The sequence below is a fragment of the Thalassobellus citreus genome, assembly GCF_044385915.1.
Classification (GTDB): Bacteria; Bacteroidota; Bacteroidia; order Flavobacteriales; family Flavobacteriaceae; genus Thalassobellus; species Thalassobellus citreus.
Map to the genome: position 1 here is coordinate 172,627 of NZ_JBISCC010000117.1, position 43,822 is coordinate 216,448.

A 43,822-nucleotide genomic window follows, 5' to 3' on the forward strand; every position below is an offset into this window, starting at 1 on the left:
CCATAAAACACGCCTTTGGTTGGGTCTGAATCTACATTACGATAAAGCTCTGCCATTGTTCCATCTGGAAAAATAGCGTACTTTAAAAAGGATTTTACAAAGTTTCTAGCCCAAATCTCTTTTTCTCTATCATTATTTTCAATAGCCCACGAATGAACGTAAGCTATTGCTTCCCATTGGCGGTTGTTGTAGATGTCTTGCGCCCATGCCATTGTGTAAGCCGTAATATCATCACCATTAGAATCTTGTAAGGGGTTTGCTGTGCTTACACCTGCTATTTCAGGATAAGTGCCTTCGGGGGTAAATTTTGTTATACCTGCATTTTCCCAATCTACACCTAAATACGTCTCAATACGAGACGATGTAGCATTAAAAGTTATTTCAGCATAACGAGCGAACCATGTATCAATAGTTTCTTTGTCTACGTCAGTTAAATTAGTAGCTAAATCTTTTATTAAATTATAAGAGTGTTTTGTTTTTTTTACATCTGCTGTTTGAATCCACAACGAATAATCAGCATCAAATCTATATGTTGACGAATCATTCCACCAAGTAGTGTTTAAATCGTTTGCTCCAACGTAAGCTAATATTTCAGTTGCAATAGTGTTAGCTATTGAAACATCGTCAAGAGCATAAGCATAAGCTGCTGTAGTATGCAACCATTGCCTGTTGTTTGGCACTGTTGCTGCCGAACCTAGTGTCGGTCTATATTGACTAGGATTAGCTATAAAATTATCCTTTTCTGTGATGATTTTTGTAATGTCATCTGCAAATCCTGTACCTGCTGTATATCCATTTTGAAAGCGTGATTTTAATTCAGCTTTTGCTTCATCAGAAAATAGGAGATTTTCGTTAGTAGGAACTACAGAAGGAATGTCAGATAAATCAGCAACTCCAGCATAGTCTTTGTCTTGAAACACTATGCTTCTTGCAGCCGTTATATTAGCAGGGTCAACAGTTAATGACCCTGTAGAAGATAAGACAGTTCCTTTATAAATGGTTAGTTGATCTCTAAGCCATGTACCTCTACTTGAGTTTAAATTTATATATGGGAACCCTCCGACATCAGTAGATATAATCTCAGCATCTCCTAGTCCATTAGATAATTTAGCTACTCGGTCTGTTGAAGAGATATAAACACCAGGTCTAGATCCTCCGACACTTTGTCCCTCTATTTTTATTGATAAATCATCTGTATCTAATGAACCATAAGTAGTAAAACCGTCATTATCTAATAATTTAGTAAAATAATCAGATAAATCTGTATCTCTCAAATAATTAGCATCGCCGTATCTTTTAGGTATAAACGCATCGCCGCCTATTGAGTCAACTTCGGTGTTAGAAATTGTTGAGCGTAAAACTCCGTTAATAGTCCAATTCGCCGTAATCGTATCGTTTACTGCTGGCTGCAAAGCACTATATATTAATGCTTGTTCAGCAGGAGACAACAAACCTGCATTAGAATTATTGGCTAATCCTATAACTGCATTTGTACCTGTAGATGATGTAATTGTGCCGTTTGTAGCTGTTGATATATAGCCTAAATTTGTTGTGCCGTCAGAAGGCGCAGCCCAATGACCGTTACCAGAAGTGCTTGTTGCTGTCCATACGTCTCCAATTGAATTAGCGTCGTAAGTTCCTCCTGAACCTGTTCTAAATCTTAATGTGCCGTAGCCGTTACGTATATCTATTTCGTCATCATCAAAATAATAATATGTTTTGAAATCTGGACTACGAAATGCCATAGATGAGCCTGTGCCTAAATCTACGTATCTATTTGAACCATCTGGTGTTGTTCCGTTTATTGTATAGATATTATCTAAAGAACCTTTTAAAGCTTCCCATGTTGTGCCGTTCCATTGTTCCCATTGACTAACACCAGTATCTTCATGATACAAAATAGTTCCTTTTGTTGGTGTTAACGCATCTCGTTGAGCGGTGGTTACTAAATACGGTTGTATTAGTTTAGTATGTATGCCACGATGCGCTCTTTGTGGTGGCCTTGTATCTACTTGAGATGTAGCAAATAATGAAAATAAAAGCGTTACTAATAAAAATATTTTTTTCATGATTTAATGTTTATTAATTTGAACAGATGAACCTAATTTTACTCCGTTAGTAAGTGTTGCATAGTTTCCTGTTATAAAATTTGTATGTGTATATGCGTAACCTTCGGTTAGTATTCCATCGTTAGTAATAACTTCAATACTGGAAGGGTTGCCTGAATAAGAAAAAACAGTCTGTCCTTCTTCAGTGGCTTCTAATATTTGTTTTTCGAAAGTATCGCCGTAGGTACGTACGTTTAATTCTTCATCTATTTGCAAGCCATCAATACCTAATGCTTCTGGTATTAAAACAATATCGCCTGTAAGTGGGTAATAATTATATTGATACGTTTCTGTAAGCCATTTATCGTTATGAACGATATCTACACTTGGTGGTTTGCTCGATACATTAAAAGTAAGTTGGTTTGCTTCGGTTGCTACTAGCGTTACTTTGTTTGAGTTTGTGGTTTGTACGGTACCTGCGTTTACTTTATGATACGCACCTTTATACCAACGGTGCAACGTATTATCATAACGAACTAAGTACCATTTAAAAGATTGTCCTGGTGCTGGTAAATCTGAATACAGTTCTACTTCTATAGTATCTGGAGTAGATCCGCTAATTTCCCAAACACCGTCTTCATGGTCCCAAATAGCTATTTCGGGCGTTAATCCTATTCCTGGATCTAAAACAGCCCATGCATTTTCTTCTCCTATCGGATAAGACGCGTGTAATAAGGATATGTTTGTGTAACGGCCGTAAAAAGGGTTTGGTGATTTAGATAATTCTAACATCTTCAATCTCTCATCTAAATTATCTAATAAATCAGCATGATTATCAGAAACAGCTTTTACATCGTTTGCTTCATCTGCATAAAACTTCCTTACACTGTCTGGATCAGATGGGTTATTTGTTTTTGTTGGATATGAAAGTCTACTTGCTGGCATTAGCTTAGGTTAAAATCTAGATGATAATCGAATCCATCAATATTAATACCTTCGGCGGTTTGGTTATCGTGAAACTTTACAGGCACAGGCGACGCGTTTTTAAAAACAAGCGTATGACCTTTTTTTATATCAAAAGAAGAAGAACATTGCATAAAAAACTTATTTGATGCTACTTCATAAATATCGTGTGTCGTGGTTTTTACATAAACCTGGTAAACCCCACGAAGAAGGTCGTTAAACTTTTCAAAATCGGTAGTAGATAAACCAGGATAAGAAAGCGATAAGGTTTTAGTAATTAAAACACCTGCATCTGTAACCTTGCTTGATTGCTTGTAGGTTATTTTTGAAGGTGTGTGGTAAATAGTGGTTAAATTAGGAATACTAACCACATCGTCGATAGATTTTATTTGTACCAAACAAATATCTTGTATTAATGAATTGTTCTTGTTGAATTCCATAATACAAGTATAAAATACTACACTACTAATTAAAAGGACATGTTGTGTTTTGAACTTTTGTGCGTATTCGTGCGGAAATTGAACTTTTATTCACGCCTTTATTTATAAAGCTTTACAACTATTTCAGTTTAAAAGTTCGATAGTTTTTTAATTATTTACATATACATGTTTTAAATAAAAATATATATAAGTATGCACCACCTCTTTTTGCACAAAAGTTCCATTTGAATTCTTTAATTAATTGGGGTATAAGGGGAAAATAAAAAAAGCGAATAATAAAAGGGTTAAGAACCGAAATTCTTAACCCTTTTTAACAAGGCAACCGCTTTACAGAGAGAGCTACTCTTACGGTTTAATCTGCATTTCCTTGTATTATGTAATAAATTACAGGTTCGAGGCTCTATAATATCAACGACTGATTATTATAGTTTAAATAATTGTTAATAGCATTAAAGTCTTTACATTTTCCGTTTTCTATTTCTTTAATTTTAGTTAACGAAATATCTAACATTTCTGAAAGCTCTTTTTGGGTTTCAGTTCGAGCTTCTTTAGATGTTTTAACTTTTAGAGTTAGTTGAGTTTTCAACTCTAAATCATCTATCCATTTAAAAAATAGTTGAGTTTTAAACTCTCTAGTATTGTTAATCATTTGATTCTTAGTGTTTTTGTAAAAAGTATAAGTTTATCACGTGTTGGGCTAGAATAGCCACAAGGGCACGCAATCAATCATTTAAAAACACCTTTCATACTAATAAACATTTGTCTCAAACCAATGAAACCTAATAATCCAGTTAGTACCATTACGAATTCAGAGTGATAATCAAAATAGGCGTAGACTACACAAAGAGTCATTGATAATATTAGGCTTATACTTCCTTTTTTAAACAGTTTTCTATTCATTTTTTAAATAATTTAAAGATTGCTTATTTCTAGCCCAACCCCCAAAGCATATGCTACGCTCTGATTAAGTTGGTTTTATTTTTGTTATTTCTCAGGTCTTACTTGAGTCAACTCTACACAACACAGCATAAAGTCTATAGAGCGCAGCAAACGGTCTTCATGTGTATGCTGCGCATCCACAGACCTTATGCTTTGGGGGTTAGCAAACAATAAAACCTATCTTTTCCTTTTCTTCCGTTTGGTTCGTGCTTGTTTACGTCGTTCAGCTCTTGTAGGTGGTGGTCTATCTTCATAAATCCTATGGTCTATTAAGGTCAAAGGCTTCATTTCTGGCACTTCGGTTTTTATATTTAATCCTCTTTCTTTTGCCTCTTCGGGAGTTACTATTTCTATATCAATGCCTTTTTGCGCATGTTCTTTGGCTACATTCAAGGCTGTTTTGCCAAATCCACCACCAGCTATCATTATTACTTTTTTCATGGTTTTACAGTTTCTAACACCTCATAAAAACCAAAAGGGCTTATGTTTTAATTCGGTGTGTTATGTGTGTTTGTCTACTTCTGAATTTCCTTCGGAAATTCCTCGCATCCAAACCTTTCAGTTCTTATGCGTGGCATGTTAGGCAACATTTGAAGATTCTTTTTGCTTAAAATCAGAGCAAGTGTTCCAAAATTCATTCAATGTTTCCCAACCAGAAAAACTATCTGGATTTTCTTTATATTCTTTTTCCCATTTAGGATGTTCGCAATGTAAGTGAGTTGTATTAGCTATTTTAAAAGGTTTTCCTGCAAATTTGCAGTTATAACATTTTTGTTTATTTTTTGGTAATTTCATAATAAAACGTTGCCTAACATATTATAAAAATAAGTGGTAGGTCTTTTTAAATTATTATTGTTTTCTTCGGGTGCAAATAATCTTTGCATACGGTAATTTTTCCTTCGGAAAAACCACCTATTCTTATAAGTGGCACGTTGTATAACAATTAAACAATCTCTCCAATACGTACTTGCATAATTTCTACTTTTAAGTATTGCTTCTCATATTCTTTTTTACCTTCTTTAATAACATCTTGTAGCGTATTGCCATGCGTTATAGAGTTATAGGTTGTCATTGGTGCAAACGCTTTTTTTTCGGTAAAAAAACACCTGTAATCTACTTCAACTGCTATTTCCTTCGTATAGGTTTCGTCAGTCATTTCTATGTCTAAATCATTTGGTACTATTGTCATTGTTTAACAGTTTACAACACAGTATAATCAAAATGCTTTACCGTGTTTGGTTAATATATTTTCTTTTCTAGTCTATGTGCTGGCAAATTCCTTCGGAATTATGCCGCACATTGTTTATACGTGGCACGTTAAGCACTACAAGCAACCTCGTTTAAAACTTCTGGTTTCTGGTTCCATAAAACAGGAAATACGGGTACTTTTATTCGGTTTTGTATAATGGCTACTTTTAACCATTCTCTGTTGGTGTCTTCATTGGTAACTTCCATGGTCCAGGAGCGCGAATCGGTGCCACTAGCTTTATCTCTTACATGGGTATCATAATCTGCGCTGTACAATTCTTGCTCGTAATATTCTAGATTTAAAAGAAACTGACCTTCGGGTGTTCTAAAATCTTCTTCGGTAGCGAATCTTAACGGTGGTATTTTAGATGGTGAATTCATTAGAATGTGTTTGCTAGTTTTGCGTATAATTCGTCGCTTACGGTTAACGATATGTATTCTGTACCGTCACGTTTTATATCTGCACCTTTTTTAATAGCATTGTATTCGAAATGCTCGTTAAGTTCACAGTATTTTTTAATCTTATTTTTAAAGGTCCTAACGTTTATATATTTTGATTGCGCAGGATATTTTACTAAAAACCCTTTTCCGTTTTCAATAGATTCTTCATTAAACATTCTAGATTTTGGAACATCACAATTTAAATTTTGCGATCTCGAAAAATATTCATCAGCCCAATCAATAAACACTTCGCCAATATCTTGTCTAAGCTTACGTTTTTCTAGTTTTTCGGTAGGCGCGGTAATTAATCCGTATTTAAAATACAGATGCGAACACATGGCTAAAAAATTATAAAACAAGTTCCATTGCTCGGTGTCCCATTCACTCCAAAACAAAGCTTTAAAATCGTCGGTTGGTTGGTATTCGTCGTTATACCAGTTAGAAAACCCTAAAAGAAATTGACGATCTCTAAACGAGCCACCTTCACCACGTAACGCATGGTTTGTTGTTATGTATATTTTTGGCGATAAGTGATGCGGAATAGTAAACTTTTTATCGCCTTTTCCTTCAACTTGCCAATCGCCTGTTATTTCGGTAAAAATGCCTTCTAAATCAAAATTAGTACGTACATCGTCTATAAATACATTCTGAATACGTTCGTTAACTTCTTCCCATTTGTATTTGTCTTCCATGAAGTTTTTATTCTTCCCGTTAACAAATACTTGCGGTAAGGCGTGTTTTAAGGCTTTACCTACTAACGATTTACCACTACGCCCGTTACTACTTCCAACCTCTGTCATGGTGCCATCCATAGCAACCACAGCTTTTAAAACACTATCGTCTTTAAAATTATGAAGCAAATAACCGATAGCTGTTATTTTAGATAGTAAATGCTTAGAGGTTTCAAAAGCTTGAGGGAGGGTTAGGTCTTGGTACACCGATTTCTTACCTTCTTTTTTAGGGTAAAAATTCGAGGTATTGTATAAAAACTGGAGATAATCGCATTTTTCACCTTCTTCTGAAAAATCAATAGTCCATTCGCCTATATATTCTTTTAAATCGGGAGATTCTTTAGCGTCTTGATGTGTTATTTGATGAATTTCTGATAATAATAAAGGTGTTTTTTTAGGTGAAAAATCTTTTAAACGCGTTTCCCAAACTTGCCCTGTTACGTTTTTAATATCGCTTTCTTCAATACCTTCGGCGGTAATTTTCCAAAACGATTCGTTAAAAAACATATACTCTAAGCCTTTTTTAGATTCTAGAAGCTCTAATTTGGTATATTCTAAATGACTTAAACTATCGGGACCAAAATAACGTGTAGAACCTCGGTATAACATGTTTTCGACATCTTCATTAGCGATTGCTTTTTTAGTAAAATCGATTATAAAATTTCTAATTTGATGCGTTTTAACTTCGCGCACAATATTGCCATCGGTTTGAATCCAGATATACGTGTTATCTGGTTGTTCTAATAAATTATAACCACGCGCTTGTAAAAAATTATAGCAACGTTTATTATTGAAAGTGTAAGTTGATTTAATAACATCGCCATCATTGTTTTTTTTGTCTTGACGCGTCCAAAAACGTTCATGATCTAAAAGCGGTTGCGCTAACACATAACCTTTAGGGTCTTTAGGGTCTATTCTCCATTTAGTAGAGCCGAATTTAAATAGTTCTAAATTACTTAACGCTTCTTTGTGTTTAGACACAAAAGCATCAATGTTTTGAAGCCCCCAATGCTCTAATAGTTTATAATCGGAGGTAGTGGTTATTTCTTCAAACTGTAAATAACTCGCATCACCTTCAGGTGTGTTTAATGCTTTTTTACATAAATCGGCTAAAGTATCGGGTTTCGATTTTAATGAGTTGGCCAATAAATCGTCTACACCTTTATCTTTTTCTGGATTCTCTTTTACATAACCCCAAAAGATTTTTAAATGTATGTCCTGGTTAGCGAATGATGCAAAATGATTTCTAAAGTTCTTGATTGCTGTAAAAAAGGAACGCGGTCTATTATCGGCAGAATGTTTAGAATCTATTTTATGCGATAAATCTAACCAATCGGCATCCACAATAAACACCACTTTTTCAACTTGGCAACGTTGTATTATTAATTCGAATTCTACAGGTAAACGCTTATTGTAAGCAATATTATGAATACCCATAATACCAACACTTGGCATACCGTGTTTAGAAGCTTTATCAGCTTTCTTTTCGCCTTCTTGTATGTAAAGTGTTTCTATTCTAGAACCATTATGATATTTTTCTCTAATATATTTATTAATGTAAATTTTAGAACCACTACCATAAGGCGAACGGTATTTGGTAGGCTTATCGTTTTTGTCGCGATGAAGTTCTGGATTTTGAAACCGAACTCTATAAAACGGTTTCTTTTTACCAACGGCTTTTTGGCTTTTGTTAAGCGTGTAGTAATACATTGGATTTCCATCTAAATCGAAATAATGTATAATAACATCGTCGCCTTTAACAATTTCAAACGCTTGATCTACCGTTCCTGGTTGATATAAACAGAATTCTTTTACAGTTTCTTCGTCTATTACTATACGCTCGTCGGTAACATCTTCTTTTTTAAGCCCGCTATCCTTTAGCATTTTATCGCAATAGGTTTTTGTACTACGACGATCTGTATTATTAGGACGCTTTTCGTTTAAATCTATACCTCCTAAACGCGCTAATTCCTCTAAAGCATCTGGGTACGATTTACCATGAAAAGAGGTAAGGTAACTAGCAGCGGTTTTAACCCCAATATCGCATTTAAAACATTTTGCAACACCTTTTGCTTTGTTAAACTCTAATTTTTCTTTGGTTTTACAAATAGGACAATCAACCACAACTTGAGATCCTTTCTTTTTAGATAAATCGTGATAAGATTCTAGTACTTGCTCTAGCGATACAGCTTCGAGTATAGCTTCTTTTTTTTCTTTTGAAATATATGGCATGTTATATGGTGGCTAATAAAATGAATGAAAAAGGTTGAGTTTCTAGGTTTACTTTAGAGTACATTTTTTTTAGTATCTCTTTGGTTTCGTATGCCGAATACCCCGTATCTAATCGGGCTATGTATTCGTCTATTTGATTAAAAAAGATGGTTTTAATGTCTATAATTTCAGCGCGTTTAACCAGTTTACGATTTAACAAAATAGGGTACTCATGGTTAAGCTTGTATTTGTTTGAATTCTTTAAACGAATAGTTGTAAAACATTTACAGTCTAGTTTATTATTCCAATTGGTGCTAAAATTGATTACTGCGCTCATACTTTCAGGTTAAAAAATATTTTTACTTCGTTGTGAGAATCTTTAATTATGGTATCTACTTTTGCTTGAGAAAGTCCGTTAGCGTACATGGTACGAATGGCGTGTTTTAATAAAGCTTCTTCTGGTGTCATGGTTAGTTAATTTCTAGTTGTACACTATAGTTATATTCGTTTTGAGCGCGTTGCACATATTTATTATCAACAGGTTCGTTGAAACCAATAAATATTGTGTGTGTGTGTGCGGATTATACTTAATACCTGCCTTTTTTAACCTGCGATGTATGTAGTATCTTTTTGAGTTTGCTGCCATGGTTTAAAGCTTATCGTTAATATTATTCATAGTTTTAAGCTGCTCCTTCGAAATATTAGCTTTTGAAAAACCTATTTGCGGATCACAAATTTGTTTCACAACCTCTTTAAAGTTATTTGCGTCGTTATTTTTTAAAACCACTTTTAACACTTCGTTTTTTTCTACTTTCATATAAATAATTTTTAAAAATCAGTCTTTAAACTTGGCATCGTGAGAGAACCGTTGTTAGCCAAGTTTAAAGGAACTGACATGTGATTGAATTGCTATTAATCAACCTTGGTGTATTATGTTAATCTTCGTTATCTGGAACAGGGCCAAAGCGTTTAAAATCTTCTTTTAGTTTCTCGTTCCATTGTGCAGCGGTGTAAGGTTTTTGTCTAAAAACTAATACTATAATTAAGCCTATAACAACAACCGCTATGACGGCTAGATTTACAATTATTGCTAATTCCATTTATCTTTATTTTTAGAGTTAGAAACAACTGTTTTACAAATCACTTCAATATTTCGAGTTGCTTCGTTATGTTTAATAAGCGCATCTTTTTCTTCAATTAAAGCCGTTAGTTTTTTTTGGTAATAATCGCGTAATTCGGCAGTAGCAATAGGCGCAAAATTCTTAGCGGTATTTAAAGCGTGTAACTGGTTGTTAAACTGGTTTATTTTACCTTGAAGGGTTTGTAACTCTGTTTTCTGATCCATAATATATTGGTATGCTGCTAAAATTTTAATAATAGCATATTGACTGTTTGTTTTTTTGCACCAGAACAACGTAGCTTCTAAAAACGTGCATTGTTTTAATGCTTTTATACGCATTAGGTTTACCAAATAAGGTTCAAGACTAGGTTTCCAGTCGGCTTGAAAATCTTTAACTATTAATAAAGATTCTTGCGGTGTGTGAGATATTGGCATCATATACGTTCGTCTTTTAAAACCATTACAAATTGAGCTTTGCTTTGCACACCAGCTAGTTCGTAAAGTTTGCGTTTGTGGTGGGGTAGTGTACTTACTGCAATATTAAGCGCGTCGGCCATTTGTTTATCTAGCTTATCTTCTAGCATCATATCGCAAATAGCTATTTGGCGGGTGTTTAAATGGTGGCCGTTTATGGTAATGTGTTTATTGCTCCAGTTTTCGTAATTCCATTCTTTTGAGTGACGGTAGTTTTCGCTTGGTTGCAGTACACCATCAATAATATCGGGTGTAAAATCGGCTTCACCATACATGTGGTATGTAAAAATTTCAACTTGACGACGCTGGTCATCAGATTTTTTACGGCAATACGCAGCAGCTCCAGGGTTTTCTAAATAAGCCTCTAGTAATAAATTATATTCTAAACGAGGTAAATGTTTAAATTGATGCGTATGCCCACGTTGAAACCAAATAACTTCTTCGGTTGCTGGTATGCCTACAAATTCGATATTATGATCGTTTGGCATCATGCCCGCTATAAATTTGTTGTTTTGTTTTTGTAAATTTGCTGTGTTAGTAATCATAGGTTTAAGATTTATTGATTATTAATGTTATCCCAATGTGTCCGCATTGGGATTTTTTATTTCTTATTTCGGTTAATGTATTTAGCTAAAGCAGCTAATTCCTGTATAGTGTGGTAATCTTTAATTAAATTCATGATTCACCTTTTTTAGAAATAGTTATTTTTTGAGCTTTAAAAGAGTAAATAGTTTTTGTAGACACTCCTAACTCTGTACAGATATCTAAAATTCTATCTTGAGAATTCTCTTTTATTTTTTCAAAAGAATCTACCACTCTTAAACATTTCAAGTCTTCTGAAATTTCTGTAGCTGCAATTCCTGTAGTTTTAGATATTGAAGCTATTATTTTGTTTACTTTGTTTAATTGATCTATATAGTCCATAATGTGAATTGTTTTATGCTGATAAAATGCGGTTACGTCGCGCTTCTTGTTCTTTTAGTTCTTGTTTTTTTGCTTCAACAACTTGAAAAATAACAGGCTCAATTTCTTTATGTTCTTGCCCGCTCATTACTTTAGCTATCATATTTGATGTATGCGGTAAACCGTATTTATTCCTAATACCTTTTTTATTTAAAGCCTCTGAAATAGTTTTACAGTACCTATAACCAAGCACTTCAATTATTCCTTCTTTTTGCTCTTCAGTTATCATATATATCTAGTATTGCGTAGTTAAATTATTAATCATACTTTTATCATAGTTAAGTCATACAAATATAGAGGATATTTCCTCTAATAAACAAATTTTTAGTGGAAAAAGTTTCTAAAATAAAACTACGATTGCTTGAAGTAGCCAAAAACAAAGGGATTGGGTATGAAAAATTTTTTAAAAGTTTCGGCACAACCTACGCTAATTTTAAAGGCAAAAGCCTAAAAAGTAGTTTAAGATCTGAAGTTTTAGCGGATTTTTCGTCTATATATCCGAATGAAGATTTACATTGGATAATTACTGGAGACGAGAAAAAAGACACTAATAGCAACCTATTATTAAACGAACCAGTGGCTGGTTATAAAATAGAAGGAAAAAATAACACCGAAAGTTTAGACGAAGCGGTTAGACGTATTATAAAAGAAGAAACACAACCAAAGCTTGATAGTATGGCTAACGATTTAATGATTTTAATACGTAGAAACATGGAGTCTAACACTAACGACACCGAAGACGAAAACAAAAAAACAGGTTAAGCAATTAGCTTAACCCCCGATACAAATTGAAGATTGTACGTTATTAAATTGCGTAAAAACCGTAACGTACAGCAATCATGTTCTTTTAAAATACTGGATATTATTTTTACCGAAGCCTGAAACTCTGGTTTAAACATAATAAAATCGAACTCCGAATCTACAGGTGTACGATATAAGGCGTTTAAATACATTATTAGGTTTTCGAGGCGTTGCCTTTCATAGATGGTTACAGTTTTAAATTGCGACTTTAAGCATTTTTCAATTTTAGGTAAGCCTCCAAAAGTTTCAATTTTACTAACTGTATAAGTTTGTACTTGCATAGTTTGTGGTTTTGTCTCTTAGGGACTACTAAAAGTATACATAAATTACTATTGTTTAACAAAAATTAAAGCTATGGATATTTACTCTCGACTATCAAAGCTCCCCAAACACTACAACATTACTAATAGCGCATTCGATTTAAAATGCGGACTATCAAGAGGTTGGTTGCGCAAAACTATTGAAAGACGCGCTAGCCCAACGTACAAAACACTTAAACAGATTTTGTTTAAATGTGAGGACATTAATCCTCATTGGTTATTACTTAACGAAGGTGAAATGGAATTAGCCAAGGTTAACGAGCCAGACGGATTAAAACAATTGAAAATATTAACTAAAAATTACAAATCGGTAATTGTTAGTGACAACGAAGGTCGCATTATGTGGGTTAACGATGAATTTGAAAAACAAACAGGTTATAGTTTAGAAAAAACGAAAGGGAAACACCCTGGCGATTTTATAAGACACACCGATTATTTAGGCGATTTGTCTATTAACACTTGTAAAATTAAACAAGATACTTTTTACAACGATGTGTTACCGCATTACAAAATAAACGATTTGCCTGTGTCGCGTAAAATTTTGGTGGTTCCGCTAAAACATTTAAAAAAAATAATAGCCTATTTAACCTTCGCCAATATTAGGCGATACAAAAAATATAAACTAATTGGGTGGGCTTTTATTGAAGACATTATAATTATGCCATTTGAAATATTAATATAAAAGATGAAAAAAGAAACTATTATAGTTACCGACAACCCTGAAGCCGATTATAATTCGAACCACGATTTATTAAATGCTTTAGATGAAATTGTTATTAATAAAACCATAACAAAAACAAATGAGACATCTTAGGTTTTACTTGGTTTTTGCGTTAAAAAAAGTGGTGGTTTTTGGCTGTTTGTCCCATTGGTGTCCCAATAAAAATGTTAAGTAACTTAAAACAAACTATTTAGATGCTGTGGATTAATCCTGTCGAGGTCACTAAAAGTCATTGCAAATGACACTTAAACCATGTAAGTCTTATGATTTGCATGGTTTTCTGGTTTTTAAGAGTGTATAATATTTGAATTGATTTGGTTTTAAATGTGTGCTAAAAGGGTGCTTTTTTTTAAAGTGTGTGCTTAGCACACATTTTTATCAAGTATTTAATATTGAAATAGTTATAATTGATTTGGCTTTCGTCTCAATAAATGTTTAACAATTTAAAGACGACAATTATGCGTACACAAAGCACCTTTTCAACATTGTTTTTGGTTCAAAGTTCAAAAGCTATTAATGATGAAGCATTACTTTATGTCAGAGTTACTGTAAATGGTAAGCGAGTTGACATTAGTTTAAAAAAGAAGATTCCTTTATCTATTTGGGATCACAAAAAGAAAAAAGCTCGTGGGATTTCAAACGAATCTCGGCAAATAAACGAGTATTTAAGTCAAGTAAAGACTAGTCTTTTTCAACATTTTCAAGATTTAAAATTCAAAGGAGAACTTATTACTGCAAAATTAATCAAAGCTAATTATCTAGGAGAAGGAGAAAAAACAAAAACACTTCAAAACCTTCTTGAATATCACTCTAAGAAAACAGAAAAAACATTGGCTATAGGTACTTTGAGAAATTTTGGTGTAACTCAAGGCTATTTAAGCAAGTACCTAAACAATGAATTGAAGATGTCTGATATTTATTTAAAAGAATTGGATTATAAATTTATTTGCGATTTTGCTAGTTTCTTATTTTGCTTCTGGCCAAAAGGACATCCTAAAGCAATGAGTAATAATACAGTGATGAAACATATTCAAAGGTTTCGAAAAATTGTAACACTTGGTTATCACATAGAATGGATAGATAGAGATCCTTTTGTTAGATGGAAGCCTACTTATGAAAAGATAGATAGACCGTATTTAACAGATAATGAACTTTCAAATATAGAATCTTATGAGTTCTCAATAGATAGGTTAGAAAGAGTGAGGGATTTGTTTATTTTTAGTTGCTATACTGGTATTGCATATATTGATTTAATGAATTTAACTCACAACAATATTTTTAAAGGAATAGATGGTAATGATTGGATATTTACCAATCGTCAAAAAACTAAATCTTCTGTTAAAGTTCCGTTATTAAAAAAAGCACAATATCTTATTAATAAATATCAGAATCACCCAATGTGCCAAATAACTGAAACTTTATTTCCTAAAATAAGTAATGAAAAGGTTAATTTTTATCTTAAAGAAATTGCTATTGCCGTAGGTTTAAAAAAGAATCTTACTTTTCATATGGCTCGTCATACCTTTGCAACTACTGTAACTTTAAGTAATGGAGTTCCAATTGAAACTGTTTCTAAGCTTTTAGGTCATTCTAAGATAGCTTCTACTCAAATATATGCAAGGGTAATTGAAAGAAAAGTTAGTGATGATATGAAAAATTTAAAAGAGCAACTTTCAAAACCGAAGTGTAATTTAAATAATTAACCATTAATCCTTTAATTTTTAAGTAATTCACTTTAGATAAGAAACCTTAAAATAAATGAATTGAACTTTTTTGTAAAAACATATTTATGAAGGGAATTTAAAATTGCGCACTATTTAACTTTTATTATTAATAGTGTCCGACTAAAATACAGTATATACTTAATACTGTTCTTTAGGGGTTGTAAAGTTGTTTTTTTTCTCAAAAGTAAGGCAGCAGAAAAATCTTAGTTGTTTACTTGTTGGTTTTGTAGTTAATCCTAACCATTTTTTACTTGGGTTTTCTAGGGATTTAAATAAGTATATATATGTCATTAAATAAAAAAACATACCATTGATACCATATTAGAGTATTTCCATCTTCTTTTAGTTTGTTGCTGTATAAAAAGCATTAGTAATTGCGTTATAAGTCCACACTAAATCTGTATTGCGATAGTATCTTGATTATCAACTAGGAAGTGTTTTAATAGAAAGTTCTGTTTAACTCTTCCAAGCTCAATATGCCTAGCTTTTTTCAATAGTTATATATTCATTCTTTAGTACAGAATCATTGGTAGTGTCGGACAGGTAGAACTCTTTAATACTTATGTAATGTGTGTATTGCAGCAATGTAAAAGGATAAGACAAGGAACGCTTTCTAAAGCGTTAATCATTGTATGTATCTTGATACCTCTTTTCTTTTCCCTAGATGGGGGATAACGTCAAACACCTTTTATAATATCACTAAAAGACATATCGTACTGGAATCAACAATTTTCAGGTGCCTTACTGGTAAAGACAAAGAGCTAATGTCCGAGTAAATATGCACGATACTGATTAACAAACTATAGAATATACTAGAAAACACTTCGCTATTCCGATTTTTATTAACGTCTGAAAGTTTACTACGTTTTGGGAAATACTTAAGATTTAGACCTCCTATACTGCTTTCATAGGAAGTAGATTGCGAAATAAGCTTACGCCACCATAAATCTTAAAAAAGCTTATGCTATTCTTTCTATCGCTATTTTACTCTTGAGCTCTACTAGTATAGTAATGATAGAAAGATAAATTAGCTTTTGTAGTTGTTTGATAATTCGCTACCCCTAAAGTTATTACTATTGTTATATTTGTTTGTATTAAAAATCTTTATTGTACACTACTGATTTTTATAATAAAATAAGTTAGTTTTAATTATTTGTTTAAATGGTTTTGTTATAGCTAAATAAATGAGTTTATATAAAAAATAGTCATCATTTTTAAATTTGAAGTTTGTTTTTGTATTAGTTTTTTTTACTGGGATAAACAAAAAATAAAAGACTTCATTAAAAAAAAAAGTTATTTTAAATTTAAAAATCTATTTAACTCTTCTTGTCTTCGTTTTGCTATAGGTAAGGTTTTATGATTAATTAAATGACAATAATTACCGTCAACTTTATTTATGTGATGAATCATATATATGTTAACCAGGTATGAATGATGAATTCTAAAAAATAAATTATTATTAAGTGTTTTTTGATATTCTCCTAAATTGCGGCTAGCTATTTTTGTGTCACCATTTATTAAATGAAATTTGGTATAACGCCCATCTGCTTCACAGTATAAAATATCTTCACATTTAATTAGCTCTATTTTATCAATATATGGGATTGCTAAAATTTTTGAAAAATTTACTTCTTTGTTATAATTTATATTTAAATTATCAAGATTATTGATTTTTGTTAAGGCTTTGTTTATATTTTTTTTTATATTTTCAGCACTATAAGGTTTTAAGATATAACCTATAGGATTGTAGTCAATTGCTTCATATGCATATTCTTTAGAACTACTAATAAAAATAATTTGAGTATTTAAAATATTATCTTTATCATTAAATATATTTTTCAAAAAAGAAAAAATAATTTCCTTTCCTATAATAATATCTAGAAATAGAATACTTGGTTTAGTTTTTTTGTACAATTCTTTGCCTTCTTGAATGTTTGTCGCAACACCTTCAATATAGATATTGTTAAAGTTTTTTCGAATTTCAGTAATAAGAATATTAGAAAAAGTTTTGTCGTCTTCAAATATTAAAGTGTTAATTTTTTTCATTTTTTTATTTTTTATTTTTTATTTTTTTATTTATTTTTATTTATTTTTATTTATTTATTTTTATTTTCTAAAAGTCGTTTATTTTTTTGATTATAATCATGTGAAGTATTAATTGTTGTGTATTAAATCATAAAAGAGTTATTATATGCATAACTGTTTGTTTATATCTAAAAATGTTATAAGCATAAAATTGGACTTGCAACAAAAAGTCGGACAAATTATCTAAGACCTATGGCACATTTTTAATTTGATAAAATTCTAATTCCATTTCTTTATGTGTTTTATATTCTAAACAAGAGTGCAAACGTTTTCTATTAAACCAAACTTCTATATATTCAAAGACTGCTAATTTGGCTTTCCCAGTAGTTTTAAAATTATGATTATTTAAGAGTTTTAAAAAAACTTTCTGCCACAGTATTGTCCGAACAATTAGCCTTTCTACTCATAATTTGAGTAATTAAAGTATTTGTCTTAATCAATTTTCTAAATTCTTATAAAAGAATATTGTATACCTCTGTCTGAATGAAAAAGTAAAGGCTTGGTTATTTGTCTTTTTGATATTGCCATTTTCCAAGCTGGAATAATGGTTTGATCTGTATACAATTGTGTGCTTAATGACAAACCAATGACTTGTCAGTCATATAAATCAACTATGGAGGTAAGATATAGCCAACCTGAAGCTGTTTTTATATAAGTGATGTCAGATGCCCAAACTTCATTTAATGATTTTGGTCTAAAGTTTCTATTTAAATGATTGCTACAAATAGGATATGGATGATTGGAATCTGTAGTAACTTTAAATCACTTCTTAAGTTTACTCCTCCAACCATTGATAAGCATCAGTTTAGCAACTCTCTTCTTTGGTATATCATGGCCTTCCCTTTTTAGTTGTTCAGCTATTCTAACTCTACCATAAGTTTGATTGCTTAAATCAAAAATCTCTTTTATCAAATCTGTAAACAGACTATTTTCTATAGCTCGATTTGATGGACTATGGCTGAATCACCTATAATAACTACTTCGACTTACTTTTAAAACTCTACACATCTTTTCAATAGGATATAAATGTTTATAACTACTATAAATTGATAGCTTTTCCATCGCTCTTGGAAAAGATGTGAACAGCTTTTTTCAATATTAAGCTGTAATTATTTGTATTTCAAGGCTTTGTGTAACTGTTTTGCTTCTATAGAGTCGGTTTCAGGTTTTATGGAAATTTTTGGGAAGTTTTTGTTTTTTGACCTGCTCTCCACTTATAAATTGTTGCACCTGAACTCCTAGTTCATCTGCTAATTCTTTAATATTTTCTCGCTGATAACTTAATCTTACTGCTTCTGATTTAAATTCTGTACTGTAAACTCGTTTTTTCATTATTCTAAGATATTTGTTTTTAAATAAACAGTCTTAAAATTTCTGTCCAAGTAAATGTAGTAACGTCAAAGTAATGGCGGATTAAACTTCAAAGCACTTCATACTATGATACACCAAGTTAAATATTGGATTCGAACGACTTATTCTTCGGTAAGTGATTATAACCTTAATAGATAATTTCAATGTCATTTTTTTAGCTGTTTTATAATTGTGGTTTCTATTAATTAGCTTTTTCATTAATGTGGTTTTTTTTACCACAACCACTCTATTTGATAACGATTATTTCTAATGAGGTTCAATTATTACTTCGAAGTGTGTTTTTTTTTTTAATAAATCGTTATTTGTATAATTAATTTAATTTATATAAAAAAATGAGAAATATCACTGTTTTATTTTGTGCGTTATGTTTTACTATTTTGGGGTATTCACAAGAAATACTAATTCATAAAAAACAAAAACAAATTTCAGTCAAATTTAGGCTTAATTATGTAGATAGTTCTGGTGAGTATAGTCCTTTTAGTGGAGTATCTTCTTTTAAAGAGAATGCTTTTAGTGATCCTTTAAAATTGGGTATTGATTACCGATTGAATGAATTGTTTTCAGTAGGGTTAGATGCTGGTTTTAATAAATGGAAGGAGTCAAGCGCTGTTATAGATAAGAAAAATATTTTAGGAGATCAAAATTATTTTTCCTTAGATGCTGGGATGTCTATTTATATTGATGAGGCTTTTAACTGGTTTTTAAATGCAGATTGGTTAGATGTTTATTTAAATGGGGGGGTGGGTTATTTTAAGGTAACAGAAGGTGCTTTTTCTGGGAATTTTGGTGGAGGTGTTAATACTTGGCTTTCAAAAAAAATAGCTTTGAATTTCGAATTGCTTTCTAAGTTTTCTTTAGATTCGAGTCCTGCAAGATATGAATCAAATCATTTTCAGGTTTCAGCAGGATTGGTTTTTAGATTAAGTAGAAAAGATTCAGATGACGATGGTGTTATAGATTCAGTTGATAAATGTCCAAAATTATTTGGTATAAAAGCGAATAAAGGTTGTCCTGAAGATTATCATTCTAAAAACGCCCAAAGGGTAAAGGTAAATTTAGATGATACGTTGCAACAAAAGAGAGGAGTTATTTTTGATGAGCAAGTCTTGAAAGATATACATATAGAATTAAAAGAATCGAGACAGGAGCTTGGTAAGTTAAATAAAAAGTTAGGTAAGAGTATTTTGAAAGATAGCTTATTAGGTGCTAGTACTATTGAAACTTCATTAAAAAATGAATCATTATATTCTGAATATTCTGATTATTTGTTAGCGATTTCAAGAAAAATTTCATTTAAAAAAGGGAATTATAATTTTTCTCAAGATTCATATCACAATATGAAGAGCCTTCTGAATTTTATTTTAAAATTTCCTAAAACCAGATTTAGAATAGAAGGTCATACAGATAGTGTTGGTGAATTTCAACAAAATAGAGTTTTATCAAAAATGAGAGCTAATTCTGTTAGGAATTACTTAATAGAAGGAGGTGTTAATCCTGATAATATTATAACGTTAGGATATGGTGAATTATATCCTATTGCTTCTAATTTAACTGTTGAAGGTCAAAAAAAGAATAGGCGAGTAGATATTTTATTTATTGATTAGTTTTAGTAGTAAAACATAAAAATAATTTGAGTTGTTGGTAATGTTGTAAAGCTTTTATGATCTTAAAGTTATGTGATGTTATTGATCTTTTTTATTTAGAAAAAAAAATATATGTTTAAAGTAGAATTACTAATAGTTGTTTTTTCTTTTGTATTATCAATAATCATTTCTTTTTATTTTTTACCTAGGATTATTTTACTGTCAAGAAAATTTAAATTATTCGATAAGCCATCTGAAAGAAAATCTCACAAATATAATGTTTCTTATTTAGGAGGTATAGCTGTTTTTTTAGCGGTACTACTTGCTAACTTGATTATTGGTATACTATTCTATCATATAAACAATTCTATTTATGATTTTAAACTTGCTTTTGGTCTTTTTACATCGTTATTTGTTTTAGTTTTAGTTGGACTAAAAGACGATTTAATAGGAGCTAAGCCCTTAGAAAAAATATTATTTCAAATATTGGCTGCTACTTTTTTAATTGTAGTTTGTAATGTTCGTATTTTAACCTTGAATGGTCTTTTTGGAGTTTATTATTTAAGCCCTTTAGTTAGCGTTTCGGTTTCTTTATTTTTATTTATACTTCTAATTAATGCTTTTAACTTAGTTGATGGTATTGATGGTCTTTCTGCTTCTATTAGTATATTAAGTAATCTTGTTATTGGGTGTTTTTTTTTAAAATATGGTTTAATGTTTAGCGCTATTATTTTGTTTAGTTTTTCTGGAGCAACGTTGTCTTTTTTGTTTTTTAATTTTAGTTATAATCTTAGAAAAAAAATATTTTTAGGCGATAATGGGGCGTTTGTACTAGGTTTAATAAGCTCTTATGCTATTATTGTATCTTTTAATCAATGTATTAAAATAGATGAATTACTGACTAATTACGTATTTGAAAATTTTCAAATAATTATTATTACTCTAGTTAGTTATCCTTTACTTGATACCGTAAGAGTTTTTATGGTTAGGATTTATAAAGGCTTGAGTCCATTTAAAGCAGATAAAAATCATATGCATCACCATTTATTAAAATTGAATTTAACTCATAAAAAAAGTACATTAATTGTTGTTGTTTACACGGTATTCCTTTTTGTATTAGCTTTTGTATTAAGGTTTTTGAATATAAATGACCATTTTTTTATCATTCTAGGAACTTCTAGTGTTATTTACTTTATTCCTATCATTTCTAATTTTTATAATAAATAATGAGCATGAATAATAATACTTTATGTAAAATAGGAGTAATAGGTTTAGGTTACGTGGGCTTACCATTAGCACGTTTATTTGCTACTAAATATCCAACGATTGGTTTTGATATAAATGAAGTTAGAATTTCAGAATTAAATAGCGGTAAAGACTTTACATTAGAAGTTTCAGAAGACCTTTTAAATTCGGTACTGGTTTCTAATATTTCTGACAAAAAGGGGCTTTTTTGCTCTTATAAAATTGAAGTTATCAAAGATTGTAATGTTTTTATTATAACGGTACCAACACCGGTAGATGGAAATAATAAACCAGATTTATCACCATTAATTAAAGCTAGTGAAACCATTGCTAGTGTATTAAAAAAAGATGATATCGTTATTTACGAATCTACAGTGTACCCAGGAGCAACAGAAGATATCTGTGTTCCTGTATTAGAAAAGAAATCAGGTCTTATTTTTAATGTTGATTTTTTTGTTGGCTATTCTCCAGAGCGAATAAACCCTGGAGATAAAGAACATACTGTTGAAAAAATATTAAAAGTAACATCTGGTTCTACACGTGAAGCTAGTATTAAGGTAGATGCAATTTATAAGTCTGTAATTACTGCAGGAACGTATTTAGCACCTTCTATAAAAGTGGCCGAAGCAGCTAAAGTTATTGAAAATTCACAAAGAGATATTAATATCGCATTTGTAAATGAATTAGCAAAGATATTTAATTTATTAGATATTAATACGCATGCTGTATTAGAAGCTGCTGGAACTAAATGGAATTTTTTACCATTTAAACCTGGATTGGTAGGAGGGCATTGTATAGGTGTAGATCCTTATTATTTAGCGCAAAAAGCACAAGAGGCGGGATATCATCCAGAGATTATTTTAGCTGGAAGACGTATTAATGATAGTATGGGACAATATGTGGCTTCTCAGTTTGTAAAATTATTAATACAAAAAGATTTTAAAGTAAAGGCCTCTAAAATTTTGCTTTTAGGTATCACATTTAAAGAAAACTGCCCAGATATTAGAAATACAAAAGTAGTTGATATTGTTTATGAATTACAACAATATGGTTCTTATGTCACCATATATGACCCTTGGGCAAATCCTAAAGAAGTTGAATCTGTATATGGACTCATAACAACAAAAGTGCTTCCTAACGAACTGTTTGATGGTATTATTATTTCGGTTTCTCATGAAGGATTTGGAGAGCTAGATTTTCAATCTTTACTAGTAGAAGGTGGAGTGATTTATGATGTCAAAGGTGTTTCGTATACACAAGTAGATGGTGAATTATAGTTTTATTGATAATCTTTAGGATTTGGAAATAATGAATATAGTAAATGAATAATCAAAAAACGATTTTAGTAACAGGTGTAGCAGGATTTATTGGTTATCACTTATGTGAAAAACTGTTACAATTAGGACATAATGTTGTGGGTTTAGATATTATCAATGATTATTACGATATTAATTTAAAGTATGCTCGCTTAAATAATTTAGGTATAAATAGAGATGCTGCCAAAGCACTTAACAAAATAAGTTCAAGTGAAAAGCATGGTATACAAATGCAGTTTATTAGAATTAATATTGAAGATAAAGATGCACTTTTTAATTTGTTTCAAAATTTTAAATTCGATGCGGTTTGTAACCTAGCAGCCCAAGCAGGTGTTCGTTATTCCATAGAGAATCCGGATGTTTATGTGAATACTAATTTAGTAGGGTTTTATAATATTTTACAGTGTTGTAAAATTTATAATGTTTCAAAATTAGTCTACGCTAGTAGCTCTAGTGTTTATGGTGACTCTAAAAAAGAACGGCTTACTGAAACTGATTGTGTTGATGCTCCTATAAGTTTATATGCAGCAACAAAAAAGTCTAATGAACTTATTGCATATGCTTACAGTCATTTGTATGATTTTGAAACTGTAGGACTCCGCTTCTTTACAGTTTATGGACCTTGGGGGCGACCCGATATGGCGTTATTTCTTTTTACAGATGCTATTTTAAATAAAAAGCCTATTAAGGTTTTTAATCATGGTAATATGTTAAGAGATTTTACATATATAGATGATATTGTAAATGGTATCATACATACGTTGGTTGGAGATAATTCAGGTAATTCAAAATATAATATATATAATATAGGAAATGGATCTCCCGTAAGATTGATGGATTTTATCGAGGCTATTGAAGATGAACTTGATTTAGTAGCAGAGAAAGAAATGTTACCCATGCAAGCAGGTGATGTTTTTAACACATGGTCTGATTCTTCAAAATTGAAGCATGATTATCCATACGAAGTAAAAACTAATGTGAGTGAAGGGATTAAGTATTTTATTACTTGGTATAAAACTTATTACCATGTTTAGTAATAAATCTCTAAAAGCTCAAACCTTATCAGGTATTGCATGGAGAGGTAGTTCTGATGTCATACAACAAGTATTGCAAATTATTTTTACTATGATTTTAGCAAGATTACTTTCTAAAAGTGATTTTGGTTTAGTAACCATGGCTATGCTTGTTAATAGGTTTGTTGTATCAATGACAAATATTGGATTTGGTGGAGCAATCATTCAAAGTCAAACCATTAATAAAAATCAGATTTCAGCTATTTTTTATATACAACTAGCACTTAATGTTTTTTTAACAATCGTTGTTTTTTTTGGAGCAAATATTGCAGCCTTATTTTTTAAAGAGCCAGAATTAGTGCCATTAATTAAAGGCTTTTCTTTTATTATTCTTTTACAATCATTACAATTTCCTAATATTTTGTTAAGGAAAGAACTAAAGTTTAAAAGCTTTTCATTAATTGAAATTTACTCATTGCTTCTTTCTAATGGTATAGCTACTGTTTTAGCTGTTCAAGGATTTGGAGTTTGGGCATTAGTTTGGAGACTTATCATTCAAAGATTAATTTTTGGGTTACTTTCTTTTTATTATGGTAAATGGATACCTATAAAACCAGAATTTAAAGGTATAAAGCCTTTATTTAAATTTGGTTTTAATATGCTTGGATCTAATATTGTTTATTATTTCGCAGAGAATTTGGTCGCTATCATGACAGGTAAATACTTAGGGAAAGACGTTTTAGGTTTATTTAACATTGCTTATAATTTGGCTATAATACCAGCATCTAAAATTAAAAATGTGATAGCATCTGTTTTAACTCCAGGGTTTTCTAAAATACAAGATAATGTTAAAAAAAATAAAGAAAACTACAGCGAAGCATTACGTATTACATCTTTGTTTTTTATCCCTTTCATGGTTATGCTTATGGCTATTAGTACAAATTTAATACTTGTGTTTTATGGTTTAAAATGGCAAGATGCAAGAAACATGTTATTAGTTTTATCTTTAGTTGGTATTTTAAGAGGAATTTCGAGTATTTTAAGAAGTGCTATTATAGCTAAAGGTAAATCAAGTATTATATTTATTTCAACTATTTTTGAGTTATTACCTTCATTACCAATTATGTATTTATTAATGCCCTATTATGGTGTTTACGGACTTATATTTGGTTATTTAGCGGGTGCTCTTATAGGATGGGTATATACAACTTTTCATTATAATAAAATTATTAAATTTAAAAATGGCGTATTAAAGACTATTAAATCTGCTTTAGGTATTTCGGTAATTCTATTTTTTCTTATTTATTGTTTTAATTATTTACAGCTAAAACCAATTGTAGTGTTAATAGGTCAAATGATTTTTGGCCTGGTATTTTTTGTTGTTTTATTAAGATATTTTGAGAATAAATTATATAAGAATTTTATTTTAAGAATTAAATCAGTAATGTATCAATCTTTAAAACGATTAAAATTTTTGAATGTATAATATAGAGTTACTTAATAAGCAATCAAATGAAGATGTTAAACTCTTATTAAATCTTCTGCAAGAAAATTTCAATAAGAGTATAGATTATTATGTATGGAAGCATAATTTAAATCAAGATTTACAAGTAGAAGAATATACATTTTGTGTTTTTCATGATAATCTATGTATTGCTTCTTTACAACTTATAATAAATACAATTACTGTTTCAGGTAAAATAATTCGTTTTGGGTTATTAGCAGATGGTGCAACTCATAAAAATTATAGAAGATTTGGATTGTTTGAGAAACTATTAAATCATTGTAAAGATTTTTCATCTAAAATTAATGTTTATTTTTTTATTGGATCTGGCAACGAAAAATCAAGAAAGGCATTTCTGAAATTGGAATATCAGGATTTTTTTTCGACAGTTATGCTAAAAAAGAAAATTAGGTATAACATCTCTATTTTGAAACCTCTTAATAGAGTAAACTGTTTTTTTTTCCTATTAAAATTTAAAAGGGAGGAATATTGTGTAGAAGAAATAAGTAGTCATACTTATATTGATTTTATTAAGATTAATCAAAAATCATTTAAGTTTTTTTTTAATAAACCACCATCGCATTTAGAATGGCGATTAAAAAAAACAGATGGAAAAAATGTGATTTATGGATTTTTTGATAAACAGAAAAAGCTACAGGCAGTCGCTATAGTTCAGTTTACATCAAATATGATTTATATTAAGGATATACTTTCTACAGGATTAAATACAAACCATTTGGATAAATTAATAAAGTACATTATAAAACAAGCTTGGTTAAATGAAAACATAACTCGTATTAATTGTAACATAAATGATTTTAATAGTGTAAATGTAGCTTTTCAAAAGAATGGTTTAAAACTAATAAGAGATACAAATAATGTTTTAATTAAAATAGTTAATAAAAATTTTTCATTTAAGGAAGAAGAGTTAGAGAACATGCATTATATGCGCATTGATAAGAATGAATGATATGATTTATTTAGCAATAACTGTAGATACAGAATGTGATAAAGGGGCAAAGTGGAAAGTAAAACAACCACTAGCATTCAAGAATATATATGAAGGTATTGTAAATAACTTACAACCTATTTTCGATAAATATAAGGTGAAAGCAACCTACTTATTAAGCCCTGAAGTCATTTATGATGCTAAGTCTGTCAGTGTTTTCAAAAGTTTTGGAAATAAGGTCGAATTAGGAACACATTTACATTCAGAATTTATTGAGCCGCAATCAAATTTTAAGTCAGATAATACAAATCATTACCAAAAAGATTTTGAGGCTTCTATAGAAAAAGAGAAGTTAGAAAACCTAACAAACTTATTTAAAGAAAAGTTTGGCTATCAACCTTTATCATTTAGAGCAGGACGTTTTGGTATAAGTGAAGATTCACTCCAGTTTTTAGAAGATCTGGGCTATAAGGTTGATAGCTCAGTAACTCCTGATATGCATTGGAAAAACACGAATGGTAATTCGGTTAATTTTATGGGTAGCCCCTATCAACCTTATTATCCATCAAATTCAGATTTTAGAAAACTGGGTTATTTGAATATTATTCAAGTTCCTGTGACTTTAATAAATAGAAAATTAAGAAAAATTCCTAAATGGATAAAAAGGAGGATTTTACTAAATAAACCCTACCAACATATACTGTTTAATTATATAACTGGTTTTTCTAAACCAGTATGGTTACGCCCTACCTATTCTGATGTAGAAACTATGAAAAATATAACAAATGACTTTGTTTCTATGGCGAATGGAGACGATGTTTTTTTATGTATGATGTTTCATAGTAATGAGTTTGAAATTAATACAAGCCCTTATAGCCTGACTAAAGAATCAATGAATTTAATTATTAAAAGACTTGAAGATTATTTGGAATGGATTACAAATAATAAAGACGTTGTTTTTGTTGCATTATCAGAGATACCTCATGTATTAAAATCAAGTTATGATAAATAATAAAAAAGATTTTAAGGTATTACAGTATCAAGAGAGGATTCATTTCATTGATATAGCAAAAGGTCTTGGAATTTGGTTAGTAATTATAGGTCATTTGAATACAAATGAGTTTTTACATAACATGATTTATTCGTTTCATATGCCTTTTTTCTTTTTTTTGTCAGGTTATTTAAATAAAGAGTCTACAAAAATTGGCAGCTTAATAGGAAAAAAGGGAAGAACATTATTGATACCATATTTGTTTTTTGGATTGTTGAGCATATTTATTATGCTATTCTTTAAAGTTGTTTTGAACAATCCAATTCAAAGTAAACATTTAAATGATATCATTAGAATTACATATTATAATGGTAACCCGCTTCCAATAAATAAGGTTATTTGGTTTTTAATGGTATTGTTTTGGGTTGAGATGTTTCATTTTTTTCTAATAAAAATGAATCTAGCTTTAAAGTTAGGAATCAGTTTTGTTTTTGGCTATTTCATTTCTATCTATTTAATTAATACTCATATTCGTCTGCCTTTTGGGATTGACATTGTACCAATGGCTTTATCATTTTTTTATATGGGTATAGCATTAAAAAAGTATATTATTAAAAGAATATCTATTTCTAAACAAAAAATGGGCTTAATCTTCCTTGTAGCCTTTTGTTTTTTATTGTTTTTGAATTTATGGTTTAAGCCTAATATAAATATGATGAATTTGAAGTATGATAATCCTATTTTACTCATATCTTCCTTTATAGCAGGAACTGCCATGTTAATGTGTATTAGTAAAATGATAAACAAGAACTTTTTTATAGCGTTTTATGGTTGTAATAGCTTAATAGTTTTAGGTTTACATGGAATTGTTGTTAGACTTAGTAATTCATTAATGAAAGCGTTTGATTTTTATTTAGACTGGTATATTATATTTCTATTTGTTTTAGCAATTCTCTATCCTTTGATAAAGATTCTAAATAGTTATTTTCCAATATTCGTGGGTAAAACATATAAATTAAAGACATTATGATTAATCTAGGAATCTTAACGGCACATCATTATCCAAGGCTTGGAGGTATGGAATATGTTACTCATTTTATGGCAAATGAATTGAACAAACGAGAGGATATACACGTTAATCTGGCTTGCAATTCTTTAAAAGGAATTCCTAAAGATTTTCATTATGCTTATAACTGTTATAGAGCTAAAAGTATGTCTTATTTTACGCCTTGGTTGTTTAAATATAACCAAAATAAGATGATAAAAGAACAAAATATAAATCTATTGCATGGCCCTATGCTTCATGGAGGTGGTTATTACTGTTCTAATCAAAGCAGAAAATATAACCTTCCTTTTATCGGGCATTCACATGGTTCAGATGTGCAGGTCGTTGAAACTATAAATTATGGAGCTTTATTGGATGATCATTTAAAGCAGCGCGTAAAATCAGTCATCAAACATGCCGATCATTTAATTGCGGTTAGTCAAATTAATAAGCAAAACATGGTGGATTTAGGGGCTGATGAAAATAAGGTGTCAGTCATACATAATGGTATACAAGTAGAAGAAATAAATAATATTCCTTTTAAAAATCAAAGACCTTTGTTAGGTGTTGATGAAGATGATTTTCTGATTATTACGGTTGGGAGAAACAAACCAGTAAAACGGATGGCATTACTTTTTGAAGCACTTAAAAAATTAAAAGACTATAAAAAAATTAAATGTATCTGTGTAGGACCTATTCAAGATCTAAAGTTATTAGCTGAAGATTATAATATTTTGGATAAGATGATTTTTACAGGTCAAATTCCTGAAAACTATGATATAAAAATGCAACCACCTTATCCAGATTTAATAAATCTGTACCGTTCTTCAAATATTTATATTTCTACATCGTATGTAGAATCCTTTGGTAATTCAGCTGCCGATGCACTAGCTTGTGGTATACCTATTATTATAGGCAAAAAACATGGTGTTAGAGATGTTATAAATAAAGGAGAAACAGGTTGGATTATGGATGAGGAAACACCTTCATATTTAGCCGATATGATATTGGATTTGTATGATAAAAAGGAGCAATTAAAAAGCATCAAGACTATGATTGGTCAATCAGTAGCACATTTAACATGGGCTAATGTTGCAGACCAATTGAGCCATTTGTATAATAAAATAGTATAATTATGTTATTTAATTCATTAGAGTTTTTAATATTTATTCCGATAGTATTTGTTCTTTACTGGTTTGTGTTTAATAAACATATAAATCTACAGAACTTTTTTCTATTGGTTGTAAGCTACATTTTTTATGGTTGGTGGGATTGGCGTTTTTTGATGCTTATAGCATTTAGTTCATTGGTTGATTATATTTTGGGTATTCAAATTTCAAAATCAGAATCGAAACGAATCAAGAAATATTTTCTAGGATTAAGTTTGTTTGTTAATCTTGGTATATTAGGATTTTTTAAATACTACAATTTTTTTTTAGAAAATTTCATTAATGCGTTTCATTCTATAGGCATACAAATGCATGCAAGCTCACTACAAGTTATATTGCCTGTGGGGATTAGTTTTTATACATTTCAAACCTTAAGTTATACGATTGATATTTATAGAGGTCAGTTGAAACCAACAAAGAACGCAGTGCATTTTTTTGCATATGTTAGTTTTTTTCCACAGTTAGTAGCAGGCCCTATTGAGCGTGCTTCAAATTTATTGCCACAGTTTTCAAAAAAGCGTCATTTTAATGAAAAATTTGCAGCCGATGGTATGAAACAAATTTTATGGGGTTTTTTTAAAAAAATGGTCATTGCAGATAATTGTGCTGTTTTTGTGAATCAAATATTTGACGCACCTCAAGATTATAATTCAGTAACCTTAATCTTTGGAACAGTATTATTTGCATTTCAAATCTATGGGGATTTTTCTGGATATTCAGATATTGCTATTGGTGTGTCCAAGTTATTTGGGTTTTCTTTAATGACAAACTTTAGAACACCCTATTTTTCAAGAGATATCGCAGAGTTTTGGAGACGTTGGCATATATCTTTATCTACTTGGTTTAGAGATTATCTCTATATTCCTTTGGGAGGAAGTCGAGGAGGTAAATGGATACAGATACGAAATACATTTATTATTTTTTTAGTTAGCGGGTTTTGGCACGGTGCGAATTGGACCTTTATTGTTTGGGGGGCTTTACATGCGTTGTTTTTTCTTCCATTATTACTAACTAATAAGAACCGCATTTATACTAATACAGTAGCACAAAACACTATGCTTCCTACATTAAAGGAGCTGCTATTAATGGGGATTACTTTTAGTATGACTTGCTTTGCTTGGATTTTTTTTAGAGCGAATAGCTTGACTTTAGCTTTTGAATATATAAATTCAATAATTATGAACAAGCGAGGTTTTTTTGGAGAAATAAAGTTTTTAAGAATGCTTCCTGTTTTAGGTGTTTTTTTACTCATTGATTGGTTGTTTAGAATAAAAGAAAGTCCCTTTCATATTTCAAAATATAAGTTAATTAATTCATCTGTTATTATTATAACAATAATTTTATTTGTATGGATGGCAAATTTTTTGAGCCCACAGGAATTTATCTATTTTGATTTTTAGATTATGAGATACTTAAAAAAAATATTTTTTGGAATTATTATAATCCTTTGCTTTGGAGCTGTTTCTAATTTTATAATTAAAAGAATGGTTTTAAAAGATTATAAAATAAATCCTGATAAAAAAGTGTTAATCTTTGGAGATTCACATGCCGAAACTTGTTTTTACGATAAAGAAAATGATATACAAAATTTTGGTGTTAGATCAGAAGTTCCAAACCTCACGTATCTTAAGGTCTCATACTTATTTCAAAAGGCATCGAATAAAGAAATTCTTTTAACTATAAGCCCACACAACATAAGTGAGTGGCATGAAAAAAGGTTTTTTAAAAAAGACTCAACTGGCGCAACCCTAAGTAAATATTGGGTAGTATTAAATAATTTAAATTTATTAAAAGACTATAATAATTTACCTTTTAATACACAGCTAGTTTTACATATTAAAAAGCTTTTCGGAGCTCCTAATATAGAAAGTAATTTTAAATATAAAGAAACTTTTAAAGGTGGTTTTTATAAAGGAAGGGATACATCAATAATTAATCTTACAGAAGCAAAAGGTGTGCATTTAAGGCATTATGGCAATGAATTAAATATGGATATAGCTCAAAATAAATCAGATAAATTGATTAATTATTATTATGATTTAATAGAATTATTTCTTTCGAAGAAATGTAGTCTAACAATAATAGGTACACCTTTACATGCTAATTATCGACATTTGATGTCGTCAGATCAATTAAAAAATTACAAGGATTATCTGAATCAATTGAAGTTAAAATACCCATCGATAAGAATCTTTGATTATTCAAATTTGAAATTAGAGGATAAATACTATTTAAATTCTGATCATTTAAATTTAAAAGGAGCAAAATTATTTACGTCTATAGTTTTAAAGGATATCAAAAATGAATAACATATGAAGCTAGCCATACTATCACAAGCTTATTTGTACGATGATACAGCATCCATTAACGGGACGTTAGTACAATTGCATAATTTAACTTATGGCTTTAAAGAAGCTGGTATAGAAGTGTATTATATAACAAGTACCAAAGATAAAAGCAAGCCAACTCATGAAATTATTGATGGTGTTCATTTTTATTGGATTCAAGCAGAAATAGGCATTTTAGCATGGAAAAAAATAATGAAGCATTATCAAAGTTTACTTTTTCTAATTAAACCAGATGCTATATATGTAAGAGGTAGAAATGTGTTACAATATGTAGCAGGCATTTATGCTAATAAACATAATATAACCTATGTTTGGGGTACTAATGGAGATGATAGTGCCGAGTTTTGGAAAAACACCAAACGGCTTAAACATTCCAATAAATTTTTTCTGAAAAAGATAGTTTTATATCCTTTAAAAATAGCAGAAGATTTTTTTATAAATATGGGCATGAAAATGGCTCAGGTTGTCATTAATCAATCCATTCATCAACAGCAAGAAACTAAGCGTATTTTAAATAAAGAAGGCATAGTATTACCAAGCTATTTTTTTTACCAGAATAAAGGCGTTAAAAAAGAGAATAAAATTTTATGGTTGGCAACACTATCTCCTAATAAGCAACCCAATGTATTTATAGAATTGGTAAACAACAGCTCATTAAAAAAATGGCAAGCTATTTTAGGAGGAGGAACAAAAGATAAATCATATGAAGTTGAAATAACAAGTTTAATTAAAGATACCTCTGTTGATATGATAGGAGCCGTTGATTTTAAAGACTCTTTTAAATTTTACGAGTCTTCAAAAATATATATTAATACCAGTAAACCAGAAGCAGATGGTGTGCCCAATGCTTACATTCAAAGTTGGTTAAATGGTACGGTTGTTCTGTCTTTACATCATGACCCCAATAATTGGATGGATACTCACAATATAGGTTTTTGCGCTAAAGGAAATCTTAATGCTTTAAAAGAAAAGCTACAGTTACTAATAAATAAGCCTGATGTCTTAGAAAGCATGAATGCTAATGCTATTAAGTTTGCTACAGAAACATTTTCTAATAAAGCTATTATTTCTGATTATATAAATCTGTTTAAAGCATCAAATTCATGAATATTAAAAAGAAAATAGCATTTGTTATGCCTTGGCATATATCAGAACAAGGTGGTGGAGCCGAGGTACAAGCTAATTATTTGGCAATGGAATTAACCAACAGAGGAAATAATGTGTTTTATATCTGTCAAACTAATAATCAAAATAAAATAAATAGTTTAGAAAAAATTAGTGGAGTAGCTATTTATTGGTTAAAACCTTCAGTACGATTTCCTTGGTTCGATCAAAGTAAATATGACAAGCTGTTGAATATGATAAAACCAGAGATAGTTATCCAACGTATGTCATCAAATGTTAATTATGTTATTGGTCAGTATTGTAAAAAAAACAAGGCTGTTTATACTTGGATTTGTACCGATAATTTAAACCCTTACAAAAACTTTCATGTAAAGAAATTTAAAGCAAAGTTTTCGTTAAAGACTATATCTTTTTTTAAGTATATTATTTTTTTACTAAATGCCAAAATCATGGATTATTACCGTAATAGAGGTATTAAGTACGTTGATTGTGGTTTTTCACAAAATGAGTTTCAAAAACTTCTTATAAAATCAAACTTTGAGATATCTACACATCAAATGATTTCTGGGCATCCATTCCCATTAGAAAATTTAAGTTCAAAAAAGCGATTTTCATTTAAAACGGTATTATGGTGTGCTAATTTTGGATCGCATAAACGGCCCGAATTATTTATTGAACTAGCTAAACGTATGCAACATACAGATTTAAATTTTGTAATGGTAGGAGGTCATAGTGATAAAGACTATGTAGCAAGCCTTTTAAAAGACAAACCATCTAATTTACATTGTACAGGTCAACTATCTTTTAAAGAATCTTTAGAGTTTTTTGATAAGTCAACATTATTAATTAATACTTCTGTTAGTGAAGGTTTTTCTAACACTTATATACAATCTTGGTTAAGAGGTATGCCTGTAATGGTGTTTGGAGCAGATCCTGATGCTATTATAGAACAAAACAACTTAGGTTTTAATGTAACATCTCTTGATGAAGCTTTTAAAAAGGTAATATACATGTTTTCTGATTATGAGGTTTATAAAGTGCTGTCAGAGAATGCATATGCATATGGATGTAAAAACCATAGTATTAAAAAAATGACAGATAATTTTATAAATACAATAGAAGATGAAGGTATTACATTGTCTTAATAGCCCACATATTGGAGGTATTGAACGCTTAGTTATAGAACTTGCTATTGCACAAAAAAAGCATGGAATAGATGTGTCTATAATGTTTGATACGCGTAGTGGTCAATATTATGAATACTTGTTAGAACAAGATATTTCTATTCTCGATTCTGGTATTAAAGGTGGTTTCGATTTTAATTATATAACTTATATAACCCTTAAAAAGGAATTTGAGGGTTTTCAAATTGTTCACTTACATAGTTTTTCTCCCATACGCGCTTTAGCAGCTAAACGTTCTAAAGTAAAGGTTTTATATACCATTCATGGGTTATCTAAAGGAGTGAGAAAGGAAGGTCTCTTAAAATATTATATAAGAGAATCTTTAAAAAAATGGTTGCTTAATTATGTAGATGGTTTAATAACGAACTCAAATTATACTTTAGGTTTAGCTAAACAACATTATGGTTTGGAAAAAGTAAAGACAGCAGTAATATTAAATGGCATTACTTTAAGTGACTATAATTTGGATGAAAAGGTTAATAATAGCAAAGAATTTACAATAGGTCTAGTATCTAGGTTTACACCAAGAAAACGTATAGATAGATTAATAGGAGCATTTAAGAAATATCAAGACCTCGGCGGTATAGGTACGCTGGTTTTAGTAGGAGATGGTTCAGATTTTAATATCATTAAAAAGCTAGTAAAAGATTTAAAGTTAGGAACATCAGTAATATTAGAAGGCTATAAAACAAATGTTTCAGCATATTATAAAGTTTTTGATGTTGTGGTTTGTCCTTCAGAAAATGAACCTTTTGGATTGGTAGCTGTCGAAGCTTTTATACATGGCAAACCTATGATAGTGTTTAAGGATTCTGGAGGCATGAAGGAAATTATAGAACCTATAGAACCTCATGATATCGTTGAAAACGAAGTGGAACTTGCTAAACGTTTATTGCTTTATTCTAAAAGTAAGAGTTATATATCGCATTCAGCTAAACAGAAAATCTCTTACGCTAAAAAGTATTTTAGTATAGAGCGCATGGAACAAGATTATTATAAAGAATATAAATCGATGTTAACAAAATGAAAAAGGTTCTCTGGTTAGCCCCTAATATAAACCATTACAAAGTTAGATTTTTAAATCATCTAGCCAAAGTAGAAGGCATTAGTCTTACTCTACTTTCTGGTACAGGTAGACAAGGTATGGGTGATCAAGAAATAGGAGGACAATATTATTTTAAGCATATTCAGCTACCTGTAAATAAACAAAACTTTGGAAAAAATGGCAAAGTTAGAAAACAACTTAAAAAATGTTTTAATAATTACAATTGGGTTTTAATTCCTGCTGAAAAAAAGAATATTCCTTTATTACTTTATGCTATGAGGTTAAGGAAACAAAATAATTGTGTTAGACTCTTTTCATATAATCATCATTTGATTAAACCAAAAAGAAGAAAAATTCACAGAATAGATGTTTTATTAACTAAAATTTTTTTTAAACAATTAGACAGAGTTATTTTTTATACTCAAGAAAGTTATAATTGGGCTATAACAAATAGAATTATAGAGAAAAATAAAGCAGGATGGGCTAATAATACTATTGATACCATTGAAGTTGATAAAAACTATAACTTTGAGTTACCTCCAATTGATACAATAACGATAGTTTTTATAGGTAGGTTAATACCTAGTAAGAGAATAGGTGTTTTAATTGATTTCTTTAACGAAATTAGTGAAAAAAGAAATAACAAATTTATGCTTGAAATTATTGGTGATGGTCCAGATAGTTTTCTAGTTAAAAAAGCAATGAAACATAATCCTAAAATAATATGGCATAGAACTATAGTTGAAGAAATTAGAATTGCTCCCATTATGACAAGAGCTAGTTTAGTTTTTATTCCTGGTGCATCAGGGCTATCTATTAATCATGCTTTTGCTTATGGAAGACCTTATGCAACGCTTAAATCTAATAGGCATGGACCAGAAATAAGTTATCTAATAGATGGCGAGAATGGTTATATTATTGATAATGATTTAAATAAAATAAAGACGTTTTTAAAAGATAGAAAAAAAGTTGAAGAGTTTTGTTTTAATGCTCTTAAAAAATCTAAAGGGTTAAGTGTTTTAGATTGGACAAAACAAATTATAACAGCGTTAAATGACTAGAAAATCAAAATTATTGTTTGTAGGACCTTTACCACCCCCATATTCAGGGCCAGAATTAAGCACAAAACAATTATTAGAATCAGATTTGAGAAATCATTATCATATTATTTTTTTAAATACAAATGTTAGAAAGGATAACTCAAAAAAGGGGAGAATAGATTTTAAAGCTTTAATTTCAGTATTTAAATTTAATTTTAAATTATTCTATATTATTATTATGAAAAGACCACATTTGGCTTATCATTTAGTTACTCCAACTGAAATTGGTTGGTTAGGAAGGGATATATGGTTTATACTGCAATGTAAATTTTTTGGTGTTAAAAACATAATCCATTTTAGAGGTAGTCATTTTGATATAAATTTTAAAAAGTTCAGATTACTTAGTCAAAAAATTATTAAATATTGTTGTAAGTATGTAGATAGTGCTATTGTTCAATCAGCATGCTTAAAAGATCAGTTTAAGGGATTAATTTCTAATGATAAAATTAATATGATACCTAATACTGTTGATGATGTATTTAGTTCGCTAAATAGAAATTTATTGAGTAAAAAACCACAAGTTTTGTTTTTTGGGCATCTCACTAAAGCAAAGGGATATACTGATGTTGTTAAGGTAATTCCTAATGTAGCTTTAAAATTTCCGAATGTAAATTTTGTTTTTTGTGGTAATATAAAAAGAGGAGAACCAGGTGTTAAATATAACCAATATAGTGGAGAGCGAATTAAGTATGAAGATCCATTTGAGGTAGAATCACGTATTTTGAATTCTAAATATAAAGGAAACTATTTAAATTTAGGAATTGTTACCGGAAAACAAAAAATGCAATTAATTGAAAAAAGTTGGATATTTATTTTACCATCGTATTCAGAAGGTTTTTCAAGGTCTATTTTAGAATCTATGGCAGCAGGTTTACCAGTAATAACAACACCTGTTGGGGCTAATAAAGATTTCATTATTAATGATTTTAATGGAGTAATAATTAAGCCAGGTGATATTAGTGCTTTAGAGTCTAACATTATAAAACTTTTATCTGATTCATCGTTAAGGAATTTACTTTCTAAAAATGGTAAACGTACCTTTAATAAGGAATTTAGAGAAAAAATTATTGTTGATAAATATATTAATTTATTCAATTTTGTTTTAAATGAAAAAAATAGTTAGAAGAGGTCTTTTTTGTTTAGGTCAGATCGTAAGATTTATATATTATGGCTATTTAAAGGCTAGTGGTATTAAAATTGGAAAAAATACTTTTATAAGTTTAGGAGCTAAGATTGATACACAGTTTGGAGAAATTTATATAGGTAATAAAGTACATATTACAAGCGGGTGTGTGCTTCTTGCACATGATGGAGCTATTAAGCAAATGAATCCAAATGATAATCCTAGAGGCAAAATTATTATTAACGATAATGTCTTTATTGGGGTTAATACAGTCGTGTTAATGAACGTAACTATAGGAGCCAATACTGTAATTGGAGCAGGAAGTCTTGTTAACAAAGATATTCCACCAAATTCTTTAGCTTTAGGAAATCCCGTTAGAATAGTAAGACAAATCACTCATGCTTAATATTATATAAAAATGTCATTAGAAGATAATTTATATCCGTTTTTAAAATTATATTTAGGAACACCGACTTGGGCCAAAAATTTTGTAGGATTTATTTATAATTTAATTCCAAATTCTATTAAGTATGGTAAATTTTACAAAGAGTATTATAAAAGAATTAAGAAATTTCAACATTTGGATAAACTCCAAACTTTAATCGAAACAGAGAAACTATTAATTCTTAATGTAAATGAAGCAATAAAAAAAGTTGAATTTTATAAGAAATATAAAAAGATTGAATCTATTAAAGAGTTTACTAGCTTACCAGTTGTAACAAAGGATATTATAAATGAGGATAAAGAGTTATTTATAAATAAAAGCAAAAGAAGTTACTTCTTAAAAGCAAATACAGGAGGTTCATCAGGAGAACCCTTTACATTTTATATTCATAAAGGAACAACAAGATCTAAAGAAAAAGCACATTTCGATTGGTATTGGTCTAAATATGGTTATAAACCTAGAAAGCGAATGTTAATGTTAAGAGGAAAGGCTTTAAAGAATAATGTAGATTTTGAATATGGTGCTATAGGCAATAAACTTATAATAAATTGTAATAATATAAATGAAAATTCTATAGAAAATATTTATGATGCGATAAGAAAATTTAAACCAGATTTTATTCACGCTTATCCTTCTGCTTTAACCATTTTCACAAATGCATGTAAAGCCTATCTTAAAAAAAGCTCTTTTGAGTTAAATCTAAAGGCTATTTTTTTAGGTTCAGAAGGAGTTTCTGTATCAGATATAAATTATTTTGAAAATTTTTATGCCTCAAAAATTGTAAACTGGTATGGCCATTCAGAAAGTTTAATACATGGGGTAAGATATAATTTAGAAGAAGATTTTATTTTTTATCCTTTTTATGGTTATATAGAATTGCTAGATGAAAATGATAAAGTTATTATACAACCAAATAAAATAGGACGTATCGTTGCTACAGGTTTTGATAATGAGGTAATGCCTTTGATACGTTACGATACAGGTGATTTAGGGCAAATATCTGGAAATAAAAAACTAATAAATCATAATTTTGTCATAAAGAATATTGAAGGAAGAGATAAGAATTATATTTTTTTAAAAGACGGTACTACTATTACTTTAACATCCTTAATTTTTGGAGAACATTATAAAGCATTTGAATATATTAAAGAACTTCAAGTAATACAATCTAATATGGGGGTTATTTTAATTAAGATTGTCCCTTTAAATATTATGACAATAAGGCAAATTAAAGATTTTGAAGATTCGTTATTGAAGAGCGTTAAACCCAATACCTTAGAATTACGTATAGTACTTGTAAAAGAAACTAAAAAAACATCAAGAGGTAAACATATTTTACTCATTCAAAATTTTCAAAACACTTTCAAAACCTTGTAAAGTATTACCTAAAAAACATAAACAAAACAAATGATTATAGTTCCTGTTTTAATACTATTATTTATTATAGCGCTTAGATTTTCTAAAGGTATGTTTGCAGCGTTTTTAGTTTTAGTGGCTACAAAATCAATTATGGATGCCTTTTGGAGCTTTAAGATAGGGCCTTTTTCATTTGGTTCTATAGGTGGTATTTTAATTCCTTTATTATTTTATCCAGTATTGTTTAAAATAAAGTATCTTCCAAAAAAATGGGTTTCAAATGCTAAAATATTATTTATTGCTTATGCTTTTGGGCTTATTTTTGCTTTTACAATAAAGCCTATGGATAGTATAGAGATATTAATTATATATATTAATATTTTTATGGGGTTTTTATTAATACCTTTATTAGTAACCAATAGAAGCCAGTTTCAAAAATTGTTAATAGCTATTATTATTTCTGGTATATTTCCTATTGCAGTAAGTGTTTTTCAGTTTCAAACCGGTGTTATTTTTGAAGAAAGGAAAACAGTAGGTTTAACACGATTTGTTGGGGTTTATCATGACGCTTTCCCTGTTAGGTTTTATGGAATGTTCACCCTTTTTGCATGCATGTTATACTTGTCTATTTTTAAAAAAATAAATAAGTTTTTAATGGTTGTTCTAGTAGGTATATCTATGTCTGCTTTATTTTCTGTGTATTTAGTGTTTAGTAAAGCAGCAATTGCTATTATATGCTTATGGGTATTGTTAATGTTTACCTTTTCTTCATCAAAATTAAAGTATATACTATTCGTTTCTCTATTTTCTATACTTATCTATATTAATTTTGGAGAGGTTATTTATGATAGTATTGAACAGCTTTTTAGTAAGGAAGCAGGGTATAATGATGGCACATACCAAGATGTAAGATATACACTAGCGGGTCGAGGTTATATTTGGGCTAATTATTGGGATTTTTGGTTAAATGAGCAAATACCTTTATTTCAATGGACAGGAGATGGTATTAGTAGACCAGTACATAGTGAGTTTTTAAGAATATTATTGGTAAGTGGTATTATTGGACTCGTATTGTTTTCTTTTTTCTTATTAAGAAGTTTACTATATGTTTTTAAAATTAACAAAAAAACACGCGTATTCGCTTTAATGTTATTAGGGATGTTTTTTATAGATAGTTTGGGATTAACCCCTGGAGTTTATTATTATTATAACATATTGGTATGGGGTATTATAGGCTTGTTATTTGTAAACCCCGCAATACTTGAAAATAATTAAAAATATATATGCAACAACTAACACAAAAATTAGGCTCTGGAGATATGATTATTCAAAACATACCATACCCGCAAGTAGGAAAAGGAATGGTAATTGTTAAAAATCACTATTCTATTATTAGTGCAGGTACCGAGGGCTCTACGGTACAGGCGGCTCGTAAAAGTTTAATAGGTAAAGCAAAGGAGCGCCCCCAGCAAGTAAAACAAGTGCTAGATACTTTAAAAAAACAAGGCCCAATACAAACCTATAGAGCAGTTATGAAAAAACTAGATGCCTATTCGCCATTAGGGTATAGTTGTGCGGGAGAAGTTATAGAAGTAGGAGAAGGTGTTACAGAGTTTAATTTAGGCGATAAAGTAGCCTGTGCAGGCGCAGGCTATGCTAATCATGCTGAAGTGGTTGCAGTACCCATAAACCTTTGTGTAAAATTAGATGAAGACTTTAATTTAAAAAATGCTGCTTATAATACTTTAGGAGCTATTGCCATGCAAGGTGTTAGGCAAGCCGATATGAGACTAGGAGAAACCTGTGTTATTATTGGGCTTGGGTTGTTAGGTCAATTAACCGCACTTATACTTAAAGCATCGGGAGTTAACGTTATTGGTGTCGATATTTCAAAACATACCGTAAATCAGGCGGTTATAAATAAAGCTGTAGATGTTGGCTTTGAAAGAGATAATTCTAGTATTGAAGATGAAATTCGCTCTTACACAAAAGGCATTGGTGCCGATGCTGTTATTATTGCAGCAGCAACCTCTAGTTTAGATCCTATTAATTTTGCAGGTACTATAGCCAGAAAAAAAGGAAAAGTTGTTGTTTTAGGAGCTGTACCAACGGGGTTTAACCGCGATCCGTTTTGGTATCGTAAAGAATTAGAACTTAAAATGGCATGTTCGTATGGCCCTGGTAGGTACGATTTAAATTACGAAGAGAAAGGCATCGATTATCCGGTAGCCTATGTACGCTGGACCGAAAAAAGAAACATGCAAGCCTTTCAAGAATTACTATCAAAAAATAGAATTAATATTAATTATTTAACAACCCATCAATTTAATTTTGAAGACGCCCCAAAAGCCTTTGATTTGGTGGTAAATAAAACAGAACCTTTTACAGGTATTGCATTAAAATATAATATTAAAAATACGATTGATAAAGAGAAAATATTTATTTCAAACCCTACAAAATCTGGCATCCTAAATATATCTTTTATTGGTGCAGGTAGTTATGCACAAGGAAATTTATTGCCGTATATAAGCCAATCAAATCAAATACAAAAAGTAGGTGTGTTAACCAATACAGGAACCACCTCTAAGCGCGTTGCAGAAAAATTTGGGTTTCAATATTGCGCAACAAAAGAAAACGATATATTAAACGATAAAACAGATGTTGTTTTTATAGCAAGCCGTCACGATTCTCATGCCAAATATGTACTAAAAGCCTTAAAAGCGAATAAGCATGTATTTGTAGAAAAACCATTATGTTTATTAGAAACCGAGCTCGATGCCATTATTAAAGCTCAACATAAACATAACAATGTAGTTATGGTAGGTTTTAACAGGCGTTTTTCTCCTTTGTCTCAAAAAATAAAAAAGACCGTAGGATCTGGACCAATGACCATGATGTATAGAATTAACGCAGGCTACATACCACAAGATAGTTGGATACAAGACTCAGAAATTGGTGGTGGTAGAATACTAGGTGAAGTTTGTCATTTTATAGATTATTTAACGTATATAAACGGAAGCTTGCCTGTTAAAATATCGGCAACTGCGTTGCCAGATACGCATAACTTGAATGATACTGTAAATATTTTAATTCAATTTAAAAATGGATCTACTGGAGTTATTGGGTATTATGCAAATGGCTCAAAATCATTATCTAAAGAATATATTGAAATATATGCTTCGGGCACCACAGTCATTCTTAATGATTTTAAAGCATTAAAAATTTACGGAAAAGGAAAACCATATAAGCAAAAGCTTTTAAACCAAAATAAGGGGCAAAGTAACATGGTAGCAGCCTTTCTAGATAGCTTATTAAAAGGGCAAGTAGCTCCTATTAATTTTAATGATATTGTAGCGGTTACAAAAGCGTCTTTTATGGTTTTAGAGTCTATAAAAACTCAAGGAAATCATTTTTATATATAAAGTTTAACCTGTTTTTTATATGATTTAAAATGTTAATAGAATTAAATTTTAGTTTTGTAATTAAAAATGTATTGAGAATATTTATTTAAGTGTTAATATTTGTTTTTCTATACTAATTACTAGCATTTTCAATCGAAAAATTTAAATAAAGCGAAATTAATTAACGTGTATTTTCTCTCTTAAAACTATTGCAGTTTTTCGTTATAAACACTTATTTGTTATACTTACCAGTTAATACTTTTAGTTAATTTGTGATGTTGTTTCTTTTTACATTTGTTTCTATATAATAATGATAATGAAAAAATACAAATTAGTTTTATTTGTGCTATTAATATGTTTATCGGGTTATTCTCAGGTTGGTATAGGTACAGAAACTCCCGATGAGTCATGTGTTTTAGATTTAACATCAACAACACAGGGTTTTTTACCACCCCGTATGGGTTATCAAGATATGGTTGGTATTTTAACTCCAGCTGAGGGATTGCATGTTTATTGTACAGATTGCGACCCTAAGGGTTTGTATTTTTACGATGGCTCTTCTTTTTTGAGCGTCATTAGCGGATCGGTCTTACTAGACCCAACAACATTCGTATATTCTTCTACGGGTAAATATTGGATGGATCGTAATTTGGGAGCTCAACAGGTAGCCACGGCTTATAATGATCATTTGTCATATGGCGATTTTTATCAGTGGGGTCGAGATTCCGATGGTCATCAGACCATAGTTTGGACAAGTTCTACAACTTCTGATGGAACAGAGCAGAGTAATGAAATTGAAACCTTGGCTACTACTACAGTACCTGATGATGGTAATGCTTGGAACGGTAAATTTATAACAAATGCTCCAACACCATTCAATTGGTTGGTAACATTGGACGTTACCTTGTGGCAGGGTGTATCAGGGACAAATAATCCATGTCCCTCAGGTTACCGTATTCCAACTGCAGCTGAGTTTTTGGCCGAGAGTAACAACGGCGGTACTGATTATTGGGGTAATGGTGAACAGAATGATGAAGGCGCTTATAATTCGGTATTAAAGCTCCCATATCCAGGCATGCGCGACCTAGAATATGGCGAAATTTTAGAAGCGGGTAACATCGGCGTCTATTGGACTAGTACGTATAATAGTAGTGGTAGTTTTGTAGGTGCAGATACTATGCAGGTCTTTCCACTAGATGATAGCGGCGTTTTTCATATGGAACTTTCTTATGGTCTTAGCGTTCGTTGCATAAAGGATTGATACTTTGTGTTTATTTGTT

General features: G+C 30.2%; 47 protein-coding genes and 1 pseudogene (1 of these 48 cut by a window edge). 26 read left to right on the forward strand and 22 right to left on the reverse strand.

What is annotated here, in order from left to right; genetic code table 11:
• The 17 genes from ACH5TX_RS04785 to ACH5TX_RS04865 form a co-directional block, all read right to left on the reverse strand.
• Positions 1 to 2,069 carry the 5' portion of a hypothetical protein gene (locus tag ACH5TX_RS04785; protein ID WP_439338398.1) on the reverse strand. Its footprint begins 3,619 nt before the window's first position, so 2,069 of the gene's 5,688 nt are visible here — the first part of the coding sequence; its start codon is at positions 2,067 to 2,069; its stop codon lies beyond the left edge, outside the window.
• A 3-nt stretch (positions 2,070 to 2,072) separates the two neighbouring features.
• The gene (locus ACH5TX_RS04790; protein WP_439338399.1) at positions 2,073 to 2,993 is read right to left on the reverse strand and encodes a hypothetical protein; all 921 of its coding nucleotides are present in this window, start codon (positions 2,991 to 2,993) and stop codon (positions 2,073 to 2,075) included.
• Complete coding sequence (locus ACH5TX_RS04795) at positions 2,993 to 3,451, reverse strand: hypothetical protein (protein WP_439338400.1); 459 nt, start codon at positions 3,449 to 3,451, stop codon at positions 2,993 to 2,995. The genes ACH5TX_RS04790 and ACH5TX_RS04795 overlap by 1 nt, the downstream gene beginning before the upstream one ends.
• A 400-nt stretch (positions 3,452 to 3,851) precedes the next feature.
• A complete protein-coding gene (locus tag ACH5TX_RS04800; RefSeq protein WP_439338401.1) occupies positions 3,852 to 4,100 on the reverse strand; it encodes a helix-turn-helix domain-containing protein in 249 nt (82 codons plus the stop codon).
• Between the two features lie 467 nt (positions 4,101 to 4,567).
• Positions 4,568 to 4,831, reverse strand: a complete 264-nt coding sequence (locus ACH5TX_RS04805; RefSeq protein ID WP_439338402.1) for a hypothetical protein — start codon at positions 4,829 to 4,831, stop codon at positions 4,568 to 4,570.
• 138 nt (positions 4,832 to 4,969) lie between these two features.
• Positions 4,970 to 5,185 carry a hypothetical protein gene (locus ACH5TX_RS04810; RefSeq protein ID WP_439338403.1) on the reverse strand — a complete coding sequence of 72 codons (216 nt, stop codon included), beginning with the start codon at positions 5,183 to 5,185 and terminating at the stop codon, positions 4,970 to 4,972.
• A 148-nt stretch (positions 5,186 to 5,333) separates the two neighbouring features.
• Positions 5,334 to 5,579 (reverse strand): hypothetical protein, encoded by a 246-nt coding sequence (locus ACH5TX_RS04815; RefSeq protein ID WP_439338404.1) that lies wholly within the window; start codon positions 5,577 to 5,579, stop codon positions 5,334 to 5,336.
• A gap of 128 nt (positions 5,580 to 5,707) precedes the next feature.
• Positions 5,708 to 6,019 (reverse strand): hypothetical protein, encoded by a 312-nt coding sequence (locus ACH5TX_RS04820; RefSeq protein WP_439338405.1) that lies wholly within the window; start codon positions 6,017 to 6,019, stop codon positions 5,708 to 5,710.
• Positions 6,019 to 9,042: a CHC2 zinc finger domain-containing protein gene (locus tag ACH5TX_RS04825; protein WP_439338406.1), complete on the reverse strand. Its 3,024-nt coding sequence runs from the start codon at positions 9,040 to 9,042 to the stop codon at positions 6,019 to 6,021. Before ACH5TX_RS04825 ends, ACH5TX_RS04820 begins: the two co-directional genes overlap by 1 nt.
• A gap of 1 nt (position 9,043) precedes the next feature.
• Positions 9,044 to 9,358, reverse strand: a complete 315-nt coding sequence (locus ACH5TX_RS04830) for an ASCH domain-containing protein (protein ID WP_439338407.1) — start codon at positions 9,356 to 9,358, stop codon at positions 9,044 to 9,046.
• Positions 9,355 to 9,489, reverse strand: a complete 135-nt coding sequence (locus ACH5TX_RS04835; protein ID WP_439338408.1) for a hypothetical protein — start codon at positions 9,487 to 9,489, stop codon at positions 9,355 to 9,357. The genes ACH5TX_RS04830 and ACH5TX_RS04835 overlap by 4 nt, the downstream gene beginning before the upstream one ends.
• 181 nt (positions 9,490 to 9,670) lie before the next feature.
• Complete coding sequence (locus tag ACH5TX_RS04840) at positions 9,671 to 9,838, reverse strand: hypothetical protein (RefSeq protein WP_439338409.1); 168 nt, start codon at positions 9,836 to 9,838, stop codon at positions 9,671 to 9,673.
• Positions 9,839 to 9,956: 118 nt separating this feature from the next.
• Entirely contained in the window at positions 9,957 to 10,121 is a 165-nt protein-coding gene (locus tag ACH5TX_RS04845) for a hypothetical protein (RefSeq protein ID WP_439338410.1), read from the reverse strand.
• The gene (locus tag ACH5TX_RS04850; protein WP_439338411.1) at positions 10,112 to 10,579 is read right to left on the reverse strand and encodes a hypothetical protein; all 468 of its coding nucleotides are present in this window, start codon (positions 10,577 to 10,579) and stop codon (positions 10,112 to 10,114) included. The genes ACH5TX_RS04845 and ACH5TX_RS04850 overlap by 10 nt, the downstream gene beginning before the upstream one ends.
• Positions 10,576 to 11,160 carry a helix-turn-helix transcriptional regulator gene (locus ACH5TX_RS04855; RefSeq protein ID WP_439338412.1) on the reverse strand — a complete coding sequence of 195 codons (585 nt, stop codon included), beginning with the start codon at positions 11,158 to 11,160 and terminating at the stop codon, positions 10,576 to 10,578. Before ACH5TX_RS04855 ends, ACH5TX_RS04850 begins: the two co-directional genes overlap by 4 nt.
• Positions 11,161 to 11,290: 130 nt before the next feature.
• On the reverse strand, positions 11,291 to 11,539 hold the full coding sequence (locus ACH5TX_RS04860; protein ID WP_439338413.1) for a hypothetical protein: 249 nt from the start codon (positions 11,537 to 11,539) through the stop codon (positions 11,291 to 11,293).
• Between the two features lie 13 nt (positions 11,540 to 11,552).
• On the reverse strand, positions 11,553 to 11,807 hold the full coding sequence (locus ACH5TX_RS04865) for a hypothetical protein (RefSeq protein ID WP_439338414.1): 255 nt from the start codon (positions 11,805 to 11,807) through the stop codon (positions 11,553 to 11,555).
• Positions 11,808 to 11,905: 98 nt separating this feature from the next.
• Between ACH5TX_RS04865 and ACH5TX_RS04870 the strand changes: the two genes are divergently transcribed.
• Positions 11,906 to 12,340, forward strand: a complete 435-nt coding sequence (locus tag ACH5TX_RS04870) for a hypothetical protein (RefSeq protein ID WP_439338415.1) — start codon at positions 11,906 to 11,908, stop codon at positions 12,338 to 12,340.
• Here ACH5TX_RS04870 and ACH5TX_RS04875 read toward each other — a convergent pair.
• Positions 12,337 to 12,660: a hypothetical protein gene (locus tag ACH5TX_RS04875; RefSeq protein WP_439338416.1), complete on the reverse strand. Its 324-nt coding sequence runs from the start codon at positions 12,658 to 12,660 to the stop codon at positions 12,337 to 12,339. The genes ACH5TX_RS04870 and ACH5TX_RS04875 overlap by 4 nt on opposite strands.
• 73 nt (positions 12,661 to 12,733) lie before the next feature.
• Between ACH5TX_RS04875 and ACH5TX_RS04880 the strand changes: the two genes are divergently transcribed.
• The 3 genes from ACH5TX_RS04880 (at position 12,734) to ACH5TX_RS04890 (ending at position 15,123) form a co-directional block, all read left to right on the forward strand.
• Positions 12,734 to 13,381, forward strand: coding sequence for a PAS domain-containing protein (locus tag ACH5TX_RS04880; protein WP_439338417.1), 648 nt, complete (start codon positions 12,734 to 12,736; stop codon positions 13,379 to 13,381).
• Positions 13,382 to 13,384: 3 nt separating this feature from the next.
• The gene (locus ACH5TX_RS04885; RefSeq protein ID WP_439338418.1) at positions 13,385 to 13,513 is read left to right on the forward strand and encodes a hypothetical protein; all 129 of its coding nucleotides are present in this window, start codon (positions 13,385 to 13,387) and stop codon (positions 13,511 to 13,513) included.
• A 365-nt stretch (positions 13,514 to 13,878) separates the two neighbouring features.
• Positions 13,879 to 15,123: a site-specific integrase gene (locus ACH5TX_RS04890; protein ID WP_439338419.1), complete on the forward strand. Its 1,245-nt coding sequence runs from the start codon at positions 13,879 to 13,881 to the stop codon at positions 15,121 to 15,123.
• A 1,314-nt stretch (positions 15,124 to 16,437) separates the two neighbouring features.
• On the opposite strand, the gene ACH5TX_RS04895 is transcribed toward ACH5TX_RS04890, so the two are convergent.
• The 4 genes from ACH5TX_RS04895 to ACH5TX_RS04910 all read right to left on the reverse strand — a co-directional run bounded on the left by ACH5TX_RS04895 (position 16,438) and on the right by ACH5TX_RS04910 (position 18,561).
• The gene (locus ACH5TX_RS04895) at positions 16,438 to 17,190 is read right to left on the reverse strand and encodes a LytR/AlgR family response regulator transcription factor (protein WP_439338420.1); all 753 of its coding nucleotides are present in this window, start codon (positions 17,188 to 17,190) and stop codon (positions 16,438 to 16,440) included.
• 229 nt (positions 17,191 to 17,419) lie between these two features.
• Entirely contained in the window at positions 17,420 to 17,620 is a 201-nt protein-coding gene (locus ACH5TX_RS04900) for an IS3 family transposase (protein ID WP_439338446.1), read from the reverse strand.
• 371 nt (positions 17,621 to 17,991) lie between these two features.
• Positions 17,992 to 18,141, reverse strand: a complete 150-nt coding sequence (locus ACH5TX_RS04905) for an IS3 family transposase (RefSeq protein ID WP_439338421.1) — start codon at positions 18,139 to 18,141, stop codon at positions 17,992 to 17,994.
• Positions 18,142 to 18,390: 249 nt separating this feature from the next.
• On the reverse strand, positions 18,391 to 18,561 hold the full coding sequence (locus ACH5TX_RS04910; RefSeq protein ID WP_439338422.1) for a transposase: 171 nt from the start codon (positions 18,559 to 18,561) through the stop codon (positions 18,391 to 18,393).
• Between the two features lie 66 nt (positions 18,562 to 18,627).
• Here ACH5TX_RS04910 and ACH5TX_RS04915 point away from each other — a divergent pair.
• From ACH5TX_RS04915 to ACH5TX_RS05020, 22 genes and pseudogenes are all read left to right on the forward strand, one after another.
• Positions 18,628 to 18,735, forward strand: a pseudogene (locus ACH5TX_RS04915) (IS1595 family transposase); the annotation flags it as partial.
• 197 nt (positions 18,736 to 18,932) lie between these two features.
• Complete coding sequence (locus tag ACH5TX_RS04920) at positions 18,933 to 20,204, forward strand: OmpA family protein (RefSeq protein WP_439338423.1); 1,272 nt, start codon at positions 18,933 to 18,935, stop codon at positions 20,202 to 20,204.
• A 111-nt stretch (positions 20,205 to 20,315) separates the two neighbouring features.
• A complete protein-coding gene (locus tag ACH5TX_RS04925; RefSeq protein WP_439338424.1) occupies positions 20,316 to 21,410 on the forward strand; it encodes a glycosyltransferase family 4 protein in 1,095 nt (364 codons plus the stop codon).
• Between the two features lie 5 nt (positions 21,411 to 21,415).
• Positions 21,416 to 22,705 (forward strand): nucleotide sugar dehydrogenase, encoded by a 1,290-nt coding sequence (locus tag ACH5TX_RS04930; protein WP_439338425.1) that lies wholly within the window; start codon positions 21,416 to 21,418, stop codon positions 22,703 to 22,705.
• Between the two features lie 44 nt (positions 22,706 to 22,749).
• Entirely contained in the window at positions 22,750 to 23,778 is a 1,029-nt protein-coding gene (locus tag ACH5TX_RS04935) for an NAD-dependent epimerase/dehydratase family protein (protein ID WP_439338426.1), read from the forward strand.
• Positions 23,726 to 25,243 carry a lipopolysaccharide biosynthesis protein gene (locus ACH5TX_RS04940; RefSeq protein WP_439338427.1) on the forward strand — a complete coding sequence of 506 codons (1,518 nt, stop codon included), beginning with the start codon at positions 23,726 to 23,728 and terminating at the stop codon, positions 25,241 to 25,243. Before ACH5TX_RS04935 ends, ACH5TX_RS04940 begins: the two co-directional genes overlap by 53 nt.
• Positions 25,236 to 26,231, forward strand: coding sequence for a GNAT family N-acetyltransferase (locus ACH5TX_RS04945; protein ID WP_439338428.1), 996 nt, complete (start codon positions 25,236 to 25,238; stop codon positions 26,229 to 26,231). The genes ACH5TX_RS04940 and ACH5TX_RS04945 overlap by 8 nt, the downstream gene beginning before the upstream one ends.
• A gap of 1 nt (position 26,232) precedes the next feature.
• Entirely contained in the window at positions 26,233 to 27,222 is a 990-nt protein-coding gene (locus ACH5TX_RS04950) for a polysaccharide deacetylase family protein (RefSeq protein WP_439338429.1), read from the forward strand.
• The gene (locus ACH5TX_RS04955; RefSeq protein ID WP_439338430.1) at positions 27,212 to 28,231 is read left to right on the forward strand and encodes an acyltransferase family protein; all 1,020 of its coding nucleotides are present in this window, start codon (positions 27,212 to 27,214) and stop codon (positions 28,229 to 28,231) included. The genes ACH5TX_RS04950 and ACH5TX_RS04955 overlap by 11 nt, the downstream gene beginning before the upstream one ends.
• A complete protein-coding gene (locus ACH5TX_RS04960; RefSeq protein ID WP_439338431.1) occupies positions 28,228 to 29,379 on the forward strand; it encodes a glycosyltransferase family 4 protein in 1,152 nt (383 codons plus the stop codon). Before ACH5TX_RS04955 ends, ACH5TX_RS04960 begins: the two co-directional genes overlap by 4 nt.
• A gap of 2 nt (positions 29,380 to 29,381) precedes the next feature.
• Positions 29,382 to 30,815: an MBOAT family O-acyltransferase gene (locus tag ACH5TX_RS04965; RefSeq protein ID WP_439338432.1), complete on the forward strand. Its 1,434-nt coding sequence runs from the start codon at positions 29,382 to 29,384 to the stop codon at positions 30,813 to 30,815.
• Between the two features lie 84 nt (positions 30,816 to 30,899).
• The gene (locus tag ACH5TX_RS04970; RefSeq protein WP_439338433.1) at positions 30,900 to 31,724 is read left to right on the forward strand and encodes a hypothetical protein; all 825 of its coding nucleotides are present in this window, start codon (positions 30,900 to 30,902) and stop codon (positions 31,722 to 31,724) included.
• 3 nt (positions 31,725 to 31,727) lie between these two features.
• Positions 31,728 to 32,870, forward strand: a complete 1,143-nt coding sequence (locus ACH5TX_RS04975) for a glycosyltransferase (RefSeq protein ID WP_439338434.1) — start codon at positions 31,728 to 31,730, stop codon at positions 32,868 to 32,870.
• The gene (locus ACH5TX_RS04980; RefSeq protein WP_439338435.1) at positions 32,867 to 34,033 is read left to right on the forward strand and encodes a glycosyltransferase family 4 protein; all 1,167 of its coding nucleotides are present in this window, start codon (positions 32,867 to 32,869) and stop codon (positions 34,031 to 34,033) included. The genes ACH5TX_RS04975 and ACH5TX_RS04980 overlap by 4 nt, the downstream gene beginning before the upstream one ends.
• Entirely contained in the window at positions 34,011 to 35,099 is a 1,089-nt protein-coding gene (locus ACH5TX_RS04985) for a glycosyltransferase family 4 protein (protein ID WP_439338436.1), read from the forward strand. Before ACH5TX_RS04980 ends, ACH5TX_RS04985 begins: the two co-directional genes overlap by 23 nt.
• A complete protein-coding gene (locus tag ACH5TX_RS04990; RefSeq protein ID WP_439338437.1) occupies positions 35,096 to 36,178 on the forward strand; it encodes a glycosyltransferase family 4 protein in 1,083 nt (360 codons plus the stop codon). Before ACH5TX_RS04985 ends, ACH5TX_RS04990 begins: the two co-directional genes overlap by 4 nt.
• Positions 36,171 to 37,340 carry a glycosyltransferase family 4 protein gene (locus ACH5TX_RS04995; RefSeq protein ID WP_439338438.1) on the forward strand — a complete coding sequence of 390 codons (1,170 nt, stop codon included), beginning with the start codon at positions 36,171 to 36,173 and terminating at the stop codon, positions 37,338 to 37,340. Before ACH5TX_RS04990 ends, ACH5TX_RS04995 begins: the two co-directional genes overlap by 8 nt.
• Positions 37,324 to 37,746 carry an acyltransferase gene (locus ACH5TX_RS05000; RefSeq protein ID WP_439338439.1) on the forward strand — a complete coding sequence of 141 codons (423 nt, stop codon included), beginning with the start codon at positions 37,324 to 37,326 and terminating at the stop codon, positions 37,744 to 37,746. The genes ACH5TX_RS04995 and ACH5TX_RS05000 overlap by 17 nt, the downstream gene beginning before the upstream one ends.
• A gap of 12 nt (positions 37,747 to 37,758) precedes the next feature.
• Entirely contained in the window at positions 37,759 to 39,162 is a 1,404-nt protein-coding gene (locus ACH5TX_RS05005; RefSeq protein WP_439338440.1) for a phenylacetate--CoA ligase family protein, read from the forward strand.
• 30 nt (positions 39,163 to 39,192) lie between these two features.
• Positions 39,193 to 40,416, forward strand: a complete 1,224-nt coding sequence (locus tag ACH5TX_RS05010) for an O-antigen ligase family protein (RefSeq protein ID WP_439338441.1) — start codon at positions 39,193 to 39,195, stop codon at positions 40,414 to 40,416.
• Positions 40,417 to 40,424: 8 nt separating this feature from the next.
• The gene (locus ACH5TX_RS05015; protein WP_439338442.1) at positions 40,425 to 42,563 is read left to right on the forward strand and encodes a bi-domain-containing oxidoreductase; all 2,139 of its coding nucleotides are present in this window, start codon (positions 40,425 to 40,427) and stop codon (positions 42,561 to 42,563) included.
• Positions 42,564 to 42,858: 295 nt separating this feature from the next.
• Positions 42,859 to 43,803 carry a phage tail-like protein gene (locus ACH5TX_RS05020; protein ID WP_439338443.1) on the forward strand — a complete coding sequence of 315 codons (945 nt, stop codon included), beginning with the start codon at positions 42,859 to 42,861 and terminating at the stop codon, positions 43,801 to 43,803.
• Positions 43,804 to 43,822: the final 19 nt, after the last annotated feature.

What these genes read in the sequence shown, in the direction of transcription:
- ACH5TX_RS04790 (WP_439338399.1), bottom strand. Translation starts at nt 2,993, where the DNA reads ATGCCAGCAAGTAGACTTTCATATCCAACAAAAACAAATAACCCATCT.
- ACH5TX_RS04795 (WP_439338400.1), bottom strand. Translation starts at nt 3,451, where the DNA reads ATGGAATTCAACAAGAACAATTCATTAATACAAGATATTTGTTTGGTA.
- ACH5TX_RS04800 (WP_439338401.1), bottom strand. Translation starts at nt 4,100, where the DNA reads ATGATTAACAATACTAGAGAGTTTAAAACTCAACTATTTTTTAAATGG.
- ACH5TX_RS04805 (WP_439338402.1), bottom strand. Translation starts at nt 4,831, where the DNA reads ATGAAAAAAGTAATAATGATAGCTGGTGGTGGATTTGGCAAAACAGCC.
- ACH5TX_RS04810 (WP_439338403.1), bottom strand. Translation starts at nt 5,185, where the DNA reads ATGAAATTACCAAAAAATAAACAAAAATGTTATAACTGCAAATTTGCA.
- ACH5TX_RS04815 (WP_439338404.1), bottom strand. Translation starts at nt 5,579, where the DNA reads ATGACAATAGTACCAAATGATTTAGACATAGAAATGACTGACGAAACC.
- ACH5TX_RS04820 (WP_439338405.1), bottom strand. Translation starts at nt 6,019, where the DNA reads ATGAATTCACCATCTAAAATACCACCGTTAAGATTCGCTACCGAAGAA.
- ACH5TX_RS04825 (WP_439338406.1), bottom strand. Translation starts at nt 9,042, where the DNA reads ATGCCATATATTTCAAAAGAAAAAAAAGAAGCTATACTCGAAGCTGTA.
- ACH5TX_RS04830 (WP_439338407.1), bottom strand. Translation starts at nt 9,358, where the DNA reads ATGAGCGCAGTAATCAATTTTAGCACCAATTGGAATAATAAACTAGAC.
- ACH5TX_RS04835 (WP_439338408.1), bottom strand. Translation starts at nt 9,489, where the DNA reads ATGACACCAGAAGAAGCTTTATTAAAACACGCCATTCGTACCATGTAC.
- ACH5TX_RS04840 (WP_439338409.1), bottom strand. Translation starts at nt 9,838, where the DNA reads ATGAAAGTAGAAAAAAACGAAGTGTTAAAAGTGGTTTTAAAAAATAAC.
- ACH5TX_RS04845 (WP_439338410.1), bottom strand. Translation starts at nt 10,121, where the DNA reads ATGGAATTAGCAATAATTGTAAATCTAGCCGTCATAGCGGTTGTTGTT.
- ACH5TX_RS04850 (WP_439338411.1), bottom strand. Translation starts at nt 10,579, where the DNA reads ATGATGCCAATATCTCACACACCGCAAGAATCTTTATTAATAGTTAAA.
- ACH5TX_RS04855 (WP_439338412.1), bottom strand. Translation starts at nt 11,160, where the DNA reads ATGATTACTAACACAGCAAATTTACAAAAACAAAACAACAAATTTATA.
- ACH5TX_RS04860 (WP_439338413.1), bottom strand. Translation starts at nt 11,539, where the DNA reads ATGGACTATATAGATCAATTAAACAAAGTAAACAAAATAATAGCTTCA.
- ACH5TX_RS04865 (WP_439338414.1), bottom strand. Translation starts at nt 11,807, where the DNA reads ATGATAACTGAAGAGCAAAAAGAAGGAATAATTGAAGTGCTTGGTTAT.
- ACH5TX_RS04875 (WP_439338416.1), bottom strand. Translation starts at nt 12,660, where the DNA reads ATGCAAGTACAAACTTATACAGTTAGTAAAATTGAAACTTTTGGAGGC.
- ACH5TX_RS04880 (WP_439338417.1), top strand. Translation starts at nt 12,734, where the DNA reads ATGGATATTTACTCTCGACTATCAAAGCTCCCCAAACACTACAACATT.
- ACH5TX_RS04885 (WP_439338418.1), top strand. Translation starts at nt 13,385, where the DNA reads ATGAAAAAAGAAACTATTATAGTTACCGACAACCCTGAAGCCGATTAT.
- ACH5TX_RS04890 (WP_439338419.1), top strand. Translation starts at nt 13,879, where the DNA reads ATGCGTACACAAAGCACCTTTTCAACATTGTTTTTGGTTCAAAGTTCA.
- ACH5TX_RS04895 (WP_439338420.1), bottom strand. Translation starts at nt 17,190, where the DNA reads ATGAAAAAAATTAACACTTTAATATTTGAAGACGACAAAACTTTTTCT.
- ACH5TX_RS04910 (WP_439338422.1), bottom strand. Translation starts at nt 18,561, where the DNA reads ATGAAAAAACGAGTTTACAGTACAGAATTTAAATCAGAAGCAGTAAGA.
- ACH5TX_RS04920 (WP_439338423.1), top strand. Translation starts at nt 18,933, where the DNA reads ATGAGAAATATCACTGTTTTATTTTGTGCGTTATGTTTTACTATTTTG.
- ACH5TX_RS04925 (WP_439338424.1), top strand. Translation starts at nt 20,316, where the DNA reads ATGTTTAAAGTAGAATTACTAATAGTTGTTTTTTCTTTTGTATTATCA.
- ACH5TX_RS04930 (WP_439338425.1), top strand. Translation starts at nt 21,416, where the DNA reads ATGAATAATAATACTTTATGTAAAATAGGAGTAATAGGTTTAGGTTAC.
- ACH5TX_RS04935 (WP_439338426.1), top strand. Translation starts at nt 22,750, where the DNA reads ATGAATAATCAAAAAACGATTTTAGTAACAGGTGTAGCAGGATTTATT.
- ACH5TX_RS04945 (WP_439338428.1), top strand. Translation starts at nt 25,236, where the DNA reads ATGTATAATATAGAGTTACTTAATAAGCAATCAAATGAAGATGTTAAA.
- ACH5TX_RS04950 (WP_439338429.1), top strand. Translation starts at nt 26,233, where the DNA reads ATGATTTATTTAGCAATAACTGTAGATACAGAATGTGATAAAGGGGCA.
- ACH5TX_RS04955 (WP_439338430.1), top strand. Translation starts at nt 27,212, where the DNA reads ATGATAAATAATAAAAAAGATTTTAAGGTATTACAGTATCAAGAGAGG.
- ACH5TX_RS04960 (WP_439338431.1), top strand. Translation starts at nt 28,228, where the DNA reads ATGATTAATCTAGGAATCTTAACGGCACATCATTATCCAAGGCTTGGA.
- ACH5TX_RS04965 (WP_439338432.1), top strand. Translation starts at nt 29,382, where the DNA reads ATGTTATTTAATTCATTAGAGTTTTTAATATTTATTCCGATAGTATTT.
- ACH5TX_RS04970 (WP_439338433.1), top strand. Translation starts at nt 30,900, where the DNA reads ATGGTTTTAAAAGATTATAAAATAAATCCTGATAAAAAAGTGTTAATC.
- ACH5TX_RS04975 (WP_439338434.1), top strand. Translation starts at nt 31,728, where the DNA reads ATGAAGCTAGCCATACTATCACAAGCTTATTTGTACGATGATACAGCA.
- ACH5TX_RS04980 (WP_439338435.1), top strand. Translation starts at nt 32,867, where the DNA reads ATGAATATTAAAAAGAAAATAGCATTTGTTATGCCTTGGCATATATCA.
- ACH5TX_RS04985 (WP_439338436.1), top strand. Translation starts at nt 34,011, where the DNA reads ATGAAGGTATTACATTGTCTTAATAGCCCACATATTGGAGGTATTGAA.
- ACH5TX_RS04990 (WP_439338437.1), top strand. Translation starts at nt 35,096, where the DNA reads ATGAAAAAGGTTCTCTGGTTAGCCCCTAATATAAACCATTACAAAGTT.
- ACH5TX_RS04995 (WP_439338438.1), top strand. Translation starts at nt 36,171, where the DNA reads ATGACTAGAAAATCAAAATTATTGTTTGTAGGACCTTTACCACCCCCA.
- ACH5TX_RS05000 (WP_439338439.1), top strand. Translation starts at nt 37,324, where the DNA reads ATGAAAAAAATAGTTAGAAGAGGTCTTTTTTGTTTAGGTCAGATCGTA.
- ACH5TX_RS05005 (WP_439338440.1), top strand. Translation starts at nt 37,759, where the DNA reads ATGTCATTAGAAGATAATTTATATCCGTTTTTAAAATTATATTTAGGA.
- ACH5TX_RS05010 (WP_439338441.1), top strand. Translation starts at nt 39,193, where the DNA reads ATGATTATAGTTCCTGTTTTAATACTATTATTTATTATAGCGCTTAGA.
- ACH5TX_RS05015 (WP_439338442.1), top strand. Translation starts at nt 40,425, where the DNA reads ATGCAACAACTAACACAAAAATTAGGCTCTGGAGATATGATTATTCAA.
- ACH5TX_RS05020 (WP_439338443.1), top strand. Translation starts at nt 42,859, where the DNA reads ATGAAAAAATACAAATTAGTTTTATTTGTGCTATTAATATGTTTATCG.